This is a genomic window from Spirillospora sp. NPDC127506 (genome assembly GCF_040302145.1).
Classification (GTDB): Bacteria; Actinomycetota; Actinomycetes; order Streptosporangiales; family Streptosporangiaceae; genus Spirillospora.
Genome location: NZ_JBEORG010000004.1, coordinates 229,632 through 285,820 on the forward strand (window position 1 = coordinate 229,632; position 56,189 = coordinate 285,820).

Below are 56,189 nucleotides of genomic sequence, written 5' to 3' on the forward strand. Positions count from 1 at the left end.
CTCGTCGGTGAGCAGCCCGACCGTCCGGGTGCTGCCGGACAGCAGGCCGCGGGCGAGCGCGTTGGGCTGGAAGGACAGCTCCTCGGCGACCGCGAGGACGCGGGTGCGGGTCTCCGGGGCGACGTCCGGCCGCGCGTTCAGCGCCTTGGAGGCCGTCGCCACCGACACCCCGGCGCGCCGGGCCACCTCGGTGAGGGTCACTGCTGGAGATGGGCGTCTGGTCACCGAAAACCTTTCCGAGCTCCGAGCATTGTAAGCGGCGCGTGACTGAAAAGGACCCTTGACAACCGGCGCCCCCGTTCTTACGTTCCTCCCGAAAACCTTTTCGGAGCCCGGTGCCCCGGCTCGCCGGGCTCACCGCACCCGCCCCGCTCCCCCGCCCCGTCCCCGCTCCCCCGTCCCGCCCGCGTCCCCGGTGACGCCCGCGGCCCACCCCCCGAGGTGACCCATGAGTTCCAGACGCCGGAGGTTCCTCGCCACCGGACTCGCCCTGAGCGCGATCGCGGCCGTCCAGACCGCCGCCCTCGCCCCCGCCCACGCCGACGGAGCCACGCTCGTGGTGAACGTCGCCGCCCCGTTCCGTCCCGTCACCCATGTGGCGACCGGCGGCCTGTACGGGCTCATCGAGGGCAACCGGCCCGCCGACGCGCTGCTCTACCCGCTGCACCCGCGCACGGTCACCCAGCCCGCGCCCGGCGTGCGGCAGGCGCCGAACGGCCAGCCCCCCGCGGGCGACGCCCTGCTGGTCGCCCCGCAGGCGGACAGGCTCGGCGCGTCCGTCATCATCCGGATGCCCGACATCTACCCCGACTTCCCCTACAGGTGGGTGAGCTGGGACGACTGGCTCGGCAAGGTCGACGCCCAGGTGAGCGCCCGGCTCGCCAAGACCGCCGTCACGAACATCGAGGGCTACGAACTCTGGAACGAGCCCGACTGGACCTGGAACACCGGGGCGGCGGGCGCCTTCAACGACGGCTGGGCCCGCACGTTCCGCCGCGTCCGCGCCAAGGACCCGGTCACACCGATCGTCGGCCCGAGCCTGAGCTGGTACAACGCCGACTACATGCGGTCGTTCCTGACCTACGCCCGCGACAACGGCGTCCTGCCCGACATCATCTGCTGGCACGAGCTGGCCCAGGACCCGTCCGCGATAGCCGCCGACATCTCCGCCTACCGGGCGCTGGAGCGGTCGCTCGGGATCAGCCCGCGCCGCATCTCGATCAACGAGTACGCGGGCACGCAGGCCGTCGACCAGCCGGGCAACGCCGCGAGCTTCATCGCCAAGCTCGAACGCGGCGGGGTCGACTCGGCCGACCGCGCGTTCTGGTACGAGTACGGGACGCTGAACGGGCTCGTCGCGAACGGCCGGCCGACCGGGACGTACTGGCTGTACAAGTGGTACGGCGACATGGCCGGCAACATGGTGGCCACGACGCCCCAGGCGCAGACGGGGCTGGACGGCTTCGCGTCCTACGACGGCACCCGCAAGATCGTCAACGTGGTCGCCGGGCACGCGTCGGGCACCAACACCGTCCGGGTCACCGGGCTGAACGGGTTCGGCGGGTCCGTCCGGGTGCGGCTGGAGTCGACGCCGTACTCCGGCCGGCACACCGCGGTCTCGGCGCCGACGGCCGTCTGGGACAGGACGTACACCGTGCACAACGGGGAGATCTCCGTGCCGGTCTCCGGCATGGACGCGAACTCCGCCTACCGCCTGCTGGTCGAGCCGGCGAGCGGCACGCCCGCCTACCAGCACCGGTACGAGGCCGAGAACGCCGCGGTGTTCCGGGCGGAGCGGCTCTCCTCCGGGAGCGCCTCGAACGGCGGCTACGTCGGCCGGATCGACAACTCCGGCGACCCCCGCACCGACAGCTACGTCGACTTCATCGTCAACGTCCCGACCGCCCGGACGTACACGATGAAGATCGGCTACGCCAACGGCACCGGCGCGACGTCCACCCAGGGGATCGCCTACAACGGCGGCGCGTGGTCCACGGTCAGCTACCCGCCCACCGGCGGCTGGGGCCAGTTCGGCTCGACGATCTCCACGACCGTCAACCTGCCCGCCGGGTACAGCGTGATCCGGCTGGCCAAGGGGTCGCCGTACTTCCAGGGCGGCACCGGGTACGCCGAACTCGACTACATAGAACTGGACTGAGGCCCTCGCCCATGTGAGCTCCCGCGCCGACCCGGCCGCTCACCGGCTGCCGGGCCGGTGCGGGAGCGTCCGGCTCCGGCGGACGCTCACCGTCGCCGAGGACGTGCCGCGCGCCGCCGGCGCGCACCCGGGCAGTGGAGGGCGGTGCGGTCGGCAAGGTCCTGGTGGACGTCCCACGCTGAGGTGAGTTGGCGGGAAAGTCGGGGGACGCGGCATAGTTGCGGGCCTCCCGGATGTCTGAGGGGGTGACAGCCACAGAGGAGGCCCTTTGAAGCGAGAGGCCCGCGAGAGCTTCAGCGCGTTCGTCGCGGCGCGGTCGACCAGCCTCATCCGGACGGCGTACGTGCTGACCGGGGACCAGCACGCCGCCGAGGACCTGCTGCAGAACGCGCTGGCGAAGACGGCCGCGCGGTGGGGGCACGTGCGCGACAACCCCGAGGGCTACGTCCGCCGCGCCATGTACAACGAGCAGGTGACCCGGTGGCGGTGGCGCCGCCGGGAGTCGGTCGTGGCCGAGCCTCCGGAGCTGCCCTCCGCCGGGCCGGACGTCGATCTGCGGGTGACGCTGGAGCGCGCGCTGCTGGCGCTGCCGCCGCGCAAGCGGGCGGTGCTGGTCCTGCGCTACTACGAGGACCTGCCGGAGACCGAGATCGCGGACATCATGGGCTGCTCCGTCGGCACCGTCCGCAGCCAGACCCACCGCGCCATCGCCCGGCTCCGGGAACTGGCCCCCGACCTGGCCGCCCACCTCGCACCCACGGGGAGCTGACCATGACCGACCAGATGTTCAAAGACGCCTTCACCGCGCTCGCCGAGCGCGCCGAGCCCGCCGACGGCCTCGCCGCCCGCGCCATCCGGACCGCCACCCGCCGCCGCAGGGCCGCGGCCGCCGCCGGGGCGGCCGGCCTCGCCCTGGCGGTCGCCGTGCCCCTGACGATCACCGCGGGCGGCGGGCGGGCGGAGGACGGCGCCCTCAGCAAGCCGAGCGCGCCGCCGCAGGACGGGCGCGGCCTGCCGGACAACAGCCGGCAGGAGCTGGCGCTGGCCCGCGCCTGCATGCGCAACGGGCCGCCCGTCGGCACCATGGGCGAGAGCCGCTCCGACATGGGCGGCGCCGCGGACTTCCGGCTGCTCACCACGATGCCCGTCGAGGGCGGGCGGCTCGCCGAGGTCGGCAGCGCGCGCGGCTACGTGCTGTGCGCGACCAGCGGCAAGACCAACACCGAGCCGCCGCAGTTCCACCCCTGGCCGGGCACGTCGCGCGGCGGGCTCTTCGGGTTCGACGCGCCGCTGCGCGTCGACGGGATCCGCCAGATCCAGGCGCTCAGCGGGTGGGACGAACTGCACGCCGTGGTCGTCGGCCGCGCCAAGCCGGCGGTGACCAGGATTTACGTCGTCTGGGAGGGCGGGCGCACCGGCCAGGCCGCCGTCGACAACGGATTCTTCATCGCCCAGACGCCCACGAAGATGATCCCCGACCGTAAGGCCACCGGGCCGATGTCCAAGGGCGCGATGACCTCGCCCACGATCCGCGTCATGAGCGTCACCGGGTACGACGCCAAGGACAAGGCCCTCTACACCTGGCGGCCGAAGGTCAGGACCGAGAAGGCGGGCTTCGTCCCCGAAGACTGCACCGACGGCATCACCGACCCCCGTCCGACCCTCTGCGACTGAGCCGGCCGCGGACGCCTCGCCCGCGGAACGTGAACGGCTCTGCCGACGGACCGGCGCCCTGGGGACCGGGCGCCGGCTCCAGGCCCTTCCCCCGGACCGCCGCCGGGGGAAGGGCCGCCGCCGTTCAGGTGGCCGTCGTTCAGGTGGCCGTCGTTCAGGTGGCCGCCGTTCAGGTGGCCGCCGTTCAGGTGGCCGTCGTTCAGGTGGACGTGCGGATTCGGCGGCGGGCGGCGATGAGGCGCTGGAGGGCGATGAAGCCGAACAGCAGGACGCCGATGGCGATGCGCGTCCACCATGAGCTGAGGGTGCCCTCGAAGCTGAGGATGGTCTTGATGACGCCGAGCACGAGGACGCCGAGGACGCTGCCGATGAGGTAGCCGGAGCCGCCGGTGAGGACGGTCCCGCCGATGACGACGGCGGCGATCGCGTCGAGCTCCATCCCGATGGCGTGGGTGGGGTCGCCGGAGAGGGTGTAGAGCGCGAACAGGACGCCGCCGAGCGCGGAGCAGAAGCCGCTGATCGCGTACACCTGGATCTTGGTGCGGCCGACGGGCAGGCCCATCAGCAGCGCGGACTGCTCGTTGCCGCCGACCGCGTAGACGTTGCGTCCGGTGCGCGTCCACTGCAGGACGTAGGCGCCGATGGCGAACACCACCAGGGCCGTGACGGCGCCGTAGGACAGGTGGGTGCGGCCCGGCAGGTGGAGGGAGTTCAGGGCGAGGGCGTCGAAGAACGAGTTGTCGATGGAGATCTGGTTCTCGCTGAGCGTCAGGCACAGGCCGCGGGCCAGGAACATCCCGGCGAGGGTCGCGATGAACGGCTGCACCTGGAACACGTGGATCATGTAGCCCATCGCCGCGCCGAACAGCGTCCCGACGGCCAGCACCAGCGGGATGACGACGGGCGCGGGCAGGTGCAGCTTCATCGTGCCGATCGCGCACAGCATGCCGGACAGCGCGACGACGGAGCCGACGGACAGGTCGATGCCGCCGGTCAGGATCACGAACGTCATGCCGACCGCGACGACGATGAGGAAGCCGTTGTCGATGAACAGGTCGAGGAAGACCTGGGTGGAGCCGAAGTTGGGGTAGCGGATCGCCCCGGCGGCGAAGGCGGCGAGGAACAGGCCGAGCGTCACCAGGACGGGCACGTGCCTGCGGCGCGGCATGAGCGGGCGGCCGCGGTCGATGGCACTGGCAAGGACGTCGCTCATGCCGTGACCTCCTCCTGCTTGGGGGTGGTGGGTGCCGGCTCCGCGGCGCGCCTGCGCCGGCGGAGCACCTTGGCGCGGAAGGCGGGCGACTGGAGCAGGCAGACGATCGTGACGACGACGGCCTCGAAGACCAGCGTCGTGCGGGGCGGGATGCCCGCGGTGTAGATGGTGGTGTCGAGCGTCTGGATGATGAGGGCGCCGACGACCGTCCCGGCGAGGGAGAACCGCCCGCCGGTGAGGGCGGTGCCGCCGAGGACGACGGCGAGGATCGCGTCCAGCTCGATCCACAGGCCCGCGTGGTTGCCGTCCGCCGACAGCGTGTTGGAGCTGATCATCAGCCCGGCGATCCCGGCGCACAGCCCGCAGAATACGTACGCCAGGACGATCAGCCCGGCGGACCGGATGCCGACGAGCCGGGACGCCTCGGCGTTGCCGCCGACCGACTCCAGCAGCATGCCGAGCGCGGTCCGGCGGGTCAGCACGACGGTGACCGCGAGCGCGATCGCCACCAGGATGATCGAGAACGGCAGGCCGAGCCAGTAGCCGCCGCCGATCAGCTTGTAGTCCTTGTTGTTGATCGTGATGATCTGCCCGCCGGTGATGAGCTGCGCGACGCCGCGCCCGGCCACCATGAGGATGAGCGTGGCGATGATGGGCTGGATGCCGAGCCGCGTGACCAGCAGCCCGTTCCACAGTCCCAGCAGCAGGGACGCCGCGAGGGCGACGCCGATCGCCACGAACAGCCCGTGCCCCTTGCTGATCAGGTAGCAGGCCATCGCGCCGGAGATCGCCACGGTCGCGCCGACGGACAGGTCGATGCCGCCGGTCGCGATGACGATCGTCATGCCGAGGGCGACCAGCATGAGCGGCGCGCCGAACAGCAGGATGTCGATGAGGCTGCCGTACAGGTGGCCCTGCCGGACGTGGATCGACAGGAAGCCGTGCGTGAAGATCACGTTGCCGAGCAGCATGACGACCAGCACGGTCACCGGCCAGAACAGCGTGCTCTTGGTGAGTGCGGCGAGGCGGGATGCTGCGGGGTTCATCGCTGCGCGTCTCCGTTCGCGATCGTCTGCAGGATGCGTTCGGGGGTCAGCGACCCGTCGTTGCGGAGCTCGGCCACGAGCCGCCGGTCGCGCAGCACCTCGACCTTGTGCGAGATGCGCAGGACCTCCTCCAGCTCGGCGGAGATGAACACCACGCCGATGCCGTCGCGGGCCAGCGACACCACCAGCTTCTGGATCTCGGTCTTGGCGCCGATGTCGATGCCGCGCGTCGGCTCGTCCAGGATGAGCAGTTTCGGCCGGGTGATGAGCCAGCGGGCGAGCAGCACCTTCTGCTGGTTGCCGCCGGAGAGGTTCTTGACCGGTGTGTCCGGGTTCGGCGGCTGGATGCGCAGCGCCTTGATGTACTCGTCCACGAGCTCGTCGCGGCGGCGCTGGCTCAGCGGGCGGAGCCAGCCGCGCGCGGCCTGCAGGGCGAGGACGATGTTCTCCTCGACGGTCAGGTCCATGACGAGGCCGTCGCCCTTGCGGTCCTCGGGGCAGAACGCGACGCCCCGGTCGATCGCGGCGCGCGGCGTCCTGATCGAGACGGGGCCGCCGTCGCCGGCCCGGATGCGGCCGGAGTCGGCGTGGTCCGCGCCGAAGATCAGCCGGGCGAGCTCCGAGCGGCCCGAGCCGAGCAGGCCGGCGAAGCCGACGACCTCGCCCGCGTGCAGTTCGAGGTCGACGGGGTCGATGGCGCCGGTGCGCCCGACGCCTTCGAGCGCGAGGAGCCGCTCGCCCCGGGGGGCCTCCGGCGACGCCTCGTCGAGTTCCTCCAGCGTGGCCAGTTCCTGCCCGGTCATCTTCGCGACCAGGTCGAACCGGCTCAGCTCCCCGATGGGGTACTCGCCGACGAGGCGGCCGTTGCGCAGCACCGTCACCCGGTCGCAGATCTCGTAGATCTGCTCCAGGAAGTGGGAGACGAACAGGATCGCGACGCCGTCGTCCTTCAGCCGCCGCATGACGTCGAACAGCCGGCCGACCTCGCCGCGGTCGAGGCTGGACGTCGGCTCGTCCAGGATCAGCACCTTCGCGTTCAGGTCCACCGCCCGGACGATCGCGACAAGCTGCTGCACGGCCAGCGAGTAGGAGCCGAGCTGCGCGGTGACGTCGAGGTCGAGGTCCAGCCGGGCCAGCAGCTCGGCCGACCGGCGGTTGACCGCGGCCCAGTCGATCCGCCCGAACCGGCGCGGCTCCCGGCCGATGAAGATGTTCTCCGCGACCGACAGGTTCGCGCAGAGGTTGACCTCCTGGTAGACGGTGCTGATGCCGAGCCGCTGCGCGTGCAGCGGGCCCTGGATGACGGTGTCGCGGCCGTCGATCGCGACCGTCCCGGCGTCGGCCTCGTAGACGCCGGTCAGCACCTTGATCAGGGTGGACTTGCCGGCGCCGTTCTCGCCCATCAGCGCGTGCACCTCGCCGGGGAACAGCCGGAACGCCACGTCGTCGAGGGCCTGGACCCCCGGGAACCCCTTGGAGATGCCGTCCATCTCCAGGACGGGAACGGCCATCGCCGCCTCCTCCACTTGCTCGGTGCCCGCCCTGTGGTGCCCGCCGGGGCCGCTGCGGGCGGCCACGGCCCCGGCGGAACTCGGGTGGTCAGTACTTGCGGGTCGGCAGGGCCTCCTTGGCCTTGGCCTGGTCGAAGACCGTCTCGACGGTGACGATGCGCTTCGGCACCTTCTGGCCGGCCTTGACCTTCTTCGCGGCGTCCATCAGCTGGCCGCCGAGCAGCGGGTTGCACTCGACCACGAAGTTGAACTTGCCGTCCGCCAGCGCCTGGAGGCCGTCGTGGACGGCGTCCACGGTGACGATCTTGATGTCCTTGCCGGGGGTGAGGCCGGCCTCCTGGATCGCCTGCATCGCGCCCAGCCCCATGTCGTCGTTGTGCGCGAACAGCACGTCGACGTCCTTGTGGGCCTTGAGGAGGGCCTGCATGACCTCCTTGCCCTTGGCGCGGGTGAAGTCGCCGGACTGCGAGGCGATCACCTTGAGGTTGGGGTTGGCGGAGATGGCCTGCTCGAAGCCCTTCTTGCGGTCGATCGCGGGCGCGGCGCCGACCGTCCCCTCCAGCTGGATGATGTTGACGGGCTCCTTGGCGTCCTTGTACTCGTTGACGACCCAGTCGCCGGCCTTCTTGCCCTCTTCGACGAAGTCCGAGCCGAGGAAGGTGACGTAGAGGGACGGGTCGGAGTCGACGGCCCGGTCGGTGAGGACGACCGGGATGTTCGCGGCCTTCGCCTCCTTGAGGACGGCGTCCCAGCCGGTCACGACCACCGGCGAGAAGGCGATGACGTCCACCTTCTGCTTGATGAACGACCGGATCGCGGCGATCTGGTTCTCCTGCTTCTGCTGCGCGTCGGAGAACTTCAGTTCGACGCCCGCGGCCTTCGCGGACTCCTGGATGTCCTTGGTGTTGGCGGTCCGCCAGCCCGACTCGGCACCGACCTGGGCGAAGCCGAGGACGAGCTTGTCGGAGCCGGATCCTGAGCCGCTGCTGCCGCCGGAGTCGCCGCAGGCGCTGAGTGCCGTCAGCGCCAGCGAGGTGCTGGCGACGGCGACGATGAGCCGCTTGAACATGGGGTTCTTCCTTCTTCCTCGGGGGTGCTCGGCGAAGGGCGTCTTGAGGTGTCTCTGGGAACGGCCGGTGGTCAGACTTCGCGGACGGGGCGAGGGCGCGCCCGGCGGGACTCCTCCGGGGTGCGCGCTTCGCGTTCGGTCATCGGAGTCTCCACAGGTCAGACGGTCGGCGATCGGATTGTGTTAGCGATAACATTGCCATTCGGGGGGACCTGGGGGCAGGACCTCCCGAGAGTCAGGCGCGAGGGCGGGCGCTCGCGCGCGGGACGGGCCGGGACCGCCTGGCGCGGCGTCCGGGCAGATTCCGGCGACGCGCCTCCGGGGCCGGGAAAACGGTCAGGACGGGATCTTCGACCGCTCCGGCGACATCGTTCTTGAGCAGCCGCCTGCGTCCCGCCGCGCGGCCGTGCCGTGTCTCGTCCACTTCGCCCGCCTTCGTCCGTGTGGCGCGTGTCACGAATGTTTGCGCTAACTCAAGCGCATGTCAATCCCCCCGGCGGCACCGCAGGAGATGGACCGGCCCTTGACGGACGGACCTGATATCGCTAACAGCCTCCTCCGAGGGGGCCGGGTTCCCAGGCCGGACCCGCGGCGCCGCGGCCCCACACCCGCTCGGGACGTGGATTCGTGCCCTCAAGCGTGCGTTCGGCGACGGAGAGCTTTGACGGCGTCAAGCGGCGGAAGTAGCACATCTCGGAGCATCGACGAATGCGGTGACCGCCCACGCCGAATTCTGACCGACCGCAAGCTCAACGCGGGTTCGGACGTTAGATGTCGATCATCGAGGTCAGGGCGTTTTACGGGACCGGAGCACCCGGAAGCGGCCCCGGATCGGCTCATCGGGGCACCGGTTCATGTGATCGGCACGGCGTGAGTAAGCGTCTTACTACAGGGGCGGAAACCCGTGTCGGGTACGGGAGGCATAGTTGATGACATCCGAGCCAGAGCCGCGTGTTGGCGTTGTGGTGCCCATTTACAACGTCGAGCCGTATCTTGAGGAATGTTTGGTCTCGATCGCCCGGCAGTCGATCGGGGAATTGGATGTGGTGCTGGTCGATGACGGGTCGACCGACGCCGGCGGGCGGATCGCCGAAGAGTTCGCTGCGGCCGATCCGCGGTTTCGTGTGGTCAGCCAGCCCAACGGGGGGCTGGGCCGGGCGCGCAATGTGGGGGCGGCGCTGGTGCGCGGCCGGTTCCTGGCGTTTGTCGACAGTGATGACGTGCTGCCCGAGCATGCGCTGGAGTTGCTGGTGGGGACGCTGGAGCGGACGGGTTCGGACATCGCTTCGGGCAATGTGCTGCTGTTGACCGAGGAGGGGCTGGTGCAGTCGCCGATGCACCGGCGTCCGATGGGGGCGACGCGGTTGCGCACTCATGTCACGCGGGATCGTCTGCTGATGTATGACCGGCTGGTGCCCAACAAGGTGTTCCGGCGCCGGTTCTGGGATGAGCACGGGTTCCGCTTTCCCGAGGGTGTGCTGTATGAGGACATCCCGGTGACGCTGCCGGCGCATTTTCTGGCGTCGGCGGTGGATGTGGTGGCTGAGCCGGTGTACTACTGGCGGCAGCGGAGCGGGGGGTCGTTGTCGATCACGCAGCGGCGTACTGAGATCGGTGCGGTGACCGACCGGTTCGCGGCGGTGGAGTCGGTGAGCCGTTTTCTGGGGTCGCGGCCCGAGCCGGGGGTGCGCGCGTGCAAGCGTGAATATGACGAGGTGGCGCTGCGCAGTGATCTGCGCATCTTCCTGAACGTGCTGGGCGAGGCCGATGAGGAGTTCCGGGCCAGGTTCGTCGAGCTGGCGCACGGTTTCCTGGAGCAGGCCGACCGCACGGCGATGAACGATCTGCCGGCCATGATGCGCCTCAAATGGCACCTGGTCGGCCGCGGATTGATGCCGGAGTTGCTGGAGGTACTGGAGTACGAACGCCGGGGGCTGCGCATCCCGGTGACCCGCCGGTTGTGGCGCCATTACGCCAAGTACCCGTTCTGGGGCGACCGCCGGCTGCGGATTCCGCGCAGCGTGTTCCGGCTGGGCGAGGAACTGGCCGTCCGCGCCCGGCTGCACGAGGCGACCTGGCGGGACGGCAAGCTGCACATCACCGGGCACGCCTTCATCGCCAACATCGGCACGCGGTTCCCCTGGTCGTCCCTGAAGGCCATCGGTGTCCGGGAGACCGGCAGCGGCGCCACCAGGGTGATACCGGCGTGGACGCGGCGCTGCCCCGACGCCGACGATGTCTCCCGCGACCCCGACCGCAGCCACGTGTGGTCGGGGTTCTCGGCGGTGATCGATCCGAAGCGGCTGCGGCGCGGGGGCCGGTATGTGGACGGGACGTGGCTGGTCGCGGCCGGTGTGTACGGCGGGGGGGTGCTGCGGCGCGGGGCGCTGGCGGCGCCGGCGTCCGGCAGCGGCGCGCACCCGGCCTGGCACTACGTCACCGATGACGTGCGGGTGGTCCCGCTGATCACGCGGGGCGGCATGCTGCGGCTGCGGGTGGAGACGGTGCGGGCGCGCGTCACCGGCCACCGGGTCGGCGATGGCGCCGTGGAGATCCGCGGAACGATCCTGGGCGGTGTGCCGGACGGCGCCGCGGTCGCGGTGCGGCGGCGGGCCGGGACGCTGCTGAACCGCTACCCGGTCGCACCGGACGGCGCCGGCGGCGGTTTCCGCGTGCGGATCCCGGTTCGCGAGCTGATCGACGACATGCCCGTCCTGGGCGAGGACGGTCTCCCCGGCGCCACCCGCGATGACGAGACCGGCTGGCGGCTCGACCTGAGCGTGCCGGCCGATGCCGGCGAGGGAAGCGGCGTCGCGCCGACTGACTTCGCCGAAGGGGCGCCTGCCGCCGGCGGGTCCGAGCCCGTGGCGGTGGAGGCCGCGTCATCGGCGGACGAGTCCGCGCCGGCCAGCGTCCCGGCGGCGGACGCCGGCACCGAGGAAGAGGACGACGAGCCCGCGTCCCTGGCCGACGCGGCCGCGGGCGACGCGTCCGCGACGGGGAACCGCCCCGCGAGCACGCCGGGGATGCCGGACGATTTCGCCGCCGCCGAGGCCCCCGGCGCGGCCGACGACCCGACCTCGGCCGACACCCCCGCGCCGGCGGACGACTCCGCGTCCGACGATTCCGCGGGCGACGAACTGGTACGGCTCGTCCTCGACGACGACGTCGAGGAGGGCCTCTACACGGCCGGCGGCAAGGAGTTCGTCGTCTACCGCTCCCGCCACGGCTACGCGGGTCTGAAGGCGCGCACCCCTCGTCCGGTCCTCACCGGCGCGGCATGGCAGCAGGACGGGACGCTCGTGCTGACCGGCGAGTGGCCGGCGGGCGCGCCGGATCCGGCGGAGCTGGTGCTGCGCAGCCGCGAGCGCAGCGAGGAGCGGGCGTTCCCGGTGTCCCGCGCGGACGGCCGGTTCCGGGCCGAGCTTCCGCTGCCGCGCCTGGCCACCCTCGGCGGCGTCCTGCCGCTGGCGTCCGGCAGATGGGACGTCCGCGTGCGGCGGCCGGCGAGCCGGACGGAGCCGGCCGGGCCGAGCCTGGCCGTCCCCCTGGACCACGCGGCACTGGCCCGCCTGCCCGTCGAGACGACCGTGGACGGCCGCCGCTACGTCTTCCGTGAGCAGGGGTATGACGTGCCGGTGGTGGAGGCCCATTCCGATCTGCGGCCGGACGAGCGCGGCGCCTACCGCCAGGCCCGGACCCGCGCCCGCCACTACCGCACGCCGCGGCGGCTGCGTCCGCTGCGCGAGGCGGTGCTGTACGACAGCTACTCGGGCAAGCAGTACTCCGACAGCCCCCGCGCCATTCATGAGGAACTCATCCGCCGAGACGCCGACGTCGAGCACCTGTGGGTGGTGCGGGACGCGCAGGTGGAACTGCCCGACACCGCCCGTGCGGTGCGGTTGTGGGGCGCCGAATGGTATGAGGCGATGGCGCGCAGCCGCTACATCATCACCAACGCCCACCTGCCCGAATGGTTCACACGCCGCCCCGGCCAGATAGTGGTGCAGACCTGGCACGGCACCCCGCTCAAACGCATCGGCTTCGACATCCAGGACGTGCAGTTCGCCAACCCCCGCTACCTGGAGAAAGTCGCCAAAGAAGCACCCGGCTGGAGCTACCTGATCTCCCCCAACGCCTTCAGCACCCCGATCCTGCGGCGCGCATTCCGCTACCACGGCGACCTCATCGAAACCGGCTACCCCCGCAACGACATACTCGCCAGCCCCGACCGCGACGTCCCGGCCCAGCGGGTGCGCGCGCGGCTGGGCCTGCCGCCCGGCAAACGCGCGGTGCTGTACGCACCGACCTGGCGCGACGACAGCTACTACGGGCCGGGCCGATACCGGCTGGACCTGCGGCTGGACCTGGAACGGGCGGCGGCCGAACTCGGCGACGACCACGTGCTGCTGATCCGGCGCCATCCCAACGTGGTCGACACCGTCCCGCAGGTGGGGGGCGGGTTCGTGCGGGACGTGTCGGCCTACCCCGACATCGCCGAGCTGTTCCTGGTCGCCGACGTGCTGATCACCGACTACTCCTCACTGATGTTCGACTACGCCAACACCGGCCGGCCCATGCTGTTCTTCACCTACGACCTGGAGCACTACCGCGACCAACTGCGCGGCTTCTACTTCGACTTCCAACACCACGCGCCCGGCCCGCTGCTGGGCTCCTCCCAGGAGGTGATCGAGGCACTGCGCTGCATCGACCAGGTCGCCCACGCCCACGAAACCGCCTACCAGCAGTTCACCCAGCGTTTCTGCGAACTGGACGACGGCAAAGCCGCCAGCCGCGTCGTCGACCGCATCTTCCAGCCCCGCTGACATACCGCCCAGTACGACCTGCGCACTTCACCTGTGCTCGCTTCCGGACAACACAGTGCCGCCCGTCCGCGGTGAAGGGGCCTGCGGCGTTCAGGCGGCGTCCCGCGTAGAGGCGGGTGCCTTCAGGGGTGGGGGACGGTCGCGGGGGCGAGGGCCGCGGCCACGGTCGCGCAGGCGGTCAGGAGGAGGAAGAGGTTCGGGTAGCCGCCGAGCGCGGTGGCGAGGGCGGCGCCCGCCCAGGGGGCCAGTGCGGTCGCGGTGGTGACGGGGGCGGCGAGGATGCCGGAGAGGGAGCCGTAGGCGGCGGTGCCCCAGCGGTCGCTGACGGCGGTGGCCTGCAGGAGGGTGGTGATGCCGCGCGGGGCGCCCGCGAGGACGGCGATGCCGGTGAGCAGCGCGACGGGGCCGGGCAGGACGGCCAGGCCCGCCGTGGTGACCGCGCCGGCGGAGAGGATCCAGACCGTCCGGGCGCGGACGCTGGTGCGGCGGGCGAGGGAGCCGTAGCCGAGGCGTCCGGCGACCTGGCCGACGCCGCCGAGGCCGAGCGCCCACGCGGCGGTCGTCGAGTCGGCGCCGCGCGAGGTGAGCAGCGGGATGAGGTTGGTCATGACCGCGAACATCGCGAAGGCCGACAGCGTGAACGCCAGCGCGAGCAGCAGGAACGGGCGGCTGCGGACGACCTGGCCCACCCGGTGCGGATGGCCGCCGCCGGACGGCCGCTTCGGGGCCGGCGGCCACGGGTGGCGCAGCGCGATCGCGTGCAGCGGGATGGTGACGGCGGCGAGGACGGCCGCCAGCACGAGATAGACGCCGCGCCAGGACAGGTGGTGCGCCAGCGCGTCGGTGAGCGGCGCGAAGACGGTGCTGGCGAGTCCGGCGACGAGGGTGAGCGTGGTCAGCGCCGGGACGTGGCGGGGCGCGTAGTAGCGGGTCAGGGCGGCGAAGGCCGGCTGGTAGAGGACGGCGGTCATCGCGGACCCCGCCAGCAGCCAGGCGGCGGTGAAGCAGAGGAGGTTCGGGGCCGCCGCGATCAGGACGACGGCGAGGGCGGCGGCCGCCGAGCCGGCGGTCATGAGGGCGCGGGGGCCGTGCCGGTCCAGCAGCCGTCCCGCGGGGATGCCGCCGATCGCGGCCACGACCAGGGCGATCGAGAACGCGGCGGTGGCGGTGGCGATCGACCAGCCGGTGTCGGCGGCGATGGCGGGCGCCAGCACCGGGAAGGCGTAGTACAGCACGCCCCAGCTGGTGATCTCGGTGACGCACAGCGCGATCAGCGGGACGGGCGACATGCCGGCCGCACCGGTCCGGGCGGCGGAGCGCGCCGCGGGGACCGGTGCGGGCATGTCGCGGCTCATCGCGTCAGGCGTCGGCGCGCTCGGCCTGCTGTGCGCGCCCGGCCCGCTCGGCGTCGCCGGAGTACCCGTTCGGGCGCCCGGTGGCGAAGCCCACTCCGCCCGACGGCGCACCCGACCCGATCTGCACGAGTTCCGGCTCCGGCCCGCCGCCGCAGCAGCCGCCGTCCGCCTCCTCGGCCAGGTCGGTGGAGCAGACACCCGTCTCGGGCAGGTCGAGCTGGACGGTGTCGGCGGCCTCGCGGTCCCCGGCCAGCGCGGCGACGATGGAGCGGACCTGTTCGTAGCCGGTCGCCATCAGGAAGGTGGGGGCGCGGCCGTAGCTCTTGGCCCCGGCGAGGTAGAACCCGGTCTCGGGGTGGGCGAGGTCGCGTTCGCCGTGCGGCGGGACGGTTCCGCAGGAGTGGAAGTTGGGATCGATGAGCGGCGCCAGCTTCGCCGGCGCCTCGGTGGCCGGGTCGAGGTCGAGCCGGACTTCGCGGAGCATCGCCAGGTCGGGCCGGAACCCGGTGGCGGCCACGACCGTGTCGACCGCGAGCGTCCGGTCCCCGTCCGGGGTCGTGCCGTGCACCTGGACGCCGGTGCCGGTCACCGTGAAACGAGCGATTGTGAAGCTGCGCACGAGGTCGATGGCGCCCGCCTCGACGGCGTCCTTCAGCCGGGAGCCGAGCGCGCCGCGCGCGGGCAGGCCGTCCGCGTCGCCGCCGCCGTAGAGGCGGGCGACCGAGGCGTCGCGCACGGCCCAGGTGATGCGGGTGCCGGGTTCTTCGGCCGCGAGTTCGGCCAGGGCGAGCAGGGTGTTGGCGGCGGAGTGGCCCATGCCGACGACGAGCGCGTGCCGGCCGGCGAAGCGGTCGCGGTCGCGGCCGAGGACGTCCGGCAGCGGCCCGGTCAGGTGGGCGGCGGCCTCGTCCTCGCCCGGGGCGGGCAGCCCGGAGTGGCCGAGCGGGTTGGTGTTGCCCCACGTGCCGGAGGCGTCGATGACGGCGCGGGCCCGCAGGTCGGCGACCGTCCCGTCCGGCTCGCGGACGCGGACGAGCAGCGGGTGCTCGTCGCGTCCGATGGTGCGGGTCGTGTCCACGCCGTCGCGGGTCACGGCGAGCACGCGGGTGGACGTGCGGACGCGCCCGTTCAGCTGGGGCGTCTCGGCGAGCGGGACCAGGTAGTCGCGGACGAGTTCGGCGCCCGTGGGCAGGACGTCGGCGGGCGGCGCCGTCCACCCGGCGGGTTCGAGCAGCCGGCGGGCGGCGGCGTCGGTGTCGTACCGCCAGGGCGAGAACAGCCGGACATGTCCCCATTCGGAGATCGCGGCGCCGACCGTGGCGCCGGCCTCCAGGACGAGGAACTCCAGCCCGCGCTCGGCGAGGTGCGCGGCGGCCGCGAGCCCGACCGGCCCGGCCCCGATGACCACGACGGGATGCCGCGCGCCGGGCCGCTGGGCGGCCTCGTCGGCGAGGCAGCCGCAGCCGGCATCGGTCTTGGCCTGCTCGACGGTCTTGTCCGGGTCCGCGGCCTGCTCGGCGTCCGTGCAGCACGCGCTGACGCCGCAGCAGCTCCCCTCGGCGGCCGGTGGGGCGGGCTCCTGCGGCTCTCTGCTCTCGGTCACGGCGTTCCTCCCTGAACCAGTCTGCTGCTTTGACAGACATCGAAACAAGGCCAGGTTGCCTCATCGCTTCGATAGATGTCAAATTAGATGTATGTCTAAGTTCTTGCGGTTGGACGACGTCGTGATGGAGGCGTGCTGCGCGCCGCTGAGCGGCCCGCTGCTCGGCGAGGCGGAGGCTGCCGAGCTGGCGAAGGTGTTCAAGGCGCTGGCCGATCCGGTGCGGCTGCGCCTGCTGAACATGATCGCTTCGGTGGAGGGCGGCGAGGCGTGCGTGTGCGACCTGACCGGGTCGTTCGAGCTGAGCGCGCCGACCATCTCGCACCATCTGAAGGTGCTGCGCCAGGCGGGTTTGATCGAGGGCGAGCGTCGGGGGACGTGGGTCTACTACCGGGTGATCCCGGAGGCGGTGGCCCGCCTCTCAGGTTTGTTCGCCATCCCCGTCTTCACCCCGGCGTGACGACCCCGCGCGCCGCCCGCCGGAGCGCGGTCAGGATTCGGCGTGGGTGACGCGGATCTTGGATTGGCCGTGCGGGAGTTCCTCCCAGTCCTCCATGAACCGGGCGGCGAAACCGTGGCGTTCGGCGAGCCCGATCAGCGTTTCCGTCCGGTAGTAGAAGTCCTCGCGGAGGACGTGGTGCTCGGCTCCCTCCGTCCGGTCGAAGGTGAAGTCGAAGAAGCCGTCCGGTGCGAGCACTCGTCCGACGTTGGCGAGGCATTCGTCGATGACGTCGATGGGCGAATGGCTGAACACGCTGTGCGCGTGCACGACGGTGAAGTGCCGGGAAGGCAGGAACCGCAGCTTCAGGTCGTTGACGAGCGTCAGGTGCGGCACCTTGTTCTGCAGGTCCTGCTGGACGAGGGTGTTCTGCGCGGCGAGCAGGATGTCGGGCGAGATGTCGATGCCGTAGTAGTTGCCGGCGTCCAGGTAGTCGATGAACCGCCACCCGGCGCGGAGGTTGCCGCAGCCGATCTCCAGGACCCGGTCGTCGGGCTTGAGGCCGTGCTGGAGCAGGTAGTCGAACTGCATCCGGCCGAGTTTCAGCCAGCGGTCGCGGGTGGGGCTGCCGACGGCGGCCTCGGGGCTCTTGGCCGCGTCCGCCTTCATCACCGCCCGGTAGTACGCCACATGGCTCCGGTGGGCGACGCGGAGTTTCCAGTCGCGGGTGACCCTGGACAGGTAGCCCTTGATCTTGTCCGGGTTCTGGGTCGCATAGCGCAGTTTGTACGTCAGGCTCGCGCGGTTCCTCTGCACGCGCGGCGGCGGTTTCGTCATACGGCTCATCCCCGTGGGCGGTTCTGCGGTGTGGTGGGTGGTGCTCTACCCCAGCCGCCCGGCGCCCTACCTCGGGTTTGGCGGGTCTTGCCCCTGCCTATCGTCCGCGCTGACCAGCGGTAGGGCTGGACTGACGGTCGGCAGGGTGGCGGTGTAGTCGGAGAAGCGCTCGTCCACCTCTTGCGGGGTGAGGCCGAAGTCTTCGAGCGAGTAGCGGTGCGCCGGTTTCGCCGCGCCGGTGGTGCTCTCGTTGTGGAGCTGCGTCATCGCCGTTCTGGCCTCGTCGGTGAACGGAAGACCGAAGCGGGTGTAGACGGCCTCGACGGTGCCGATCGGGTCGCGGACGAAGTCGTCGTAGTGGACGTCCGCGAACTGGTCGGGATCGCGACGCGCCCGCACTTCGCGGAATCGGTCGAGGCCCCTGCTCCACAGGTCCAGCTGGTCGCGGCCGATGGTGGCGCCGGTGAACACGTCCGACCATCCGTCGGTGGCGTGCGCGGCGAGGCTGCACATGGACGCCATCGCGGTACGCGGCGTCCGGTGCGTCTGGACGATGAGCGCGTCGGGATAGACGTCGAGAAGCGCGTCCAAGGCGAAAAGGTGGCTGGGGTTCTTCAACACCCAGCGCCGGCCGGCGTCGTTGAGGCCGATGAGCTGCAGGTTGCGCCGGTGCCGTCGGTAGGCGGGCGTCCAGTCCTGTTCGGCGAGCCAGGAGGAGTAGGTCGGCAGGTGCGCCAGGCATTCGAAGGAAATCGAGAGCATGCTCTGGCGGAGGAGCTGCCAGCACTCTTCGACGGAGTCCGCCGAGATGTAGTGGACGCCCATGAACTCGGGGTTCTCGACATGGTGGCGGCGGTATCCGGCGTCGATCGCCTGGAAGACCGGATTGTCGGCCCAGGTCTCGCGGGGAGGACGCGGCTGCGGCACTTCGGCGAGCCACAGGTCGAGGCCCTGGTGGGCGGGGTCGGCGGTGAGGAGCCTGTGCAGCGCGGTCGTTCCGGTGCGCGGCAGGCCGGTGACGAAAATGGGCCGCTCGATGGGGACGTTCGCATGTTCGGGGTGGCGTTTCCACGCGGCCTCGGAGAACTGCCGGGCGGCGAGCGCGCCTCGCAGCATCGCCCGCTGGGCCTTGTTCCCGAGCGGGGTGAGGCCGGCGTCCTTCGAAAGGGACTCCAGCAGCACCTTGAGCCCTTCGAGGTACTCGTCGCCGCCGAAGTCGTCCATCCCGGTGACCTTGCCGGCGGACGCGTGGAGGTCGTCGACCGTCCCGACGCTGTCGCGGCCTGCGCTCATCGGTACGCCCTTCCCTCGGGTGCCTAGTGGTGCCATTCGCCGGCGTTGACGTCCAGGCATTGCCCGGTGACCGCTCGGGCCAGCGGCGACAGCATGAACACCACGGCGTCGGCTACCTCGTCCGGCTCGGGCAGTTTCCGCAGGTCGGTCGTCGCGGCGTTCTCGTCGTAGATGTCCTGCGCGGTGACACCGCGCTTCTCGGCGAGGTAGTTGAAGTACCACTGGAGGTTGTCGGCCCAGATGTATCCGGGGGCGATGGTGTTGACCCGGATACCGCGCGGCCCCAGCTCGGTGGCCAGGTTCTGCGCCATCGCGAGGAGCGCGGCCTTGGCCATCTTGTAGGCGCCGAACGTCCGGCGGGAATGCCGGAGGACGGCCGAGTTGACCATCACGACCGACCCGCCGTGCTCTTCGAGGGCGGGAACGAAAAGCCTGGTGAGGTGCAGCGCGGCGAGCACGTTGGTTTCGAAGCCCGCCCGTACCGCGTCGAGATCGACCTTTGTGAGGTCCTTCAAAGGCGGTGTCGCGAAGGCGTTGTTGATCAGGCCGTCCACGCGCCCGAAAGCCTCCTGGGCCGTCTCCACCAGCCGCTCGCATGCGGCCGCGTCGTTGATGTCGGTCGGGACGGCGACGGCGCGCCGGCCGATGTCCTCGACTTCCTTGGCGACCTCGGCGAGCCGTTCCTCGTTGCGCGCCGCGAGCACCACGTCGGCACCGGCCTTGGCGCACTGGACGGCGAGCCCGCGGCCCAGCCCCGGGCCGACTCCGGAAACGACGACGACCTTGTCTTCGAGTAGACCCGCCATCAGCCCAGCATCCTCTTCGCGACGGCGACCTGACGGGTCGCGATCTTCTCGGCCCATTCCTGCGGTGTGATCCGCTGCTCCTCATAGAACGGCAGGACTCGGGGCAGGTCGTCGAACTTCACGACCTCGGCCTTCGGACCGTCCTCGGGTGTGAGGTCACGGCTGAGCCGCTGCCACCGGAACTGCAGGTAGCCGCGTCGGTGGCCCGTCCGCTCGATCCAGTTGGCGAGCCCGGGATCGCGCTCGCTGACGATGTACCGGATCATCCCGTCCTCGTCCACGCGGGCCTGGTCGGCGGTGAGGCTCGTCTGGTGGTTGATGTAGTCGAGCGAGATGTACCACATGCTGCCGAGCTGAAAGCCCTGGTAGGGCGCCACTTCCCGGTCGGCGGCCGGCACGGTGATGACCATGACCTCGTCGTCGTCCAGGTCGTAGTGCCCGACGGACGAGAACTGCGTGGCCAGGCCGCCGGGCGTTGGGCGCGGCTCGGTCAGCGTGTTGACGGGCAGCCGCAGGTAGTGCCATTCGGGGAACGCCAGGAAGGTACGGATCCTGGAGACCAGCATCTTCCCGGCGATCTGGTAGCGGCGGGCCATCCGTTCGGAGGGGACGGCCGGCGGTGACGTGCCGAGCGTGTCGGCGCGGTGGATGCGGATCTCACCTGGCCGCTCGTTCTCCCAGTCGCTGAACACCTCCCGGACGATGAGCATCGCCGCACCTTTGGGAAGGGTGACGTAGCCGGGGCCGGGGTCATGCTTGGGCGGGCCGAACCGAAGTTGGAACGACCCGTCGTCGGCGATGTCGAGTTCGCGGTCGTCGAAGGCAGTGAGGCTGTCGGGCGACTGCGTGGGCGAATAGTCGCCGTTCATGACCTGGAAGCTGAGGTCGGCCGTGGTTCCCCGGCGTCCGGTCACGACGTATTCGGCGTCGTCCCGGATGTAGGCGTGGAAGTAGAGCGTGTCGGGATTGTCGAGCCCCAGCTTGGTGTAGGGGCCGGTCGAGGACGCGAAGAACGGATAGTCCTGCTGGTAGGCGCCGACCATGTGCAGGGAGGCTTTGATGCTGCCGGCGAGGTAGTCGAGCCCCTCGGCCAGGTCCTGGTCGGTCTTGACGTGGGGAGCGGCGCGGATGATCCGCTCGGCCTCGACGACCGCGTCGGCGAACGAGCGCGTCGCGGCTTCGAACTGATCGGTCTTGCCTTCGGCTGAGTCGGTGGCCACCGGGCTCTCCTGGGGACGCGGGGCGCGGACGCCGTGCTCGCGATCGCGGCACTGAGGAACCAGAACCTAGAACCCGTTCTATACGCGGGTCAATGTCCGGTCCCGATCAATGGGAGGTGGTGAACTTCAAGCTCGGGGCATCGTCCAGGGAGACCATGTACTCGTACGTCCGCCGGTGCCCGGTCTTCTCGACCAGCCACCGCCCGCCCTCGCCGCGGCGGTAGACGTCGTGGTAGAACGCGGCGCCGCGGATCAGCAGGTTGTGCTCCGGGATGATGATCGTGTCGTCCAGCGACCAGATGCCGGTGGCCCGATCCCCGTCCACGTCGATCTCCGGGCACCCGGCGGTGTGCGCGCTGATCTTCCCGCTGTCCAGGTTCTCCCGCATGTACTGGACGATCGCGTCCCGTCCCTCCAGTCGCAGCGTCTTGCCGAGCACGGGGGTGTCGTACTCGGCGACGGCGTCCTGCGTGAACACCTCGGCGAACTCGTCCCACAGCTTCAGGTCGACGCAGCGCAGGTAGCGGTACTTGAGCCGGCGGATCTCTTCCAGGGCAACCAGGTCCATGCGCCCAAGACTGGACCCTGCCGGTCTAGAAAACAAGAACTTGTTCTACTGCCACGTTGTCCCGGCCGCGCTCGGGCAATCGGCGATCGGCGGCTCGGCCGATGACCTGCATACGTCTCGGCGGGCGCCGAGTTGCGAGAGCGCCGGCCGCCGCACGCCCGACGTATCTGAGATCCCCGGCCGTCACTTTGGTCGCATCCGATCTGGCAGCTCGCTTAGGCGAACTCCGCCGACCGCGACCATGGCCTGACCTCACCGCTTCCGGCCACCCGTCCAACAGCCCACCGGGCCTTCACCCGCATCCTGCACGAGGCCGCCGAGATCTACACCGACCCGTCCCACCCGCCAGGCTGCCTGGTGATCAGCGCCACTACCAACGTGACTCCGCAGGACGCTGAGATAGCGACCTTCCTGCGCGACGCACGCAGCGCCAACCTGAAACGGTTCGAATCCCGCCTACGCGCCGCCCGAGCCGACGGCGAACTCCCCAGCTCGGCCGACCCGAAGGCCCTGGCCCACTACTTCGCCGCAGTCATCCAGGGCATGTCCCAACAGGCCCGCGACGGCGCCACCCGCGAGACCCTGACCGACATAGCCACCCAAGCCATGCACACCTGGCCGGCTCAACGCGTGGCAAAGAACGGCTGATCCCGGCGCGTGAAGACACCGTTGAATAGGCGGGACAGAACAGACCACCGGCAACCTCCGAACCGGACATCGGCAGGAGGCCGCCGGTGGTCGTTCCGATGTTCACCGACGAGTCGATGCCATCAGCACGGGTCGATATACCAGACCTCATCCCAGTCGACGCGCACCGGCGTGGAGTTGTCGGGATCCGCAGGGATGATTCTCAGCGTTCCGCCCCACCGATCCTTCAAGACGACTGAAGCGTTGCCGATCTGGGCGTTGGTGAGTGCGTCCTCCCCGATGAAGTTCATCAGCGAGCGCTGGGTGCAGTTGTAGAGCCTGTAGTAGTCGTGATAGCCGTCGCCCCTGCCGACGGTAAGGCACACGAACGCTGTCGGGCAAGTATGGAGCAGGTTGTTCCGCGTTGCGGTGTCGACTTTGATTATGACGTCCTCGTGATCGTCCGGAAAGAATGGTTGGAGCTTTGGGATCCATGCCCTTCGCTGCGAGGTCGCTGAGCTGGGGGACTCCTTCTGCGTCGTTGTGGCCGCATGAGACGGCGCCACCATGACCAGCGTCGAGCCCAACGCGAACAGGGCGGCGAGCACCGGGAGCCTGCGCTTTGTCCCCATCTGACTTTCCCCTCTGGTGACTGGATGCGGCCAGGACGCCTCGCCGCCTGACCGCGCCTCCCCAGCAGGGTGCATGCCGTCCGCCCGTCCTGTACTTACGAACGAGCGCACAATCCTTTAGTGCGCGCGCACAGCCACACGCCCACCATCCGCCCCGGCCTCCGGCCTCCCAACACCGCCCGCCGCAGCTTCAAAGACCCGCAGCTCTCACGCTGCCGCCACGATAGAAACGAAGGTCCTACACAGAGATCGATGCCGAACGACAAAAGGCATTAAGCACGTGTCCCACAGCCCGACACCATCCCGCACAAAGCACCGCGGGCGCCAAGAGACTTCTGCCGGAGCGCTTCGGGCTCACGGGCCGCCGCCTCGCGCCACAGCCCGACCTGTCCCAACAGCACGCGACGGCGCCACTCACCAAGCGCTGTCCTCAATAGCCACCCAAGCCATGGCCACTTGGTCACACCCGGCCCAAACCTCAACCTCACAGCGCCCACATTCGGCGCAGGTCTCGACCAGCGCGTACACGTCCCCCTGACCAAGATCGGTCGCGCTCGTGAGGAGGTTGTGCTGGTGTGGCGGGAGGCGGAGTAGTACAAATTGGATCGTGAGCGTAGTGCTGGGCCAGGACTTCGACGGACGTCTGCGCAGAGCTGCGATGGCATGGCTCGACCGGCGATGCACCCCCGACAACCCCGTCGTCCACCGTCATGAACTTCTCAGCTTTACTTTTGAAGGACAACGCTATCCACTAATCGACAACCAACTCGGCATTCGCAAGCCCAAGAACTTGACAGCAGCACTGTCAATCTTGACGACCTATACATCCGACGGGCAACGCGCACCATATGAGGATGCTCTAGGAGACGACGGCTTCCTGCGCTACAAGTATCAGGGAAACCCACAACACTACACGAACAAGGGCCTTGAGGCAGCGTACGAGCTAAGACTCCCGCTCATCTGGTTCTTCGGAGTTCGGCAAGGCGTCTACCTCCCCTTCTACCCCGTCTGGATCATCGCGAACGAGCCAGAACTGTCCCAAGTTGCGGTCGGCCTTGAGCAAGGTCAACTGACCTTGGCGCAGAACGCATCGTCCCTCAGTCCAGTAGAACGCAGATATTACGAACGGCTAAGCAAGCAGCGATTGCACCAGCCCGTCTTCCGTCAGCGGGTCATTGCCGCCTATGACGGAAGTTGCGCAATGTGCCGCTTGCGACACACTTCATTGCTCGATGCCGCGCACATCATTCCGGACAAGGATGACCGCGGAGTTCCGTCCGTGTCGAATGGATTGGCGCTCTGCAAGATCCACCACGCTGCCTACGATGCCAACATCATCGGCATACACCCAAGCCTCACCATCGAGGTCCGCACGGACATCCTGCATGAGACAGACGGCCCCATGCTCAAACATGGCATCCAGGAGATGGACGGTATTCCTCTAAATCTGCCAAGGCGGCGGATAGATCGTCCGAACAGGGACTCAATTGAGCAGCGATACGAAGAATTCCGTGCAGCTGGCTAGAGATGTCCAGGTAGGCGTCTAACGTCTATTGACACATGCACTCAGGCCATACTAGTGATGGCGTTGATGAGACCACGGTGGTCGAGTCAAGGCCAGATGGAAGCGTAAGTAGGGAGGGCACTGCACGGTCATGTCATAGACCACAAGCAGCGTGCCCCAGACGGCAGGGCTGCCGGGCACAGCACGCCAAGCTCGCGGGCCCCTCTGATAAGCCGACGAGCACGCCAACAAGCTAGGGGCGATCGAACGTTCCGTCTTTGATCTGCCGCAGCAGGCCAGCGAACGCCATATCCGTCACTCGCAACTGGCCGCCGTTGGGGTTCTTGGAGTCCCTAATTCCCACACCACCGCGTAGGGCGGCAGCCTCGACGCATGCTGAGTCGTTCGCCCCACCGCTGTAGGAGCTCTTGCGCCACTGCTCAGTCACGGGTACGTGCCTCCGGGGAGCGTTCGACCTGGAGAGTAAAAGCCGTCATCAGCGTGGCCCAGCGCCACCCTTCACCGCGCTGACATCGACGAGTGCGTAGCCACGGCATGAGAGCCGTCACCCCCCTGGCCTTCGGATGCTCATGGGCGGTCGAGTACGCCGTCCTTGATCTGGCGCACCAGAGCAGCGAACGCCGCACGGGGCACCGAGAGGTGGGCACCGTTGGGGTTCTTGGAGTCTCTGACGCTCACCCCAGCAAACACGGCCGCTACTTCGACACATGCCGAATCGTCCGCACCTCCGCTGTAGGAGCTCTTGCGCCACGCCATGGTCATGAGTACTTCTCCAGATACCGCTCGATGAGAGCGCGCGAGCCGTCCTCGCAGAGGGCTTTTGCGCTGATGCGGTCGAATTTAGTACAGAACTCCCTCACCTCGCCTGGACCTTCGATCAAGCGGCCGCCACCTTGGGCACCCGCGTACGCGACGTCCCTGCAGTCCAGACTCATCACCTGGAGATAGCCGTCTGCTCCGAGATGGGCGCCAGCTTCGAATGGCACAACCCTCGCGATGATGGTGGGGACCTCCGCCATCCGGCGGAGATGCTCCAGCTGCGCCTTCATGAGCTGCCTGCTGCCTACGACGGTGGCCAGGACGCTCTCGTGCATCAGAACCCAAAGGAAGGCAGGGTCGTCACGGTCGAGGATGGCGCGCTTTCGCTCGACCCGTGCCGCCTGCTCCACCTCGAAGTCCTTTGCTGTGCCGGCCCGGACGTAGGCCCACGTGTACTCATCGGTCTGGAGCGGGAGCGGGATCACCTGGCCGTGGTAGAGCCGGATCTGGTCCGCCTGCTTCTCGTACTGGGTGTACTGGCGGAACCAGTCGGGGTTGTGCGCCGTCCTGGCGAACCAGAGGAGCAGCTCGAAGAGGCGGCCGGTGCCGAAGTGGCGGTCGATGAGCTTGGCGTGATCCTCGTGGATGCGGTGTCGGCCGGCCTCCATGTTCGAAACAGTCGAGCGGGCCGCACCGATGATCTTTCCCCACTGGGTGAGTGAGAGCCCCTCCTTCTCGCGGAAGAACCGCAGGTAGTACGAGAGCAGATGCCACTGGGAGATCTTGGGGTCGAGCGGGTCGCGAACCTTCGGCATGGCCCCTCCAGTGTTTTGCGTTCCTGCAAGTAAAGGTGAACCTAAGCACACCGCCTCATTCTTGGGAAGCGGAATCGCTGAGCAAAACCCCAGGAAGGAGGCGGCAAACTTGATCACCAGCCCCAGTTGTCCGAATATGTCCGCACTTGATCCAATGGCGGCGCCTAGAAATGCGGGTTCCCTAGCCACCTGTGGCTTGAGCGAGTGCACTTGGATGCCTAATTCGGATGTCTTGTGGCAAATTACGCCGGTAATGGCCGCAAATATATGCTCCAGAGGAGCATGCCGCTGGTGGCTCGGCGGACACAACGCCGGCGTCCATCCCGTTGTCTCGGATGCCGTCTCCGTGGCGGAGGCGTGATGGTGCTAGCGGACGCGACCACCCCCATAGACACCAGACCCATCCTCCGCGCCGAGATTCGGGATCTGGAGCGGCGCTTCGGCGTTGTGGCGTGGTTCGGCTTTCACACGCGCCGGTGGTGGGCGCTGGTCGAAGGCAGTCTCGTCGAGGCCGCCACCCCGGCCGGTCTCGCCGACACGGTCATGGCGGTGCGTGGCACTGCGGGTCGCGCTTCTCACCACGTCCGCATGTGGGGAGCCACAGCGAGCGGCACAGGCTGTGCCGGGTCGTCATCAGCGCGTTCGTCGTCGCGTTCGCTTGCCACACCGACGTCGCCACGGGCACAGGTGGCCGGACGCGCGCCTGGGGGTCATGACGGATACGGGAGGTGGGAATCGGTGAGCGGCCGCATGGAGGACGAACAGATGATCGTCCAGGTGGGTGACCTAGAACTGCTTGTCTGGTGCGCGGCCAAGCAGGCTCCTGGGGCTGCACGGGAGTTCGTCGGTGAGTGGTTCCAGGAGCGGGGCATCGAGGACGCCTTCACCGCGCAGTTGATTGTGTCCGAGTTGGTCACAAACGCCCTTCTGCACGGGCAGCCGCCGATCGTCGTCCGCGTGGTGAGGGACGAGTCGGACGGGCGGCCTGTCGTCGAGGTCGAGGACCGAGGTGACGGAGTGCCCTGCGTCCTACCGGAGAGTGACACCGCGATCAGTGGACGCGGACTCGTCTTGGTTGCCGCGCTTGCGCTGGAGTGGGGCACTGATCCGCTGGCCAAGGGAGGGAAGGTCACGTGGGCGAAGTGCGCGCTCTGAGCGTCCGAGCCGAACGTCAAGTACTCCGCCTGCGGACTCGGCTGGGCAAAAGAACCGCGATTCGCCACTTGGACGCGCTGGCCATTGCCCTCCAGCAGCAGGGATGGCGCTTCATCAAGTTCTATCGACCCGAGGAGTTCCCCACGCCACTGCCCATGCTGTGGGTACACGCTGGTTTCTCGAAGGCTCTCGGAATCGTGATCTCCGTTCGGGCAACTCCTGGCGGGACGTGGGGCTATTACGAGACGCTGCGCGGGAGGCAGGGGTACTTGTGGCCTTGCGGGGACGCGAAGTCGGCGGCCGAGCGGGGTGATCGGCTCCTCAAGCACCGGGTGTTCCCAGGCACTTGGTAGCCCGGCCCCATGTCCTCCCCCACGACTGGCGCCCGCGGGATGGCCGCGGGCGCGCGGCCATCCCGCCGGTGAACCTCGTCTGGGACGCGTTCGGGGCGGCTGTGGAGGGCCGGGCGGGTCAGGGGGTGTCAAAGAGGGTGGGGTCCAGGGTGGCCAGGCGGGATGGGTCGGCGTAGATGTCGAGTTCGGCGATCTTGTCGTTGACGACGGTGAAGGCCATGACGGCCAGCGGCTCGTCCTCGGTGGCCACGACCAGGCCCGCGGCGCCGTTGATCAGGGCCGGGCGGGCGAAATCCGCTCGGAACGAGAACGCGATCGCGCGCTGGGCGATCGTCCTCGCGCCGCGGAGGTGCAGCAGTTCGCCCTCGGCCTCGGCGCGCAGGACGATGTCGGGCGCGAGCGTCGCGACCAGGGCCTCCAGGTCGCCGTTCTTGGACGCGGTCAGGAAGGCGTCCACGACGGCGCGTTGGCGGCTCATGTCCGGGTCCGGGACGGGGGCCGAGCTCACGCGGCGGCGGGCCCGGCTGGCGAGTTGCCGCGCTGCCGCCGGGGTGCGGTCGAGGATGCGGGCTATCTCGTCGAACGGCATCTGAAACAGGTCGTGCAGGACGAAGGCCAGGCGCTCGGCGGGTGTCAGCGTGTCGAGGACGACGAGCATCGCGACGCCCACCGCGTCGGCTAGGAGGGCCTGTTCTTCCGGGTTGTCGTCCCGGGTGATGAGCGGTTCGGGGAGGCGCGGCTCGTCCAGTGGGTCCTCTCGGCGGGACCTCCGGGAGCGCAACATGTCGATGCAGATGTGCGCGACCGTGGTCGTCAGCCATCCGCTGAGGTTCTCGATGCGGTCGCTGTTGGTGCCGGACAGGCGCAACCACGCATCCTGGACGGCGTCATGCGCCTCGGCCGGTGAACCGAGCATGCGGTACGCGAGCGCCACCAGACGCGGACGATCAGCCTCGAATCGCTTGGCGAGTTGCTCGTCCTGCACGGTCACATCCCTTCCGTCGGCTCCGTCATACCCAAGACGGATGGCTCGCGACGAATGTGACCGTCCCGGGAGGAGACATGAGCGCCTTCGTGAACAGCATCGAGATCAACCGGCCGGCGGACGAGGTGTTCGCCTACGTGGTCGACCCCGCGAGGTTCCCCGAGTGGCAGCGGGACGTGGTGGACGTGCGCGTCGAGGGGGACGAGGTCGGTTCGCGCTTCACCACCGTCCGGAAGATCGGCGGGGCCGAGAGGTCCATGACGCAGGAGATCACCGAGAACGCGCCGCCGCGCACGTGGGCGGCCCGGGGCGTGGACGGGCCGATCCGCCCGTACGCCACGGTGAGCGTCGAGGCGCTCGGCGCCGGGCGGTGCCGGGTGACCTTCGGGCTCGACTTCGACGGACGCGGCATGGCCTCGGCCCTGGTGCCCATGGTGCGGCGAATGGCCGCGAAGGCCGCGCCCGCCAGCCACCAGCGGCTGAAGGAACTGCTTGAGAGCACCGCCTGACCGCGCACTACAGGACGATGACGACCTTTCCGCTGGCGTGGCCTGTCTCGATATGGCGTAGGGCGGCCGGGGTCTCGGCGAGCGGGTAGGTCTTGCCGATGACCGGCGTCAGCTTCTCTGATTCCAGGAGTTCGGCCAGTACGGCCAAATGCTCGTGGTTCGCGGTCGCGACGTACCTTCGCAGTTTCTGACGGGTGAAGGGCGAGAGCAGGAGCGGCTGCATCAGGTCGCCTCTGCCGTTGTTGCGAATCAGGGTTCCGGTCGGTGTGAGGACGCGGCGGCAGTCGGCCAGGGAGTGGTTCTCGATGTTGTCGAGGATGACGTCGTATCGCTGCTCGCCCGTGGTGAAATCCTCTCGGGTGTAGTCGATCACGTGGGCGGCGCCGAGTGACCGCACCAGTTCCGCGTTCTCTGGGCCGCACACGCCGGTCACGTCCGCGCCATACGATGCGGCGATCTGCACGGCGAACGTGCCCACGCCTCCCGACGCGCCGTTGACCAGGACCTTCTGCCCCGATTCCACCGCCCCCACGTCGCGGATGCCGCGCAGGGCCGTGACCGCTGAGGTCGGTACGGCCGCCGCCTGCTCGAATGTGAGCCCGGCCGGCTTCAGGACGAGCCGGTCCTCTCGCGCGCACGTGTACTCGGCGCACGAACCGCTGGACGTCCCGAACACCTCGTCACCCGGCTTGAACCGCGTCACGCCGTCGCCGACCGCTTCCACCTCGCCGGCCACATCGCCGCCCGGAATGCCACGCCTCGGCTTGCGTAAGCCGACGGCCAGGCGGATTGGCAGCGGCTCACCCCGCACGGTGAAACAGTCGCCTATATGAAGCCCGGCCGCCCGTACGCGGACCAGCACTTCCTTGGCCTTGGGCTGCGGCCTATCAACTTCTTTGAGTTCCAGGACGTCGGGTGAGCCGTAGGTCTCGTGGACGATGGCCTTCATTCGGTCTCCGCGTTGCTCTCCGGGCACGTCACGTAAGCGGGACTGCAACCGGCAGCACGCCGGCCATTCATGTAGAGCAAACCCGACCCGCCTGACCTAGGCAAGGCCACGCAGTGCGGCTCGAATGTCGGACGTCCTGCCTACAGTGGACGCGTGGCTGAAGACCGAGTTGCTTGGGACGAGCTCTTGGCGGCGGGTTTCCTGCATGGCGCGCGGGAGGCCCACCGCGAGGCGACGCTCGCCCTGTTCAACGGGTTGAGCCGCGCGGCGGGCTTCAAGGAGCGGACGTACGGCGTCGGCGCGTTCGAAACGCTGGCGCACCACCTCGACCGCGTCTTCGCCCGCGGCGAGCCGGCGAAGCAGGTCGTCCGGGACGATCTGAACGGCTCGCCCGGGTGGCGGTACGGCCGCTACCGCATCCTGCTCAAGCGGCACGAGTTCGGCAACGTCCAAGGCATCCGGTGGGACCGGGCCAGCCCCACCAAGCAGGCCGTCGCCCAGCAGGGCTACATCGAAGACCCGCAGCTGATGCTCCCGCTCGGCCTGGAGCCGCACGACACGCCCGGCGTCGTCACCCTGGTCCTCGCGCACAGCGCCACCGAAGAGCCCCTTGAAATGGAACTCTTCCTGGGGCGACCCAGATGGAACGCCGACGGCGGCACCGCCTGGCACTGGGTGAAGCAGCTGGACGACACCCTCGGGCCCGATCCACGTCGTAAGCTCGTCGAGCGAACGTTGCCGCTCTGGGACGACAAGGAAGACGACGTCCCCATGCGGCTTCGCGGGGAGACGAAGACGGCCTAGCAAAGGGTGGCGCAGGGTGCTGTTCGACTGCGAGCGGCTGACGCTGGCCCGGCGGCTCAGAGGACTGCGCAAGAACCAGCTCGCGGAAGTCGTGGGGACGACGCCGAAGGCGATCGGGCGGTACGAGGCGGGTGTCCAGCGGCCGGACGAGACGACGGTGAAGCGGCTCGCCTTCGCGCTCGGCGTCCCGGTCTCGTTCTTCCGCGGCGGCCGCAGCCCCGTCTCCCTGGACGGCGCGCACTTCCGGTCGCTCCGGTCGACCACCCAGATCGAGCGCGACCAGGCCCTCGCCTACGGGCGCATCGCCACCGACGTCGTCGCCGCCCTCGAAGACCTCGTCGACTTCCCCGAAGTCGACCTGCCCGAATACCCGGTCTCGCCGGACGAGATCGCCGGCCCCGGCCCCGTCGAGGCGGCGCGCCTGACCCGCAAGGCGCTCCAGCAGCAGGCGGGGCCGGTGCCGCACGTCGTCCGGCTGCTGGAGAAGCACGGCGTGATCGTTCTCGTCCTGCCCCGCGCGGCCGCGCGCGTCGACGCGTTCAGCGTGGGCGTGCACCCGCGGCCGATGGTCTTCTTCAACCCGGCCAAAGGCGACTACTGGCGCAACAGGTTCGACGCCGCCCACGAGCTGGGGCACCTGGTCATGCACGCCGACGCCGAACCCGGCGAGAAGGTCGTCGAAGACCAGGCGCACCGGTTCGCCGCCGAATTCCTCATGCCCGAGCAGGACATCGCCGCCGAACTGCCCGGAACCCCCGACTGGGACCGCCTCGCCCACCTCAAGACGACCTGGGGCGTCAGCATGGCGGCGCTCCTCTACCGGGCCCGCACGCTCGGCGTCATGCGGGAGACCGCGTACCGGAACGCGATGAGCGCGATGAGCTCGCGGGGCTGGCGGAGGCACGAGCCCGGCCCGGCGCGCCCGCTGGAGCAGCCCACGATGCTGACCCGCGCGATCGAGATCGTCGGGCAGGCCGGCACCGGCCGCGACGCGGTCGCCGAACGGGCGCGGGTGCCGCGGAGCGACCTGGACCTGCTGGTTCCGGCGCGGTGAAGTTGCACCGGAAATGGTGCCAAATGCCCAGGCCACCGGCCCGCCGGGTTACATACCTCTGTCCGTAGGTTTCCTGCACGCCCATGCGCGCCTGTGAGAATCTCCGAGAGTTGCCAGGACGTACGGAACCGCTGGAGATCTTGTGCTGGACAATCGGCAGGCCGGCCCGACCGCGCTGCGCATGCAGATCGGGGCGCGGCTCCGGCTGATGCGCGAGAGCAAGGGCATCGGGCGGGCCGAGGCGGGACACGCGATCGGCTCGTCGGCGTCCAAGATGAGCCGGCTGGAGCTGGGACGGCAGAGCTTCAAGATCCAGGACGTCCTGAACCTTCTCGACCTGTACGGCGTCCACGACGAGGAGGAGCGCGCGGCCTTCGCCGGGCTCGTCCAGGAGGCGAAGAAGCCCGGCTGGTGGCAGGGCTACGGCGACGTCCTGCCGAGCTGGTTCGAGCAGTACCTAGGGATCGAGCAGTCGGCGCGGACGATCCGCACCTACGAGGTGCAGTACATCCCGGGCCTGTTACAGACGCGCGAGTACGCGCGGGCCGTGATCGGGCTCGAACACCACGACGCCCCGTACGACGGGCTCGAACGGCGCCTCACCGTGCGGATGACCAGGCAGGAGATCCTGCACCGGCCGGTCGGCGCGGCGCGGCTGTGGGCGGTGATCGACGAGGCGGCGCTGCGCAGGCCGTTCGGCGGGCCGGACGTCATGCGCGGCCAGCTCGAACACCTCATCGCCGTGTCTGAGGGCATGAGCAACGTGCGGCTGCAGGTGCTGCCGTTCTCCGCGGGCGGGCACGTGGCGCTCGGCGGGCCGATCACCATCGTCCGGTTCGCCGAGCACGACCTGCACGACGTGACCTACCTGGAGCAGCTGACCGGCGCCCGCTACCCCGAGGGGGACGAGGCCGCCCGCTACCACGAGATCATGGACCTGCTCGCCATCCGCGCCGCCCGCCCCGCCCGCACCACCGCCTTCCTCAAAGACCTCCTCAAGGACTTCTGACCCCGTCCCCGGTTCCGTGACCTCGCGCCGCGCCCGCGACATCCGTCCTCGCGGCGCCCGTCCCCGCGGCGCCCGTCCCCGCGGCGCCCGTCCCCGCGGCGCCCGTCCCCGCGGCACCCGTCCCCGCGGCGCCCGGGCCGATCGAGCGGCGGCGGCCGGGGCGGTGCAGGAGAACGGAGGTCAACAAGAACGCGACCGCGCCGACCGGCATCGCCGCGCCCGTCAGCGCCACCAGGCCCGGGACGGCCGGTTGCGCCACCCCCCACGACGAGCCGAAGAACGCGAACCAGCGCGGCCGATCCGGCTCGGGCGCGATGTCGGCGATCAGAGCCTGCCAGCGTCCCTGCAGGACGCTGTCGGCCGCCGCCCATGCCAGATACGCCGCCACCGTGAGCGGCACGGGCCTCCCGGCGGCGAGCACGGCCGCGAGGACGCCGAGCACCGCGCACCCGATGGCGAGGACGTGCTCGTGCCGGCAGGCGTTCAAGCGGCGTCGCCCGAGGTATCCGGTCAGCGGCGCGAGCACGGCGGCGCCGGTCAGGGTCAGGCCGGGCAGCCACGGCGGCGCACCGCGCTGAAGCAGGACGAGCGGCATGAACATCAGCACGGCCAGGTAGCCGCACCCGAACGCGGTGCCCGCGGCGGTCAGCCGGAGCAGCCGCCGGGGCGGCCGCCACCGGACGCTCCGCGCAGCCCTCCGCACCGGCGGATCGCGGGCCAGGAAGAGCACCGCCACGCCGGCCGCGAGCAGGCATGTCAGCCCGTCCACGACCGCCAGCCAGCGCGGCCCCAGCGGCAGCAGGACGGCGGCGAGCAGGCCGCCGATCGCCCCCACCGCCACCGCCAGCGTGCCGAGCAGCCCGTACAGGTCGCTGCGCCGCCCACCGACCCGGGCCAGCGACTCCTGGGTCGCGGGCTCGTAGATCTCGAACGCCAGGCCGACCAGCGCGACCGCCGCCAGGAACTGACCGTCGCCGCGCGCGGCGGCGAGGAGCAGCAGGGCCGCCCCCGTCGAGGCCAGGCCGAGGACGATGAGGGTGCGCGGCGCGAACCTGTCGAGCAGGAGGCCGCCGATCCAGCGCGAGACCAGCGCGGCCAGCCCGAAGACCGCCAGCGCCGCCGCGGCGAGGCGGGGGCCGGCGAGCACGGCGAGGAACGACATCACGTAGGCGCCGAGCTGGTTGATCAGCCGGACGCCGATGAGCGCCTTCGCCGCGCGCGGCCGATCTCGCATCACGAGCATCACGGGGGGAGGTTACGGTTCGCCACCGACAGAACACGGCGCCCGAGCATGATCGAACACATGTTTGAGCGAAACGGGTACAGTGGCGACATGTTCCAAGGGTCGCTGCTGGACGACACCGACGAGGGCGGCCCGCGCCCGCTGGCGTCGGCGCGGCGGACGCACCTGTCTCACGGCGCCTGGGTGGACGTCCTCCCGGGCTGGATCCCCGGCGCGGACGCCCTGTTCGAGCGGCTCCTCACGTCCGTCCCGTGGCGGGCCGAGAGGCGGCGCATGTACGAGCGGGTCGTGGACGTACCGCGCCTGCTGGCCTTCTACGACGAGGGCGCGCCGCTCCCCGACCCCGTCCTGGACGAGGCGAAGGCGGCGCTCGACGAGCACTACGCCGGCGAACTGGGTGAGCCGTTCCGCACCGCCGGCCTCTGCCTGTACCGGGACGGACGCGACAGCGTGGCGTGGCACGGCGACACCATCGGGCGCGGCGCCACGCACGACACGATGGTGGCGATCCTGTCGGTCGGCACGCCGCGCACTCTCGCGCTGCGGCCGCGCGGCGGCGGGCGGACGATCCGCTACGAGCTGGGCCACGGCGACCTCATCGTGATGGGCGGCAGCTGCCAGCGGACGTGGGAGCACGCCATCCCGAAGAGCGCCCGCGTGACCGGCCCCCGCATCAGCATCCAGTTCCGGCCGCGCGGCGTCCGCTGAACACCGCCGCCGCGCCTTGAGGAACAGGTGACCTGACCGGTCAGGAATCGAGAAGCACCGGGTTCCCGGGGCGGCCTAGCGTGACCGCATGGCTTCCGTCGAATACGTGACCCTCGAAGTCGGCGACCCCGAGTCCGCCGAGCGCTTCTACACCACCGCCTTCGATCTGGGCTCGCAGGTGCGCCTCAAAGCGTCGGACGCGCCGACGTCCGGCTTCCGCGGGTTCACCATGTCGCTCATCGCGTCCCAGCCCGCCGATGTCAACGCCCTCATGGACGCCGCCGTCGACGCGGGCGCCACGGCGGTGAAGCCGGCCGCGAAGTCCCTGTGGGGTTACGGCGGCGTCGTGCAGGCGCCGGACGGGACGGTCTGGACGGTCGCGTCCTCGTCGAAGAAGGACACCGGCCCGGCCTCCCGCAAGATCGACGTCATCGTGCTCCAGCTGGGAGTCTCGGACGTGGCCGCGAGCAAGCAGTTCTACGTCGGCCAGGGCCTGACCGTGGCGAAGAGCTACGGCCGCAGGTACGTCGAGTTCGCCGACGAGTCGAGCCCCGTCAAGCTGGCGCTCCTCAAGCGCCGCGCCCTCGCGAAGGCCGCCGGCGTCGATCCCGAAGGCACCGGGTCGCACCGGCTCCTCATCGGCGGCGGCGCCGGATCCTTCACCGACCCCGACGGTTTCGTCTGGACCGGCTCCGAGTGACACCCGGCCGCCCCATCACGAGCCCGATCGGGCCGTGTCGAGGAGGTCCCGGATTACGCTGCGGTGGTCGTCGGCCCGCCACGCCACGGCCAGCTTGCACGGGGACAGGCCCGTCACCGGTATCGCCGTGATTCCCGGACGCCGGTAGATGGCGGCGTTGCCGGACGCCATCAGCACCACACCGCTGCCGTCTTCCACGGCGGCGAACGTCTCGTCGGCGTTCGACACGGTCGCCCCCACCCGGACGGGCTTGTCGCCACGGTCCTCCAGGGCGAGCCAGAAGTCGCGCAAGGGACCGGCCTCTTCGGGCAGGGCGAGGAACGGTTCGTCCAGGAGTTCCTCGAACGCGATGCTGTCGCGTCCGGCCAGCGGATGGTCGTCCCTGAGCGCGACCCAGCGCGCCTCCTCCGCGACGACCTGGACGTTGAACGCTTCCTGGCGCGGGATGGGCAGCCACACGAACGCCACATCGACGTCGCCCTCCGCCAGGCCGGCGGTGGGGTCGTCCCAGTTGACCTGGCGGAAACGGATGCTCCACGTGGGACGGCGCTCAGTGAAACGCTCCCGCATGTCGGCCAGGAGCCCGCGTCCGACACTGGTCGAAAGCCCCACCGTCAGGACCGCCGCCTCGTTCGCCGCCGCGTCGCTCACCGCGCGCTGCGCCTCGTCCCACGCGCGGAGCATGTCGCGCGCCGCGGGGAGCAGCGCGCGCCCCGCGGCCGTGAGGGCGACCGTGCGCCGGTCGCGGTCGAACAGCCGCACCCGCAGCTGCTCCTCGAGCTGCTTGATCTGCTTGCTCAGCGCGGGCTGCGACACGAAGAGCCGCTCGGCGGCCCGGGTGAAGGAGAGTTCCTCGGCGACCGCCGCGAAGTACCGCAGATCCCGCAGATGCGCGTCCATAGCCGATGGTAATCACGCCCGGTATTGGACGCGCGGCCGTTCACGGCGTGATCATTTCGGTGAGGGGGACGCATGACGGTCGCGCTGGTCACCGGAGCGAATCGCGGCATCGGCCGCGAAGTGTGCAGGCAGCTCGCGGCCCGCGGCCACGACGTCCTGCTCGCCGCGCGCTCGGCCGAGGCGGCCGAACGCGTGGCCAAGGAGGTCGGCGCCACGCCGCTCCGCCTCGACGTCACCTCGGCCGACGACATCGCTCGCGCCGCCTCCGAGATCGGGCGCCTCGACGTCCTCGTCAACAACGCCGCGATCACCTACGACACCTGGCAGCGCGCGTCCACCGCCGACCTCGCGGTCGTCCGCGAGGCGGCCGAGACGAACCTGTACGGGCCGTGGCGCCTGACGCAGGCGCTGCTCCCGCTGCTGCGCCGCAGCCCGCACGGCCGCATCGTCAACGTCTCCAGCGAAGCCGCCTCGCTGACCAACATGGGCGGCGGCACCCCCGCCTACACCGCGTCCAAGGTCGCCCTCAACGCGCTGACCCGCATGCTCGCGGCCGAGCTCCGCGCGGACGGCGTGCTCGTCAACGCGGTCTGCCCCGGCTGGGTCGCGACCGACATGGGCGGTCCCGGCGGCCGCCCCGTCGCCGACGGCGCGGCGAGCGTCGTGTGGGCGGCGACCCTCCCCGACGACGGCCCGACCGGCGGGTTCTTCCGCGACGGCCGGCCGCTCCCCTGGTGAAAGGACTTCCGAGATGATCCTGGTCACGGGCTCCACCGGCAACGTCGGCCGCGAGCTGGTCGGCATCCTCGCCTCCGCCGGGGAGCCGGTGCGGGCGCTCGCCCGCAAGCCTCCCCCGGCCCCGCTGGACGGGGTCGAGCACGTCACCGGCGACCTCGACGACCCCGCCTCCCTGGCGCCCGCGCTGGACGGGGCCGCGGGCGTCTTCCTGCTCCCCGGCTACCGCGACATGCCGGGCGTCCTGGCCGAAGCGCGCCGCGCCGGCGTCTCCCGGGTCGTGCAGCTTTCCGGCGGGTCCGCGGGCAGCGGCGACATGACCAACGCCGTCACCCGCTACATGGCCGCCACCGAGCGCGCCGTCCACGACTCCGGCCTGCCGTGGACGATCCTGCGGCCGGCCGCGTTCATGAGCAACGCGCTCCGCTGGCTCCCGCGGCTCCGCGCCGGCGACACGCTCCGGCTGCCGTTCGCGAACGTCCGCACCGCCGCCGTCGACCCCCGCGACATCGCCGCCGTCGCCGCCAAGGCCCTGCTGGAGGACGGCCACGAAGGCCGGACCTACTACCCGACCGGCCCGGAATCCCTGCTGCCCGCCGAGCAGGTCGCGGTACTGGCGGACGTCCTGGGCCGCGACCTGCGCTTCGAGGCCCAGCCCGACGACGAGGCCCGCGCCGAGATGAGCGAGCAGATGCCGGCCGAGTACGTCGACGCGTTCTTCGACTTCTACGTGAACGGCTCGCTGGACGAATCCGTCGTCCGCTCCACCGTCCAGGACGTCACCGGCGCACCCCCGCGCACCTTCCGCCAGTGGGCCGAGGCCCACGCCGCCGACTTCGCATGACCGCGCTCGCCGAGATCACCGCCGCGACCCGGTCCTTCCTGGCGACCGCGTCGCGGCTCGGCGTCGCCGGCGTCCGCGCGCCGTCCCTCCTCCCCGGCTGGACGTGCGGGCACGTCCTCACCCACGTCGCCCGCAACGCCGACGGCGGCACCCGCCTCCTCACCTGGGCCCGCACCGGCGTCGAGTCCTACGAGTACCCGAGCCTGGAGGCCCGCGCCGCCGAGATAGAGGCCGGCGCGGGCCGTCCCGCCCGCACGCTCCTGGACGACGTCCGCCAGTCCGCCGACCGGTTCGCCGAAGCCTTCGCCCTCATGCCGGACGACGCATGGCGGCGGACCGTCCAGTGGACCACGGGCGCCCGCCACCCCGCCGCCCGCGCCGCCGACGCCCGCCTCACCGAAGTCCTCATCCACCACGTCGACCTGGACGCGGGCTTCACCCCCGACGACTGGCCCGCCGACTTCGTCAGCCGCGAGCTGGCCGCCGTCACCGGCTCCTTCGCCCGCCGCGACGACGCCCCGGACCTCCGCCTGCACGCCACCGACACCGGCGAAGAGCACGGCACGGGCGACCGCCTGGTGACCGGCCCAGCCCCGTCCCTCCTGGCCTGGCTCCTCGGCCGCTCACCCGGCACCACCCTGACCGGCACCGAAGGAATCACGATCCCTTTCCTCTTCTGAAAGGTCACCGGCGCCACGGCCCGGTCGACTGGGCATTCCCCGCACCCCGCTCGCCAGCGGCCCGGCACGCCCACGCCTCAAGGGATTTCAGCCGGACGTTGCCTTTTCGGACGAGCCCGAGCAGGCAGTGGACGCTCAGGAGCAGGGCAGCAGGGCAGCAGAAGGAACGACACCTTGAAAACGTTGACGGGGACATCCCGGTGGGAATCTCCTCTTGGGGCCGCCGCTTTGGGTCCCCCCCGGCGCCACCTGCTTTGGGGCTTGGTGGGGTGGAGGGCGCTTGTGGCAGGTGGCGGGCCGGGGGCGCGGCTTCCGAGGAGCGTCGCCTAGCGGGGGCGGATCACCGGGGGGCGGCAGCGGCGGTGTCCGGCGTGAGAGGTCAGCTCAGGCGGCGCGGGGGCGGCGAGTTGTCAGAGATCGCCGGTAAAGGGGGCTGGGAGCGGCAATGGTCAATAAATTCTCAGCGGAGACCGGAAAATGAGTCACGTGACTCAGCCCAAGTCCAGGTCGCCGTCCCGGACGGCGTCCACGAACGCATTCCACTGCGCGGGGGCGAGGGTGATGACTCCGGCGGAGGGATCGCGCGAATCGCGGACCAGTACCGCCGGGCCGTGCGCCGCCACCTCGACGCAGTTGCTATCGCTTGCGCTCGCGCTGCTCTTCCGCCAGTTCAGCGCGGCTCCGCGAGTCGACCGGTAGACCATCCAGCAACCTCCGTCCATTGCCGGCGGGTGCCGTCTCGCCAACCGATCGGCCGAGAACACCCGCCGGGCGAGCACCGAGCAGGGCACGACAAACCACGACCTTGTGGATAATTTCCCGATCACGAGTGTAAACGGTTCTAGTTATCCCGCCTACAAGGGACCACAAGATCACGCTGCGTGTTATGACGGCCACTCGCCTTGTCGGATGCCCGCTGCGGCCTTCACCTCCGGTCGGGTCGAGTTGCGGTTGCTGAGTCAGGCCATGAGGTCTTCGGCCGCCTGCCGCATCAGCGCGATCGATTCCTCGGCCGACAGCGCCTGTTCCAGGAGGAGTTCGAATGTGTCGCGATATTCGATGACCTTGTCGTCCTCGCCGCTGATCATCACGCTGGCGCCGGACCGCCCCTCCAGGTAGAGGACGTCGGCGAGGTCGCCGTCGAACTCCAGGATGCTGAACGGCCCCTCCAGCCCGAGGTGCGCGCCCGCGCTGAACGGGATGACCCGCACCGTCAGCAGGTCGTCGCGCTCGGCGGCGTCGGCGATGTGGTTGAGCTGGGCCGGCATGATCGCGGGGTCGATCTTGATGCCGACATGGCGGCGGATGACCGCCTCGTCGATGATGTAGTGCTGTCTGGGCGGGTTCTCCCGCTTGGCGAGCTCCTGCTGCCGCTGGATGCGCAGTTTCGCCGCGAGCACCCGCGCCGTCTCGGACGCCTTGCCGGTCGACAGCACCTCGGCGTACTCCGGCGTCTGGATGAGCCCCGGCACCACCGTGCCGTGGAACTGGCGGATGAAGGCCGCGCCGGCGCAGTACCCGACGTAGTTGAGGAAGCTGGGGTCGAGCTCACCGCGGTAGGCGTTCCACCAGGCGGGTTCCCGCGCGCCTCGCGCCAGCGCCTGCAGCCGCTCCTGCCGTCCCTCCGACGTGACGTCGTACACGCGCAGCAGCGCCTGCAGGTCGGTCCGGGTGATGGCGTTCTTGCCGCCCTCGACCCGGATCAGCTTGGACGGGGACCACTCAAGCTGCCGCGCGACCTGCTCCTGCGTCAGCTTCTTCTCCTTGCGCAGCCGGACGAGCTCCGAGCGCAGCAGCGCACTCTGGACTATAGGTCCCTGGTCACTGGACATCGTATTCGCTCACTCTAAGTAGTTAATGTCACCAGCCTGGATGCTACATGGCAGAGCGGGACCCGGCATCCCGCTTGCCACCAGAGCGCTACATTTCTCGGTCATGCGATCTTCGCTCCACGCGCCAGACCCCGTCATATCGCCCAAAACTCGCCTCGGAAGCGAGCAGACTGCTGCATGCCTCACCGTCGTCTGCTAATCTGCTACCTAGCACATTACAACATAGTCTCCTGCAACGGGACGCGGTGCCACATCCGGCAAGCCGACGATCTCAACGCAGGGTGAGGACCCGGGCGGGGACGGCGTGCCCCTTTCCCGGCCGGGTGCTCGCCACCGGCGGACCCGGGCCCGCGGGGGCTTGGCGAGGGGAACGGGAACGCGCACCACGGGGACGGGGCACCGCCGCCACGGAGGACGAACGAACGAGGCACGCACGAACGGGGAGGCCGGCAAGGAACACGAACCATCACGGGCCGCGAACGAAGCAGAGTCGCCCACCGCCTTCGGCCGATCACCGGTTGGCAGCCAAGAGGACCGGCGGAAAGCGGAGAGCGACTCCCGGAGTCGCACGAAAGCGCGCCGGCGGGTCTACCGCAGACACTCTGCGCAAACGCAGAAAGATCCAGGCTGACCTGCCAAAACGTTTTCTGCGGACTCACCCAGTCTAACCGCGATCACGCGGTACGGGCTATAGGTGATGCGACTTCGGCCCCCGCGGCGGACGCCGGACGACCCCGGGCGCCGCTCGCGGAACCGAAGCCGCAATTCGAGGCATGGGGTCCTGACATGTCAAGACAGCAGTTTCATCCCCCGACCTTTGACGTCCACCCCACCGGTTCAGCCCCCACTGACCCCGTCCGGTCGTCGAGCGAGAGGCGGGTGTGCTGATGGACGAACACGCCCGCCGGCACGACCCGGACCAGATCGGCCGCCAGGAGACGCACGCCGTCCGCCCCCGGCCGCCGCACGACGACGACCCGCCCCGGAACGCGGGCCTCGCGAACGCGCACGCGGCGCCCGCGGCGGCCGCAGCGCCCGCGGCGCCCACCGGGCCGCGGGGCGGGGCGGCCAGGCGGCCGGGGTTCTGGCCCGCCCTCACCACCATCGAACGCGCCGAGTTCCTCGCGACCGCGGAGGAGGTCGGCTACCCGGCCGGCGCGGTGCTGTGGGAGGAGGGCCAGGCCGCCGACCACACCATCGTGATCAAGTCCGGCTCGGTGCGGGTCTGCGTGGTGCGGGACGGGCGCGAGCGGATCATCGCCTTCCGCGGCCCCGGCGACATCATCGGCGAGCGCGCCGCGCTGATGCTGCGCCGCCGCTCGGCGACCATCGTCGCGATGGAGCCGCTGCACGCGCTGCGCCTGACCACGCAGCAGTTCGTCACCTACCTGAGCAACCACCCGCGCGTGGTCGCCGTCCTGGAGCGCGAGATGTACGAGCGGCTCACCGAGCAGCCGGGTTCCATGCAGGACGCGGGGACCGGCGGGACGGGGCCGTACGGGAACCCGTACTCGTACGGGCCCGCCGTCCACAACGGCTCGCATCAGGCGTATGCGATGGCGTACGTACCGATTCCTCCGGTATGGCCTTACACCCCGTACGCGCCCCCGGTACCGGCCCCGGCCCAGTACGCGGCGGCCGACCCGTACGCGACATCGGGCACATACGGGACGTCCGCTCCCTACCTGGCGGCCGGCTCGGACGCGGTGCCCGACCCGTACCCGGCGTCCACGCCCTACCCCGTGGACAGCCAGTACGCGACGCCCATCCAGTACCCGGCGGACGGCCCGTACGCGGCGTCCGGCGCGCACGCCACCGCACAGCCGCACCGCGCCGCCGGCCGGGCCCGCGCGACCGTCCCGCCGACCGCCGCCGGCGAGCCCGGCGCCGTCCACGCGAGCACGCACGGCGTGCCCCGCCCGCGCCGCGCGACCGCCCGGCGCCGTGCGGCCGCCCCGCACGGTGCGGCCGACCCGCGGGCGGCGACCACCCGGAGCGCGGCGACCACCCCGCCGCCCATCGGCGGGCGGACGCGTATGGAGGAGGCGTACGACGCGTCCTGGCGGCCGGAGCCCGCGGCGGCCGTTCGCGTCCCGTCCCACGCGCCGCCGACGCAGCCGATGGCCATCGCCAGGCCGTCGTGGGCGGGGCAGAACTGCACCGTCGTGTTCACCGACATCGCCGGTTTCAGCTCGCGCGTCCGCGACGAGACCGACCGGATCGAGGTGCGCCGGGTCATGTACGCGGCCCTGCGGGAGTCCTTCCAGGAGTCCGGGGTGCCGTGGGACGCCTGCCACAGCGAGGACCGCGGCGACGGCGCGCTGATCGTCGTCCCGCCCGAGATCCCCACCGCCGCCGTCGTCGACCCCATGATCGCCGCGCTCGGGATGCGGCTGCGGCGGCACAACCACCGGTCGAGCGCGGCGGTCCGCGTCCAGCTCAGGGTCGCGCTGGACGTCGGCCCGGTGATGCCCGACCCGCCCGGCATGTCCGGCTGGACGATCATCAACGCGGCGCGGCTCCTCGACGCCGCCCCGCTGAAGGAGAGGCTCGCCGCGACGGGCGCCGACCTCGGCGTCATCGCGTCGAGGTTCGTCTACGACTCCGTCATCGCCCACGGCCCCGGCTACGTGAACGCCGGCGAATACGAGCCCATCGGCTGCAGGGTGAAGGAAACGGACATCGAAGGCTGGATCCACCTGCGCGGCCTGCCCGCCCGATCCGCCCTCTGACCCGCGCAGCCGCGCCGCCCGGCCCGTCCCCCGCACGGGCCCGCCCACCGACCTGACCGCCGACCCCGCGCGCACCGATGCCGCGGGGTTTTCGCATCCCCGCTCCCGGTCCGCCGCCGGCGGGCTTCACCGCCCCCGCAGGATCGGCAGCCCGCTCGAGGCCGCTCGGGTCGTCCCGTTCGCCGCGTGGAGGGCGTCAGGAACAGGGGTCGGGGCGGTCCGGCGGGATCTTGGGGAGGCGCAGGACGAAGCGGGCGCCGCGCTCGCTGTCCTCGATCGTGAGGCTTCCGCCGTGCAGCCGCGCGATCTCACGGGCGATGGGCAGGCCGAGGCCGGTGCCGCCGGGGTCGCGCGCCTTGCTGGCCTCCAGCCGGGCGAACCGCTGGAAGACGAGGTCGCGGTGCTCCTCGGCGATGCCCGCCCCGTCGTCCTGCACCTCCAGGACGGCCTCGCCGTCCGTCCGCCGGACCGTGACGTCGACCCGCGAGTCGGCGTGCCGTTCGGCGTTGTCCAGCAGGTTCGTGAAGAGGCGGACGAGCCGGAGCCGGTCGCCGCGCACCGTGACGCCCTCCTGGAGATGCGGGACGATCTGCTTCGTCCGGTCCGACCTCGCCACCTCGATGGTGACGAGCGCGCCGAGGTCGACCGTCTCGACGTCCTTCCAGGCCGCGGCGTCCAGGCGGGCGAGCTGCAGCAGGTCCGTCACGATCGCCTGGAGCCGCTCCAGGCTCTGCAGGACGCCGCGCGCCGTCCGCGGCCAGTCGACCTCGTCGGGGAACAGGAGCGCCTCCTCGATCTGCGTGCGCGCCGCGGCGATCGGGCTGCGCAGGTCGTGGGACGCGTCGGAGGTGAAGGCGCGCTGCCGCTCCAGGGCGCTGTCGAGGCGGTCGAGCGTCGCGTTCGCGGCCTCCGCGAGCCGCCGGATCTCGTCCTGGCTCTCCGGCACCGTGACGCGCCGGCCCGACTGCTGCGCGGTGATCTCCGCCAGCTCCGCGCGGATCGCGTCCACCGGGGCGAGGGTCTGGTCGACCGTCCCCCAGGCGCGCAGGCAGGCCAGCAGGATCACCAGCAGCGAGATGCTGACCAGCGCCATGATCAGGCCGGGGCTGACATACCAGGGGACGGTCGGGGCGGCGGCGTAGACGAGCCAGTCGCCGCCGGGCTGGTAGACGCGGAAGCCGATCACCCACGCGCAGCCGTGCAGGTCCCCCGACGAGCACACGTCCCGGGTCGAGTACACCTGCATCTGCGACGGGAGGAAGCGGGCGATCGGCGGGCCGTCCAGCGTCGGCCCCGGCGTGCCCGCGATCACCGTCCGGTTCTTGTCCATGACCTGGACGATCACGCCGTCCGGCGCGTCCAGGTCGCCGCGCACCGGGCCGCGCCGCATCTCGTAGATGACGCGGAGCGCCGCGGCCGTCGCCTGCCCGCGTTTGGCGTCGATTTCGGAGCCGCGCACCTCCACGAGGATCAGCGCGGCCACGATGGCGCAGATCACCGCGGTGACCATTCCGGCAATGACGGTCATCCGCACCCTTATGGACCATGTATGCCGTCCGAACACCCGACCTCCCGCAGGTGAGGTATTCACCTCCCAGCCTGGAATCAGTCCTCTGAACTGCAGCGACGCACCCAAGAAGGACAAAAGAAATGGTTGCCGAGGGCTGCGCCGCCGGCCGTGTCCCGGGCCGTTCGGGCAGAAGCCACGGCGCTGGACGGAGTCGCGGCTAGCATGGCCGGTTATGGAGCTGCGCCAGCTTGAGTACTTCGTCGCGGTCACCGAAGAGGCGAGCTTCACCAAGGCCGCCGCGCGGCTGCACGTCGCTCAGCCGGGCGTCAGCGCCCAGATCCGGCAGCTGGAGCGGGAGCTGGGCCAGCCGCTGCTGGACCGCTCCGGGCGCACGGTCCGGCTCACCGAGGTCGGCGCCGCCGTCCTGCCCTACGCGCGGGCGGCGCTCGCGGCCGTCGAGGGCGCGCGGCGGTCGGTGGACGAGCTGACCGGGCTGCTGCGCGGGCACGTCACGGTCGGCACCATCGACTGGATCCGGTCGCTCGACCTCCCCGGCATGATCGCCGAATTCCACCGGGACCACCCGGATGTGGAGATCACCGTCATCCAGGAGGACACCGACACCCTGACCGACGGGCTCCGCACCGGACGCGTCGACCTCGCGTTCCTCAGCCTCGGCGCCGAACCGCCCGACGGCATCGCGACCAGGGTCGTCATCGAGCAGGACCTCTACGCCGCCGTCAGCACCGGCCACCGCCTGGCGCGGCGATCGAGCATCGCGCTGCGGGCGCTCGGCGGCGAGTCGCTGATCTGCCTGCCGAAGGGGACCGGGCTGCGGGCCGTCCTGGACGCCGCGTTCGCGGACGCCGGGCTGCGCCCGCGCATCGCGTTCGAGGCCGGCGAGCCGCCCGTGATCGCGCAGATCGCCGCGCACGGCCTCGGCGTCGCCGTCCTGCCGGAGTCCGCCGCCCGCGCCCAGCCGGACGCGCTGCACGCCATGCCGATCGTCAAGCCCCGGCTGAGCGGCCGCATCGCCCTCGCCTGGCGTGCCGAGGGACCGCGCAGCCCGGCGGCGCGGGCGCTGACCGCCCACGCCCGCCGGCTGCTCCCCCGCCCCTGACCGACCGCCGCAGCGGAGGCGGTCCGGGGTTGTCAGGCGGCTTGGGACGGGTTCGTCCTGGACGCCTGCAGGACGCTGCGCAGCACGTCCGGTTCGTTGGTGATGATCCCGTCCACGCCGAGGCGGACGGCCTTCTCCATGTCGCCGCGGTCGTTGAGCGTCCAGGTGAGCACGTCCATCCGGGACGCGTGCACCTTCTGGACATACGACGCGGTCAGGTCGCTGAACGTCGGGTTGATCTGATCGGCGTACCCGGCGAGTTCCGGCAGGTCGCCGGCCTTCGGGGTGCCGATCAGGCCGGTCGGCACCTTGGGCAGGACGGAGTGGAAGCGGCGGACGGAATCCCAGTCGAACGACTGGACGACGAGGCGCCGCTCGGCCGGGTCGTACCGGAGCCAGGACGGCGAGCGCTTCAGCGCCGCGGCGATGCGCTCCTCGATGCCCGGATACAGCGCCGGGCTCTTGATCTCCAGCAGCATGCCGAGGCCGACGCCGCGCATCGCGGCCAGCACCTGGGGCAGCGTCGGCACGCGCTCGCCCTTGTACTTCGCCGCGAACCACGACCCCGCGTCCAGCTTCTGGATCTCGGCGAGGGTGAAGTCGGCGACCTTCCAGGGTTTGCGGTCGGGGTAGACGTCCTCCACGTCGGTCGTCCTGGCGAGCGTGGTGTCGTGCATGACGACGAGCTCGTGGTCCTTGGTCTCCTGGACGTCCAGCTCGAACATGTCCGCATGCTCGGCCTTGGCCAGCTTGAACGCGGCGAGCGTGTTCTCCGGCGCGTACGCGGAAGCGCCGCGGTGCGCGACGTCCACGATCCGGGCGTGCAGCGCGGTCCCGGCGCGGGGACGGGGAGCGGGCGCCCCCGACTCCGCGGCGGGCCGCGGGGACGTGGCCGGGCCGGGGCCGGTATCGGCGGCGGCCACCGTCGCCGGGACTACGAGCGCCGTGGCGGCCGTGACGGCGAGAACCGCGAGACGATTCCGTCGGTGCATCTGTCACCTCATCGGGAGCCGGGGCTGTCCGCCCCGACCCTCGGGCCGTCCGGTGACACCGGAGCTACGGGCCGGTAGCAGACCGTGTACATCCGGCGACGATACGCATCCGGCCCGGTCTGGACGGGGAGGACACGGCGCCTTCCGGAAGATCGCCCGCGCCGCTACTCCGGGTCGTCCGACTTGTCCGGCATGCGCGCGCTCTTGGCGGCCTTGGAGAGGATCAGCGCGCCGAGCAGCAGCCGCCGGCTCCGCCGCAGCGGCCGCGGGAACCGCAGCCGGACCCGCTCGATCTCGATCCCGCCCTCGGCCTCCGGCGCGCGCCGCGGCGTGCCGAGCCGGGTCGGGCGGCTCCGGCCGCGCAGCGTCACCGACCGGCCGACGTCCCACTCGTCCGACTCGGCCAGATGCGCCAGGTCCAGTACGGCCGCGGAGGCGAGCACCCGCCCGTCCTCCTCCTTCGCCAGGTCGCTGAGCCGCGCCGCCTCGTTCACCGGGTCGCCGATCACCGTGTACTCGAACCGCTCCTCCGCGCCGATGTACCCGGCGACGACCGGGCCCGCGGACACGCCGATCCCCGCGTCCAGCGTCGGCACCTCGGCGCGCAGCCGCACCGCCAGCTCACGGGCCGCGCCGAGCGCCCCGCCGGCCGAGTCCTCCAGCTGCGTCGGCGCTCCGAAGATCGCCAGCGCCGCGTCCCCCTCGAACTTGTTGATCCAGCCGCCGTGCTTCGCGACGACCGTCACCACGACGCCGAAGAACCGGTTGAGCAGCCCGACGACCTCGTCCGGGCTCCGCGTGTCGGCGAGCCTCGTCGAACCGGTCAGGTCCACGAACAGCACCGCCACCTCGCGGGTCTCGCCGCCGAGCGTGATCGCGCCGCGCTCCAGCGCCAGGTCGGCGACCTCCTCGCCGACATGCCGCCCGAACAGGTCGCGCAGCCGCTCGTTCTCGCGCAGCCCGGCGACCATGTGGTTGAACCCGGCCTGCAGCTGCCCGACCTCGCTCGCGTCGTACACCGCGACCTCGGCGCCCAGATCGCCCCGCTCGACCTGCGCCATCCCCTTCCGGACGGCCTTGATCGGATCGGCGATCGCCCGTGTGGCCATATAGATGACGTAGACCCCGGCGAGGATCGCCACGCCGCCGAGCCCGAGGATCGTGATCGCGAGCTGCCGGACGTTGATGTCGGGCGCGGCGAGCGCGGCGATGGCGACGCAGATCAGCCCGAACACCGGGATCGCCGTGCCGAGCGCCCACGCGAGCATCACCCGCGTCGTCACCCCGGGCAGGCGGAACTTCTTCGGACGCTCCGTCCGCAGCACCAGCGCCGCCGCCGGGCGCAGCAGCCGCTCCGACAGCAGGTACACGATCGTGCAGGTCGTGGCCGCGCCGAGGAAGCACGTCAGCCCGGTCTTCACGGCGAGCCGCCCGGTGAACAGCGCCAGGTCGAGCACCGCCCAGCCCAGCGCGCCCACCGTCCACAGGGCGCCGACGAGCATCGTCAACCGGAGCGGCCCCAGCAGGACGGCCCGCCGCTGCTGCCGGTCGGGGACTCCCCCGTCCCGGACGAACATGACGACGGGCCGCCACAGCCACAGCCCCGTGAGCAGCGCCACCGGAGTGGCCACCACCGGATAGCTGAAGAACGCCGCCGCGTTCACCATGCGGACGTAGTCGCGGTCCTCCAGCGGCGGATCCGGCAGGACGAACGTCGCGAACAGCAGCACGACCAGCGAACCGACGAGGTTCGCCACCCCCACCACGACCAGCAGAACCCAGCGCACACGGATCTCTAGGCTGCTGGTCACGCCTGCCTCCGGGGGGATGGAACCGCTACACGGGATCATCCCACGGAGGTCAGACGCCGGCGCTCTCCACCGCCACCTCCGCCCCGGCCCCCAGCGAGTTGCGCCGGACGAACGGCCAGCCGACCAGGATGAGCGCCGCCCACGCGGCCATCGCGTACAGCGCGACCCGCGTATCGGCCTCCCACGCGATCGTCACCGTGACGAACGCGAAGAACGCCAGCACCGCCCAGCCGCTGTAAGGCGCCCACGGCATCCTGTAGGGCGACTTGTTCAGCAGCCCCGCCGCCGCCTTCCGCCGGTAGATCATGTGGGCGACGAGGATGACCGTCCACACCATCAACGCGCCGCCGGTCGACACCGAGGTGATGTACTCGAACGCCTTGTCCGGGACGACCGCGTTCACCACCACCCCGATGCCCATGACGAGCGCCGAGATGGTCACCGTCAGCACCGGCACACCGCGCCCGTTCAGCCGCCCGAGCACCTTCGGCCCGTCGCCGTTGACGCCCGTCGTCCGGAGCATCCTGGACGTCGAGTACAGCCCGCCCGCGTTGCAGGACGACAGGGCCGCGGTCAGCACCACGAAGTTGACGATGTCGCCCCCGCCCGGAATGCCGATCTTGTCGAACGCCAGCACGAACGGGCTGGCCCCGCCCTTGAACGCCGTCCACGGCACCACCGCGAGGATGACCAGCAGCGACCCGAGGTAGAACAGCGCGAACCGCAGCGGCAGCGCGTTGATCGCCCGCGGGATGTTCCGCTCCGGGTCCTTGGCCTCGCTGGCGGTGACGCCCACCAGCTCGACGCCCAGATAGGCGAACATGACCATCTGCAGCGTCATGATCGTGGCGCCGTACCCCTCGGGGAACACGCCGCCGTGCTCCCACAGGTTGGCCGGGGTCGCCGTGTCCCCCGCGTCGCCGAACCCGAAGACCAGCACCCCGAGCCCCACGAGGATCATCGTCACGATCGCCGCGATCTTGATCATCGCGAACCAGAACTCCAGCTCCCCGAAGAGCCTCACCGAGATCAGGTTCACCGCGAACAGCACGAGCAGCGCCACCAGCGCCGTCTGCCACTGCTCGACCCCCGGCCACCACTTCTGGATGTACTTGCCGGCCGCGGTCAGCTCCGCCATGCCGGTCGTCACCCAGATGATCCAGTACGTCCAGGTCGTGGCGTATCCCCAGAACGGCCCGAGGAACTCCCGGGCATACCCGGCGAACCCGCCCTCCGTCCGGCGGTACGTCAGCAGCTCACCGAGCGCCCGCATGACGAAGAACAGCGCCAGCCCCGCGACGGCGTACGTCAGGATCAGGCTCGGCCCCGCCTTGGCGATGTTCTCCCCGGCGCCGAGGAACAACCCGGTCCCGATCGTCCCGCCGATCGCGAGCATCTGGATCTGCCGCGTCCCGAGCCCTCTCTGGTAGCCGTCGGCGCTCTGGTCTGGGAGCTTTGCGACCACGCCGGACCCCCCTCCTATGCAACCCTCTGGTCACGCGCAGTCACGCAACCCGGACACACTAGACCACCGTCACCGACCAGTACCTCTCCGTGACGCTCTATCCCCTGCCACCACGCGGGTTAACGAGTTGGCGCGCTCCTCGGGCATCGCGTATGCTCTCGGACGTGCCAAACGCCGGGGGTCCCCGCCGGTCAAGACACCCCTCCGAAGCCGTTAAGCTCGGAGCAGCAAGGTCCTGTGGAGCAGTTAGGAGTGCTCGCCACCCTGTCAAGGTGGAGGCCGCGGGTTCAAATCCCGTCAGGACCGCCAGACGCACCACGCGTCCTGGGCAGGTAGCTCAGTCGGTACGAGCGTCCGCCTGAAAAGCGGAAGGTCGGCGGTTCGACCCCGCCCCTGCCCACCTCGTATGACCAGCCAAAAGGCCCGGAACCTGATCAGGTTCCGGGCCTTTTGACAGCAACGGCCTCAGCCGAGCACATTCCCCAGCTTCCGAAGTGCCGCCCGCTTCTCGTCGACGGCCGCGTGAGCGTAAATCGTCATCGTGACCTTGATGTCGCTGTGGCCGAAGATGTCGCGGACGATGTGCGGCGGGACGCCGAGGTCCATGAGCAGCGAGACGCAGGTTGTGCCGTATGTCGTGGAAGCGCATGGACTCCAGGCCGGCGGCCGCGCGAACACGGCCCCACCTACGACGAAGGTTGTCTGGCTCCATCGGCGTCCCGCGCCGGGACGGAAGACGATAGTCCTCCCAGTTGTCCCAGGCGTCAGCCCGTTCGGCCGCCTGCTTCACTTTGTGCTCGCACAGAGCCGTGATGCGGCCGCGCCCGGCTCTGCGATCCGGGCATGCGGCCTGTTCCGTCCGGTCCCGTCTCGCGCCGCCGGGCACGGCCGCCCTACGCTCAGCGTCGGCACAATGACCTTCACTAGCGGCTCGGGAGACGTACCGGGTGACTGGCAGGGATGATCCCCGACCGGGTTGGATTAACCGGCTCGTGGCGGAGTTGGGCACGTTGTTGCAGGAACAAGTCGAACTAGTGACTCCCATGAACGAGTGTCTGCACGACGAGGGGTTGGGCTTCTCCTGCAGTATCCGCAGTTCGCCCCCTCAAGGCAACGGCTTCCAGTTGTGCTGGGACGGAATCCTGGGGATGCAACTCATCGATAGGAAGCCTGACATTCGCGCTTCGCTCTTCCTTTACAGCAGGAATCAGCGACTCGGACTCATGGCTGATAGGAAAGGCAGCTTCTTGGAGATCGTTTACGAGGGTTCGCTGGAACATGGTGGGCAGTGGGGAACCCCCGCGTGGCTTCGGGACGATTTTGGCGAGTACCTCACGTACGAGTCGTACGGCAGCGGCAAGTAGGTTGAGCGTGCGCGAAGCGGGGGTCTCGCGACCCCCAGCCCCCGCGACCCGGAGCACTCATTCGCGCGAGACGCCCTGTCACACCCGCCCGCCGTTCGCACGTCACTGCCATCAACAGCGCCCGACCAGCGGCAGAAGAGTGCGGCGAATTACGAACCTCTTACGCGATCGGACGGGGTGACATGGCGGTCCTACGATCAGCGCGTGTCGACCATCCGAAGCACGGCTCTGGTAACTGCAACGCCCCTCGTGCTGGCCGCGGCGGGCATGGTGCACCCTGGAGAGCTGTCCAGGGCAACCGCCACCGGCTGGGCGAACCTGCACATCGTGCTGCTACCGGTCTTTCCGTTGCTGCCGGTCGGGCTGCTGATCGTCCTGTGGCACCGGCCCCACCGTGATCTGCCGGGACTGGCCACCGTGGTGGCCTGGATCGCTGCCTTCACCTACGCCGCCTTCTACACCGGACTCGACGCGGTCGCCGGCATCGCGGCGGGAACGACAGTCGAGCACGCGCCCCGGGAAGCGGACCTGCAAGCGCTGAAAATGCCGCTCTATGACACGGCCGACGTACTCGGACGCATCGGGGTCTCCGCCCTCATCATCGCGATCGCGGCCACCGCGGTGGCGCTACTCCCCCGGCACGGCATCCGGGTTCTTCCCGGCACAGCCGTGCTCCTGATCTCTGGCTGGTCCTTCATCGACAGCCACATCTTCTGGCCGCGGGGCGTGTACACCATGCTGGGGCTGGCGTTGGGCTTCGCCCTCCTGAACTGGGCATCCCGGACGAGCGCGTCGCAATCTCCGAAGATCTGAGCAGGAACGGCCGGCCTCTCGCGTGCTGGGGGCGGCCGCGACGACGGCGACGACCGCCCCGGGGACTGGCCGAACCACCGGTTTGCGGCGACATCAGCCGTCGGTTTGGCCTGCGGTGCCGTCCCTGACTCCGCGAGAGGGTAGCGTCAGCGGCTCCCGGACCTGACCAGGGCCGTTCCGGGGTCGTGACCGCGCGGCGACTCGGACGTCCATGGAATTCGCCGGTGCGGCAGAGGGGAACGGAGGGGTGTGTGAGCGCGCGTTTCGAGGAGATCGACTGGCGTCAGACGGCCAAGGGGGCCATCAGCCTGCGGCGTCGGCGAGACCCGGCTTCGGGCACCGAGGTCTACGAGGTCAAGCTCGACGATGACTTCCTCATGTCCAGCCAGTTCACGGAGGGAGAGATCGCGCTGGCGCGGCTCGGCCTGGAGCCGCTGCCGGACACCGACCTCGACGTGGTCGTGGGCGGGCTCGGCCTCGGGTACACCGCCCACGCCGTGCTGGAAGACCCGCGTGTGCGCTCGCTCACCGTCGTGGAAGCGCTCGACGAAGTCATCGAATGGCACCAACGGCATCTGGTGCCCCTGGGCGCGGACCTGACGTCTGATCCTCGTTGCCGCCTCCTCCGGGCAGATTTCTTCTCCCTCGCCACCGATCCCCAGGGCTTCGATCCGGGCATTCCGGGACGGCGTTTCCACGCCATCGTCGTTGACATCGACCACTCGCCGCGCCATGTGCTCGACCCGGCTCACGCGCCTTTCTACGAGCCCGGTGGCCTGCGCGAGTTCACCGGCCGTCTCCACCCCGGCGGCGTGTTCGCCCTATGGTCCAACGACCCGCCGGACGAGCGCTTCAACGCCGTACTCGCCCAGGTGTTCTACGAGTCGCAAGCACACATCGTCGAATTCCATAACCCCTTCCAAGAACGGGTCGCGACCAACACCGTCTACGTCGCAAGGACACAAGCGACCCAGGCGTAACGCACAACCGATCTGCGGCCGGGTACTGATCGGCAGCGCGTACTCGGTAGATGCCAAGGTTGGAAGCCTGGATGAGCACCTGAAACGCTTCCTCAAGCGGGCTACCGCAGGGTGGGTGGCCGTCCTGCTGGAAGAGGCCGGAGCGCTCTCCATCGACCGTTCACCACCCTCGCGCATCAAGCTACGAGCCGGCTGGTGACGCTCGGCGGCATGAGAATGCGTGCAGTTATCGCGGGGTGTGCTGCGATTGCCCGCTCGGGTCCGCGGGCGACCAGTCGCTGTCAGCCGATCCGTTCGGTCAGCGCGACGATGATTCCCGGACGGATGGTCAAGGCGCCCTCAGATAGCGTAGGACGGCCAGGACGCGGCGGTGGTCGCTGCCGGTGGGCGTGAGGCCGAGCTTGGTGAAGATGTTCGCGATGTGCTTCTCCACGGCCCGCTCGGTGACCACCAGGGACGCGGCGATCGCAGCGTTCGTCCGGCCCTCCGCCATCAGGCCGAGCACCTCCCGCTCGCGCGGGGTGAGGGATGTGAGCCCGTCGTCGCGCCGGGCGGCGCCGAGCAGGTGCGCCACGACCTCCGGGTCGAGCGCGGTGCCCCCGGCGGCGACACGGTTCAGCGCGTCCACGAAGTCGTCGAGGTCGGACACCCGCTCCTTCAGCAGGTAGCCGACGCCGGCGGGCGACCCGGCCAGCAGTTCGGCCGCGTACCGCGTCTCCACGTACTGAGAGAACAGCAAGATGCCGAGCCCGGGGTGGACGCGGCGCAACTCGATCGCGGCGTGCAGGCCCTCGTCGGTGTGCGTCGGCGGCATCCGGATGTCCACCACGGCGACGTCCGGTCCGTGTTCGGCAACGGCCGCGTGCAGCGCGGGCGCGTCGCCGACCGCCGCCACCACCGAGTGGCCGCGCAGCCCGAGCAGGTGGGCGAGGCCGTCCCGCAGGATCACCGCATCCTCGGCGATCACCACGCGCAGACCGGTCACGAGGTGGTGAGGGGAAGCGTGACGGTCACGGTGGTCGGTCCTCCCTGGGGGCTCAGCACGGACAGTTCGCCGTCCACCGTACGCACCCGCTCGGCCAGCCCGGCGAGCCCGCCGCCGGCACGGGTCCGCGCGCCGCCCTTCCCGTCGTCGGTGACCGATAGCCGCAGCGTGCCGTCCCCCGGTTGGACGGCGGACACCGCGACCCGGCGGGCCGCGGCGTGCCGTCCCGCGTTGGTGAGCAGCTCGGCGGTGCAGAAGTAGGCGATCGACTCGATCGCCGCGGACGGCCGGACCCGCAGGTCCATCTCGAGCTCCGTCGGGACGGGGCTGCGGGCGGCGAGGGTCGCCAGCGCCGCGTCCAGCCCCTGGTCCAGGACGGGCGGATGGATACCGCGGACCAGCTCGCGCAGCTCGGCGATCGCCTCCCGCGCGCCGGTGCGGGCGGCGGCGACCAGCTCGCGGGCGTGCTCGGGGGTGTCGTCCGGAAGGGCCTCTTGCAGCGCGGTCAGGGTCATGGTCAGCGAGACGAGCCGCACCTGGGCGCCGTCGTGCAGGTCCCGCTCGATCCGGCGGAGCGTCGCCGCCGCGTCCTCGACCGCGTACGACCGGCTCCGCTCAAGGTCGCGGATGCGCGCATCGTCCGGCCGCGGTCCGAGCAGCGACCGCAGCACCGCCACGTCGAGACGGACGGCCAGCCGGACGGCCCGCGGCGCTGCGGCGAGCAGGACGACGCCGGCCAGCGCCACCAGCAGGCTGCGCTGCCACGTGTCGAAGTAGAACCCGCCGACGACGAGGCCCTTCCGAATCCCACCGCTCTGGTCGCGGGTGGTGATCTCGTTGAGGTGCAGGGGGAGCTGGATCGGATACGTGAGCAGGAGGAACCCGTACACCCAGGTCACGAGCACCACGGCGACGCCGAGGACGGCCAGCGGGAACCGCACGAGCAGATGCAGGAACGCGCGGTAGCCGCTGGTGTCGTGCGCGTCCTGCACCCAGGCCCGCAGCCCGGCCCGCGTCCGCGGCAGGCCGGGCGCCGGCACTCGCTCATCCAGGAGGACGGCCGCGAGCCGGCGGTGCAGTTCCCCGAACCGGCAGGCGCCACGCAACACCGCCGCCGTCGCGGCCCCGCCCAGCCGGGTGACCGACAGGACGATGCCGAGCGCACCCGAGAACACCGCGTAACACAGCCCGGCCAGGGCGACCGGGGCACTGACGAGCAGGTAGAGCGCCTCCGTTCCGGCCCGGCGGACCGCCGGGCCCCGCGGCACCTGTGTCATCGCGCCATCGTCCCATTCGGCGCTGTCCCGCCGAAGACGCGAAGCATCAGGCGAGCCTGGAGCGTAGTGGTGCCCCGCATCAAAGCGGGCATCAGCAGCAGCATCACCAGCCCGCCCGCCGCGTGGACGGCCCAGGCTCCGGCGAGCGTCGGGCCGCCCCAGGAACTGTCCAGCGAACCTCCCATCCCGATGAGCCAGCGGGCCGGGTAGAGCAGGTTGAGCACGACGATCGCCCACCCGTACGCGGCCGCCAGGAGCGACAGGGCGCCGAGCGGCAGCGACAAGAGGGCGTGCAGGATCGTTCGGAACCGTCCTGGACGTGCGGACGGCACGCCCAGCAGGCGGTGCGCGAGCGCGGGTTGCACCCGGACCCCCGTGAGCGAGGCCAGCCCGGCAGGCAGGGCCGCGAGCGCATACGCGGATCGCCGCCAGAGCGGTGGACCGAAGCGGGACCGGCGCGTGATACCGGAGAGGAGGATCGCCATGGGACACCTTCCGTGCTACGTGGACGGATGTCTCCAGGCTCGTCCCCAGGACGCCCTCGGAGCGATCGTGGGAGCAGGCGGATCGGGGTTCGGTTAACCTCACCCCTGCCCGCGGCGCAGGACGGTCCCGGGCGAGCCCCGGCAGGGCGCACAGCGCCTTGCAGCCCGGGGCCGGGCGGCCCGGCTCATGCGCATTCCCATCCGGCGAGGGTGAGCAGAATG

51 protein-coding genes and 2 tRNA genes (1 of these 53 only partly in view) are annotated in these 56,189 nt (G+C 70.5%); 23 read left to right on the forward strand and 30 right to left on the reverse strand.

The genetic code is table 11. The annotated features are described in order from the left end of the window. On the reverse strand, window positions 1–225 hold the 5' portion of the coding sequence (locus ABTW95_RS06905) for a LacI family DNA-binding transcriptional regulator (RefSeq protein WP_396450703.1). The gene continues 792 nt to the left of window position 1, outside the view; the window shows 225 of its 1,017 coding nt (coding positions 1–225); the start codon lies at window positions 223–225; its stop codon lies beyond the left edge, outside the window. 223 nt (window positions 226–448) lie between these two features. On the opposite strand from ABTW95_RS06905, the gene ABTW95_RS06910 reads away from it, so the two are divergent. From ABTW95_RS06910 to ABTW95_RS06920, 3 genes are all read left to right on the forward strand, one after another. After that, entirely contained in the window at window positions 449–2,158 is a 1,710-nt protein-coding gene (locus ABTW95_RS06910; RefSeq protein ID WP_500225349.1) for a carbohydrate-binding protein, read from the forward strand. A gap of 268 nt (window positions 2,159–2,426) precedes the next feature. Next, the gene (locus ABTW95_RS06915) at window positions 2,427–2,927 is read left to right on the forward strand and encodes a SigE family RNA polymerase sigma factor (protein WP_396450707.1); all 501 of its coding nucleotides are present in this window, start codon (window positions 2,427–2,429) and stop codon (window positions 2,925–2,927) included. A gap of 2 nt (window positions 2,928–2,929) precedes the next feature. After that, on the forward strand, window positions 2,930–3,832 hold the full coding sequence (locus ABTW95_RS06920; RefSeq protein WP_500225350.1) for a hypothetical protein: 903 nt from the start codon (window positions 2,930–2,932) through the stop codon (window positions 3,830–3,832). 199 nt (window positions 3,833–4,031) lie between these two features. Here the strand turns inward: ABTW95_RS06920 and yjfF are convergent, their stop codons facing one another. From yjfF to ABTW95_RS06940, 4 genes are all read right to left on the reverse strand, one after another. After that, window positions 4,032–5,045: a galactofuranose ABC transporter, permease protein YjfF gene (yjfF, locus tag ABTW95_RS06925; protein ID WP_500225352.1), complete on the reverse strand. Its 1,014-nt coding sequence runs from the start codon at window positions 5,043–5,045 to the stop codon at window positions 4,032–4,034. Next, window positions 5,042–6,091: an ABC transporter permease gene (locus ABTW95_RS06930; protein WP_396450712.1), complete on the reverse strand. Its 1,050-nt coding sequence runs from the start codon at window positions 6,089–6,091 to the stop codon at window positions 5,042–5,044. The genes yjfF and ABTW95_RS06930 overlap by 4 nt, the downstream gene beginning before the upstream one ends. After that, window positions 6,088–7,602, reverse strand: coding sequence for a sugar ABC transporter ATP-binding protein (locus tag ABTW95_RS06935; protein WP_500225355.1), 1,515 nt, complete (start codon window positions 7,600–7,602; stop codon window positions 6,088–6,090). The genes ABTW95_RS06930 and ABTW95_RS06935 overlap by 4 nt, the downstream gene beginning before the upstream one ends. A gap of 88 nt (window positions 7,603–7,690) precedes the next feature. Beyond that, window positions 7,691–8,671: an ABC transporter substrate-binding protein gene (locus ABTW95_RS06940; RefSeq protein ID WP_396450716.1), complete on the reverse strand. Its 981-nt coding sequence runs from the start codon at window positions 8,669–8,671 to the stop codon at window positions 7,691–7,693. Between the two features lie 929 nt (window positions 8,672–9,600). On the opposite strand from ABTW95_RS06940, the gene ABTW95_RS06945 reads away from it, so the two are divergent. After that, a complete protein-coding gene (locus tag ABTW95_RS06945; protein WP_500225357.1) occupies window positions 9,601–13,497 on the forward strand; it encodes a bifunctional glycosyltransferase/CDP-glycerol:glycerophosphate glycerophosphotransferase in 3,897 nt (1,298 codons plus the stop codon). A 122-nt stretch (window positions 13,498–13,619) separates the two neighbouring features. On the opposite strand, the gene ABTW95_RS06950 is transcribed toward ABTW95_RS06945, so the two are convergent. Both ABTW95_RS06950 and ABTW95_RS06955 read right to left on the reverse strand, forming a co-directional pair. Continuing rightward, entirely contained in the window at window positions 13,620–14,840 is a 1,221-nt protein-coding gene (locus ABTW95_RS06950) for an MFS transporter (RefSeq protein ID WP_500225360.1), read from the reverse strand. A gap of 16 nt (window positions 14,841–14,856) precedes the next feature. Next, a complete protein-coding gene (locus tag ABTW95_RS06955; RefSeq protein ID WP_500225362.1) occupies window positions 14,857–16,455 on the reverse strand; it encodes an FAD-dependent oxidoreductase in 1,599 nt (532 codons plus the stop codon). Window positions 16,456–16,579: 124 nt separating this feature from the next. Between ABTW95_RS06955 and ABTW95_RS06960 the strand changes: the two genes are divergently transcribed. Then, window positions 16,580–16,912 (forward strand): ArsR/SmtB family transcription factor, encoded by a 333-nt coding sequence (locus ABTW95_RS06960; RefSeq protein WP_500225448.1) that lies wholly within the window; start codon window positions 16,580–16,582, stop codon window positions 16,910–16,912. A 30-nt stretch (window positions 16,913–16,942) separates the two neighbouring features. On the opposite strand, the gene ABTW95_RS06965 is transcribed toward ABTW95_RS06960, so the two are convergent. From ABTW95_RS06965 to ABTW95_RS06985, 5 genes are all read right to left on the reverse strand, one after another. Then, window positions 16,943–17,728 carry a class I SAM-dependent methyltransferase gene (locus ABTW95_RS06965; RefSeq protein ID WP_500225363.1) on the reverse strand — a complete coding sequence of 262 codons (786 nt, stop codon included), beginning with the start codon at window positions 17,726–17,728 and terminating at the stop codon, window positions 16,943–16,945. A gap of 66 nt (window positions 17,729–17,794) precedes the next feature. Beyond that, on the reverse strand, window positions 17,795–19,021 hold the full coding sequence (locus ABTW95_RS06970) for a sulfotransferase family protein (RefSeq protein WP_500225366.1): 1,227 nt from the start codon (window positions 19,019–19,021) through the stop codon (window positions 17,795–17,797). Window positions 19,022–19,044: 23 nt separating this feature from the next. After that, window positions 19,045–19,827: an SDR family oxidoreductase gene (locus ABTW95_RS06975; protein ID WP_500225371.1), complete on the reverse strand. Its 783-nt coding sequence runs from the start codon at window positions 19,825–19,827 to the stop codon at window positions 19,045–19,047. After that, a complete protein-coding gene (locus tag ABTW95_RS06980; RefSeq protein WP_500225375.1) occupies window positions 19,827–21,047 on the reverse strand; it encodes a hypothetical protein in 1,221 nt (406 codons plus the stop codon). Before ABTW95_RS06980 ends, ABTW95_RS06975 begins: the two co-directional genes overlap by 1 nt. 106 nt (window positions 21,048–21,153) lie before the next feature. Continuing rightward, window positions 21,154–21,615, reverse strand: a complete 462-nt coding sequence (locus ABTW95_RS06985; RefSeq protein WP_396455089.1) for a nuclear transport factor 2 family protein — start codon at window positions 21,613–21,615, stop codon at window positions 21,154–21,156. 303 nt (window positions 21,616–21,918) lie between these two features. On the opposite strand from ABTW95_RS06985, the gene ABTW95_RS06990 reads away from it, so the two are divergent. Next, window positions 21,919–22,263 (forward strand): TetR family transcriptional regulator C-terminal domain-containing protein, encoded by a 345-nt coding sequence (locus ABTW95_RS06990; RefSeq protein ID WP_500225450.1) that lies wholly within the window; start codon window positions 21,919–21,921, stop codon window positions 22,261–22,263. A gap of 122 nt (window positions 22,264–22,385) precedes the next feature. Here the strand turns inward: ABTW95_RS06990 and ABTW95_RS06995 are convergent, their stop codons facing one another. Further along, complete coding sequence (locus ABTW95_RS06995) at window positions 22,386–22,874, reverse strand: hypothetical protein (RefSeq protein WP_396452864.1); 489 nt, start codon at window positions 22,872–22,874, stop codon at window positions 22,386–22,388. A 607-nt stretch (window positions 22,875–23,481) separates the two neighbouring features. On the opposite strand from ABTW95_RS06995, the gene ABTW95_RS07000 reads away from it, so the two are divergent. Next, entirely contained in the window at window positions 23,482–24,399 is a 918-nt protein-coding gene (locus ABTW95_RS07000) for an HNH endonuclease (RefSeq protein WP_396455057.1), read from the forward strand. Window positions 24,400–24,631: 232 nt separating this feature from the next. On the opposite strand, the gene ABTW95_RS07005 is transcribed toward ABTW95_RS07000, so the two are convergent. From ABTW95_RS07005 to ABTW95_RS07015, 3 genes are all read right to left on the reverse strand, one after another. After that, the gene (locus ABTW95_RS07005) at window positions 24,632–24,826 is read right to left on the reverse strand and encodes a DUF397 domain-containing protein (protein WP_396455056.1); all 195 of its coding nucleotides are present in this window, start codon (window positions 24,824–24,826) and stop codon (window positions 24,632–24,634) included. A 140-nt stretch (window positions 24,827–24,966) separates the two neighbouring features. Continuing rightward, complete coding sequence (locus ABTW95_RS07010) at window positions 24,967–25,161, reverse strand: DUF397 domain-containing protein (RefSeq protein WP_500225382.1); 195 nt, start codon at window positions 25,159–25,161, stop codon at window positions 24,967–24,969. Further along, entirely contained in the window at window positions 25,158–25,973 is an 816-nt protein-coding gene (locus tag ABTW95_RS07015; RefSeq protein ID WP_500225385.1) for a helix-turn-helix domain-containing protein, read from the reverse strand. Before ABTW95_RS07015 ends, ABTW95_RS07010 begins: the two co-directional genes overlap by 4 nt. Before the next feature lie 750 nt (window positions 25,974–26,723). Between ABTW95_RS07015 and ABTW95_RS07020 the strand changes: the two genes are divergently transcribed. Further along, window positions 26,724–27,128 (forward strand): ATP-binding protein, encoded by a 405-nt coding sequence (locus ABTW95_RS07020; RefSeq protein WP_396455054.1) that lies wholly within the window; start codon window positions 26,724–26,726, stop codon window positions 27,126–27,128. 471 nt (window positions 27,129–27,599) lie between these two features. Here the strand turns inward: ABTW95_RS07020 and ABTW95_RS07025 are convergent, their stop codons facing one another. Further along, the gene (locus ABTW95_RS07025) at window positions 27,600–28,466 is read right to left on the reverse strand and encodes a sigma-70 family RNA polymerase sigma factor (protein WP_500225388.1); all 867 of its coding nucleotides are present in this window, start codon (window positions 28,464–28,466) and stop codon (window positions 27,600–27,602) included. A gap of 77 nt (window positions 28,467–28,543) precedes the next feature. Between ABTW95_RS07025 and ABTW95_RS07030 the strand changes: the two genes are divergently transcribed. Continuing rightward, entirely contained in the window at window positions 28,544–28,975 is a 432-nt protein-coding gene (locus tag ABTW95_RS07030) for an SRPBCC family protein (RefSeq protein ID WP_500225389.1), read from the forward strand. Window positions 28,976–28,982: 7 nt separating this feature from the next. On the opposite strand, the gene ABTW95_RS07035 is transcribed toward ABTW95_RS07030, so the two are convergent. Then, window positions 28,983–29,924: an NAD(P)-dependent alcohol dehydrogenase gene (locus tag ABTW95_RS07035; RefSeq protein WP_500225391.1), complete on the reverse strand. Its 942-nt coding sequence runs from the start codon at window positions 29,922–29,924 to the stop codon at window positions 28,983–28,985. A 153-nt stretch (window positions 29,925–30,077) separates the two neighbouring features. On the opposite strand from ABTW95_RS07035, the gene ABTW95_RS07040 reads away from it, so the two are divergent. From ABTW95_RS07040 to ABTW95_RS07050, 3 genes are all read left to right on the forward strand, one after another. Then, entirely contained in the window at window positions 30,078–30,728 is a 651-nt protein-coding gene (locus ABTW95_RS07040; RefSeq protein WP_500225395.1) for a hypothetical protein, read from the forward strand. A gap of 16 nt (window positions 30,729–30,744) precedes the next feature. Further along, window positions 30,745–31,782 (forward strand): XRE family transcriptional regulator, encoded by a 1,038-nt coding sequence (locus ABTW95_RS07045; protein ID WP_500225398.1) that lies wholly within the window; start codon window positions 30,745–30,747, stop codon window positions 31,780–31,782. 142 nt (window positions 31,783–31,924) lie between these two features. Continuing rightward, on the forward strand, window positions 31,925–32,791 hold the full coding sequence (locus ABTW95_RS07050; protein ID WP_396445585.1) for a Sco1979 family transcriptional regulator: 867 nt from the start codon (window positions 31,925–31,927) through the stop codon (window positions 32,789–32,791). Here ABTW95_RS07050 and ABTW95_RS07055 read toward each other — a convergent pair. Further along, window positions 32,778–34,034: an MFS transporter gene (locus ABTW95_RS07055; protein ID WP_500225452.1), complete on the reverse strand. Its 1,257-nt coding sequence runs from the start codon at window positions 34,032–34,034 to the stop codon at window positions 32,778–32,780. The genes ABTW95_RS07050 and ABTW95_RS07055 overlap by 14 nt on opposite strands. Window positions 34,035–34,124: 90 nt before the next feature. On the opposite strand from ABTW95_RS07055, the gene ABTW95_RS07060 reads away from it, so the two are divergent. Together ABTW95_RS07060 and ABTW95_RS07065 are read left to right on the forward strand one after the other, a co-directional pair. Next, on the forward strand, window positions 34,125–34,742 hold the full coding sequence (locus ABTW95_RS07060) for an alpha-ketoglutarate-dependent dioxygenase AlkB (protein ID WP_500225400.1): 618 nt from the start codon (window positions 34,125–34,127) through the stop codon (window positions 34,740–34,742). A gap of 88 nt (window positions 34,743–34,830) precedes the next feature. After that, window positions 34,831–35,442, forward strand: a complete 612-nt coding sequence (locus ABTW95_RS07065; RefSeq protein ID WP_500225404.1) for a glyoxalase — start codon at window positions 34,831–34,833, stop codon at window positions 35,440–35,442. A 15-nt stretch (window positions 35,443–35,457) separates the two neighbouring features. On the opposite strand, the gene ABTW95_RS07070 is transcribed toward ABTW95_RS07065, so the two are convergent. Beyond that, on the reverse strand, window positions 35,458–36,342 hold the full coding sequence (locus ABTW95_RS07070; RefSeq protein WP_500225405.1) for a LysR family transcriptional regulator: 885 nt from the start codon (window positions 36,340–36,342) through the stop codon (window positions 35,458–35,460). 72 nt (window positions 36,343–36,414) lie between these two features. Between ABTW95_RS07070 and ABTW95_RS07075 the strand changes: the two genes are divergently transcribed. From ABTW95_RS07075 to ABTW95_RS07085, 3 genes are read left to right on the forward strand one after another with little or no spacing between them, the layout of a single operon-like run. Beyond that, complete coding sequence (locus tag ABTW95_RS07075; protein WP_500225409.1) at window positions 36,415–37,080, forward strand: SDR family NAD(P)-dependent oxidoreductase; 666 nt, start codon at window positions 36,415–36,417, stop codon at window positions 37,078–37,080. A gap of 13 nt (window positions 37,081–37,093) precedes the next feature. After that, window positions 37,094–37,921: an NAD(P)H-binding protein gene (locus ABTW95_RS07080; protein WP_500225411.1), complete on the forward strand. Its 828-nt coding sequence runs from the start codon at window positions 37,094–37,096 to the stop codon at window positions 37,919–37,921. After that, window positions 37,918–38,601 carry a maleylpyruvate isomerase family mycothiol-dependent enzyme gene (locus ABTW95_RS07085; protein WP_500225413.1) on the forward strand — a complete coding sequence of 228 codons (684 nt, stop codon included), beginning with the start codon at window positions 37,918–37,920 and terminating at the stop codon, window positions 38,599–38,601. The genes ABTW95_RS07080 and ABTW95_RS07085 overlap by 4 nt, the downstream gene beginning before the upstream one ends. Before the next feature lie 491 nt (window positions 38,602–39,092). Here ABTW95_RS07085 and ABTW95_RS07090 read toward each other — a convergent pair whose 3' ends face one another. Together ABTW95_RS07090 and ABTW95_RS07095 are read right to left on the reverse strand one after the other, a co-directional pair. Next, the gene (locus ABTW95_RS07090) at window positions 39,093–39,305 is read right to left on the reverse strand and encodes a DUF397 domain-containing protein (protein WP_396445578.1); all 213 of its coding nucleotides are present in this window, start codon (window positions 39,303–39,305) and stop codon (window positions 39,093–39,095) included. A gap of 255 nt (window positions 39,306–39,560) precedes the next feature. Then, window positions 39,561–40,433, reverse strand: coding sequence for a helix-turn-helix domain-containing protein (locus tag ABTW95_RS07095; RefSeq protein ID WP_396445577.1), 873 nt, complete (start codon window positions 40,431–40,433; stop codon window positions 39,561–39,563). A gap of 887 nt (window positions 40,434–41,320) precedes the next feature. Between ABTW95_RS07095 and ABTW95_RS07100 the strand changes: the two genes are divergently transcribed. Continuing rightward, window positions 41,321–43,165, forward strand: a complete 1,845-nt coding sequence (locus ABTW95_RS07100) for a cyclic nucleotide-binding domain-containing protein (RefSeq protein WP_500225416.1) — start codon at window positions 41,321–41,323, stop codon at window positions 43,163–43,165. A 196-nt stretch (window positions 43,166–43,361) separates the two neighbouring features. Here ABTW95_RS07100 and ABTW95_RS07105 read toward each other — a convergent pair whose 3' ends face one another. Continuing rightward, on the reverse strand, window positions 43,362–44,693 hold the full coding sequence (locus ABTW95_RS07105; protein ID WP_500225418.1) for a sensor histidine kinase: 1,332 nt from the start codon (window positions 44,691–44,693) through the stop codon (window positions 43,362–43,364). Between the two features lie 214 nt (window positions 44,694–44,907). On the opposite strand from ABTW95_RS07105, the gene ABTW95_RS07110 reads away from it, so the two are divergent. Then, entirely contained in the window at window positions 44,908–45,795 is an 888-nt protein-coding gene (locus ABTW95_RS07110; RefSeq protein ID WP_396445574.1) for a LysR family transcriptional regulator, read from the forward strand. A gap of 32 nt (window positions 45,796–45,827) precedes the next feature. Here ABTW95_RS07110 and ABTW95_RS07115 read toward each other — a convergent pair whose 3' ends face one another. The 3 genes from ABTW95_RS07115 to ABTW95_RS07125 form a co-directional block, all read right to left on the reverse strand. After that, window positions 45,828–46,787, reverse strand: coding sequence for a glycerophosphodiester phosphodiesterase (locus ABTW95_RS07115; RefSeq protein ID WP_396454838.1), 960 nt, complete (start codon window positions 46,785–46,787; stop codon window positions 45,828–45,830). A gap of 164 nt (window positions 46,788–46,951) precedes the next feature. Next, window positions 46,952–48,598 (reverse strand): adenylate/guanylate cyclase domain-containing protein, encoded by a 1,647-nt coding sequence (locus tag ABTW95_RS07120; protein WP_396445572.1) that lies wholly within the window; start codon window positions 48,596–48,598, stop codon window positions 46,952–46,954. A gap of 49 nt (window positions 48,599–48,647) precedes the next feature. After that, window positions 48,648–50,063: an amino acid permease gene (locus ABTW95_RS07125; protein ID WP_396445571.1), complete on the reverse strand. Its 1,416-nt coding sequence runs from the start codon at window positions 50,061–50,063 to the stop codon at window positions 48,648–48,650. Window positions 50,064–50,294: 231 nt separating this feature from the next. Between ABTW95_RS07125 and ABTW95_RS07130 the strand changes: the two genes are divergently transcribed. Both ABTW95_RS07130 and ABTW95_RS07135 read left to right on the forward strand, forming a co-directional pair. Further along, window positions 50,295–50,372: transfer RNA gene (locus ABTW95_RS07130), tRNA-Asp, on the forward strand. A 17-nt stretch (window positions 50,373–50,389) separates the two neighbouring features. Further along, window positions 50,390–50,463, forward strand: a tRNA-Phe gene (locus ABTW95_RS07135). A gap of 65 nt (window positions 50,464–50,528) precedes the next feature. Here the strand turns inward: ABTW95_RS07135 and ABTW95_RS07140 are convergent. Then, window positions 50,529–50,741 carry a hypothetical protein gene (locus ABTW95_RS07140; protein ID WP_500225422.1) on the reverse strand — a complete coding sequence of 71 codons (213 nt, stop codon included), beginning with the start codon at window positions 50,739–50,741 and terminating at the stop codon, window positions 50,529–50,531. A gap of 890 nt (window positions 50,742–51,631) precedes the next feature. Between ABTW95_RS07140 and ABTW95_RS07145 the strand changes: the two genes are divergently transcribed. Both ABTW95_RS07145 and ABTW95_RS07150 read left to right on the forward strand, forming a co-directional pair. Continuing rightward, window positions 51,632–52,240 carry a hypothetical protein gene (locus ABTW95_RS07145; protein ID WP_500225423.1) on the forward strand — a complete coding sequence of 203 codons (609 nt, stop codon included), beginning with the start codon at window positions 51,632–51,634 and terminating at the stop codon, window positions 52,238–52,240. A 251-nt stretch (window positions 52,241–52,491) separates the two neighbouring features. Further along, window positions 52,492–53,220 carry a spermidine synthase gene (locus ABTW95_RS07150; RefSeq protein WP_500225425.1) on the forward strand — a complete coding sequence of 243 codons (729 nt, stop codon included), beginning with the start codon at window positions 52,492–52,494 and terminating at the stop codon, window positions 53,218–53,220. Window positions 53,221–53,548: 328 nt separating this feature from the next. Here ABTW95_RS07150 and ABTW95_RS07155 read toward each other — a convergent pair whose 3' ends face one another. Genes ABTW95_RS07155 through ABTW95_RS07165 form a run of 3 tightly spaced genes read right to left on the reverse strand, consistent with a single transcriptional unit; the run spans window position 53,549 to window position 55,967 of the window. Next, a complete protein-coding gene (locus ABTW95_RS07155) occupies window positions 53,549–54,196 on the reverse strand; it encodes a LuxR C-terminal-related transcriptional regulator (protein ID WP_396445593.1) in 648 nt (215 codons plus the stop codon). Window positions 54,197–54,201: 5 nt separating this feature from the next. Beyond that, window positions 54,202–55,482, reverse strand: a complete 1,281-nt coding sequence (locus tag ABTW95_RS07160; protein WP_500225427.1) for a sensor histidine kinase — start codon at window positions 55,480–55,482, stop codon at window positions 54,202–54,204. After that, on the reverse strand, window positions 55,479–55,967 hold the full coding sequence (locus tag ABTW95_RS07165) for a hypothetical protein (protein WP_500225430.1): 489 nt from the start codon (window positions 55,965–55,967) through the stop codon (window positions 55,479–55,481). The genes ABTW95_RS07160 and ABTW95_RS07165 overlap by 4 nt, the downstream gene beginning before the upstream one ends. Between the last annotated feature and the right edge of the window lie 222 nt (window positions 55,968–56,189).

Excerpts from the sequence above, each read along its gene's own strand:
- ABTW95_RS07085 (WP_500225413.1), top strand. The coding sequence starts at position 37,918 with ATGACCGCGCTCGCCGAGATCACCGCCGCGACCCGGTCCTTCCTGGCG.
- ABTW95_RS06950 (WP_500225360.1), bottom strand. The coding sequence starts at position 14,840 with ATGCCCGCACCGGTCCCCGCGGCGCGCTCCGCCGCCCGGACCGGTGCG.
- ABTW95_RS07070 (WP_500225405.1), bottom strand. The coding sequence starts at position 36,342 with ATGGACGCGCATCTGCGGGATCTGCGGTACTTCGCGGCGGTCGCCGAG.
- ABTW95_RS07010 (WP_500225382.1), bottom strand. The coding sequence starts at position 25,161 with ATGACCATGGCGTGGCGCAAGAGCTCCTACAGCGGAGGTGCGGACGAT.
- ABTW95_RS06960 (WP_500225448.1), top strand. The coding sequence starts at position 16,580 with ATGGAGGCGTGCTGCGCGCCGCTGAGCGGCCCGCTGCTCGGCGAGGCG.
- ABTW95_RS07035 (WP_500225391.1), bottom strand. The coding sequence starts at position 29,924 with ATGAAGGCCATCGTCCACGAGACCTACGGCTCACCCGACGTCCTGGAA.
- ABTW95_RS06940 (WP_396450716.1), bottom strand. The coding sequence starts at position 8,671 with ATGTTCAAGCGGCTCATCGTCGCCGTCGCCAGCACCTCGCTGGCGCTG.
- ABTW95_RS07105 (WP_500225418.1), bottom strand. The coding sequence starts at position 44,693 with ATGACCGTCATTGCCGGAATGGTCACCGCGGTGATCTGCGCCATCGTG.
- ABTW95_RS06920 (WP_500225350.1), top strand. The coding sequence starts at position 2,930 with ATGACCGACCAGATGTTCAAAGACGCCTTCACCGCGCTCGCCGAGCGC.
- ABTW95_RS06965 (WP_500225363.1), bottom strand. The coding sequence starts at position 17,728 with ATGACGAAACCGCCGCCGCGCGTGCAGAGGAACCGCGCGAGCCTGACG.
- ABTW95_RS07100 (WP_500225416.1), top strand. The coding sequence starts at position 41,321 with ATGGACGAACACGCCCGCCGGCACGACCCGGACCAGATCGGCCGCCAG.
- ABTW95_RS07090 (WP_396445578.1), bottom strand. The coding sequence starts at position 39,305 with ATGGTCTACCGGTCGACTCGCGGAGCCGCGCTGAACTGGCGGAAGAGC.
- ABTW95_RS06985 (WP_396455089.1), bottom strand. The coding sequence starts at position 21,615 with ATGGACCTGGTTGCCCTGGAAGAGATCCGCCGGCTCAAGTACCGCTAC.
- ABTW95_RS06945 (WP_500225357.1), top strand. The coding sequence starts at position 9,601 with ATGACATCCGAGCCAGAGCCGCGTGTTGGCGTTGTGGTGCCCATTTAC.
- ABTW95_RS07015 (WP_500225385.1), bottom strand. The coding sequence starts at position 25,973 with ATGCCGAAGGTTCGCGACCCGCTCGACCCCAAGATCTCCCAGTGGCAT.
- ABTW95_RS07080 (WP_500225411.1), top strand. The coding sequence starts at position 37,094 with ATGATCCTGGTCACGGGCTCCACCGGCAACGTCGGCCGCGAGCTGGTC.
- ABTW95_RS07020 (WP_396455054.1), top strand. The coding sequence starts at position 26,724 with ATGGAGGACGAACAGATGATCGTCCAGGTGGGTGACCTAGAACTGCTT.
- ABTW95_RS06975 (WP_500225371.1), bottom strand. The coding sequence starts at position 19,827 with ATGGCGGGTCTACTCGAAGACAAGGTCGTCGTCGTTTCCGGAGTCGGC.
- yjfF (WP_500225352.1), bottom strand. The coding sequence starts at position 5,045 with ATGAGCGACGTCCTTGCCAGTGCCATCGACCGCGGCCGCCCGCTCATG.
- ABTW95_RS06935 (WP_500225355.1), bottom strand. The coding sequence starts at position 7,602 with ATGGCCGTTCCCGTCCTGGAGATGGACGGCATCTCCAAGGGGTTCCCG.
- ABTW95_RS06930 (WP_396450712.1), bottom strand. The coding sequence starts at position 6,091 with ATGAACCCCGCAGCATCCCGCCTCGCCGCACTCACCAAGAGCACGCTG.
- ABTW95_RS07065 (WP_500225404.1), top strand. The coding sequence starts at position 34,831 with ATGGCTTCCGTCGAATACGTGACCCTCGAAGTCGGCGACCCCGAGTCC.
- ABTW95_RS07060 (WP_500225400.1), top strand. The coding sequence starts at position 34,125 with ATGTTCCAAGGGTCGCTGCTGGACGACACCGACGAGGGCGGCCCGCGC.
- ABTW95_RS07165 (WP_500225430.1), bottom strand. The coding sequence starts at position 55,967 with ATGGCGATCCTCCTCTCCGGTATCACGCGCCGGTCCCGCTTCGGTCCA.
- ABTW95_RS07115 (WP_396454838.1), bottom strand. The coding sequence starts at position 46,787 with ATGCACCGACGGAATCGTCTCGCGGTTCTCGCCGTCACGGCCGCCACG.
- ABTW95_RS06910 (WP_500225349.1), top strand. The coding sequence starts at position 449 with ATGAGTTCCAGACGCCGGAGGTTCCTCGCCACCGGACTCGCCCTGAGC.
- ABTW95_RS06970 (WP_500225366.1), bottom strand. The coding sequence starts at position 19,021 with ATGAGCGCAGGCCGCGACAGCGTCGGGACGGTCGACGACCTCCACGCG.
- ABTW95_RS07055 (WP_500225452.1), bottom strand. The coding sequence starts at position 34,034 with ATGCTCGTGATGCGAGATCGGCCGCGCGCGGCGAAGGCGCTCATCGGC.
- ABTW95_RS07095 (WP_396445577.1), bottom strand. The coding sequence starts at position 40,433 with ATGTCCAGTGACCAGGGACCTATAGTCCAGAGTGCGCTGCTGCGCTCG.
- ABTW95_RS07030 (WP_500225389.1), top strand. The coding sequence starts at position 28,544 with ATGAGCGCCTTCGTGAACAGCATCGAGATCAACCGGCCGGCGGACGAG.
- ABTW95_RS07075 (WP_500225409.1), top strand. The coding sequence starts at position 36,415 with ATGACGGTCGCGCTGGTCACCGGAGCGAATCGCGGCATCGGCCGCGAA.
- ABTW95_RS07160 (WP_500225427.1), bottom strand. The coding sequence starts at position 55,482 with ATGACACAGGTGCCGCGGGGCCCGGCGGTCCGCCGGGCCGGAACGGAG.
- ABTW95_RS07110 (WP_396445574.1), top strand. The coding sequence starts at position 44,908 with ATGGAGCTGCGCCAGCTTGAGTACTTCGTCGCGGTCACCGAAGAGGCG.
- ABTW95_RS06995 (WP_396452864.1), bottom strand. The coding sequence starts at position 22,874 with ATGGGGACAAAGCGCAGGCTCCCGGTGCTCGCCGCCCTGTTCGCGTTG.